The 56,428-nt window shown below is 61.3% G+C and carries 53 protein-coding genes and 1 pseudogene (1 of these 54 only partly in view); 23 read left to right on the top strand and 31 right to left on the bottom strand.

The genetic code is table 11. The features are described from left to right. The 3 genes in view from BFP89_RS19405 to BFP89_RS19395 are tightly spaced (each overlapping or abutting the next) and all read left to right on the top strand, a layout consistent with a single transcriptional unit that may run on beyond the window. Positions 1-74: the 3' end of an amino acid ABC transporter permease gene (locus BFP89_RS19405; protein WP_065887008.1), read on the top strand. Its footprint begins 595 nt before the window's first position; the window shows 74 of its 669 coding nt (coding positions 596-669); its start codon lies off the left edge, out of view; its stop codon occupies positions 72-74. After that, positions 71-721, top strand: a complete 651-nt coding sequence (locus tag BFP89_RS19400; RefSeq protein ID WP_065887007.1) for an amino acid ABC transporter permease — start codon at positions 71-73, stop codon at positions 719-721. Before BFP89_RS19405 ends, BFP89_RS19400 begins: the two co-directional genes overlap by 4 nt. Beyond that, positions 708-1,445, top strand: coding sequence for an amino acid ABC transporter ATP-binding protein (locus BFP89_RS19395; RefSeq protein ID WP_065887006.1), 738 nt, complete (start codon positions 708-710; stop codon positions 1,443-1,445). Before BFP89_RS19400 ends, BFP89_RS19395 begins: the two co-directional genes overlap by 14 nt. Here BFP89_RS19395 and BFP89_RS19390 read toward each other — a convergent pair. The 4 genes from BFP89_RS19390 to BFP89_RS19375 form a co-directional block, all read right to left on the bottom strand. After that, complete coding sequence (locus BFP89_RS19390) at positions 1,417-1,965, bottom strand: hypothetical protein (protein WP_065887005.1); 549 nt, start codon at positions 1,963-1,965, stop codon at positions 1,417-1,419. The two genes, BFP89_RS19395 and BFP89_RS19390, sit on opposite strands and share 29 nt — an antisense overlap. Beyond that, on the bottom strand, positions 1,955-4,456 hold the full coding sequence (locus BFP89_RS19385) for a fimbria/pilus outer membrane usher protein (protein ID WP_065887004.1): 2,502 nt from the start codon (positions 4,454-4,456) through the stop codon (positions 1,955-1,957). Before BFP89_RS19385 ends, BFP89_RS19390 begins: the two co-directional genes overlap by 11 nt. Before the next feature lie 7 nt (positions 4,457-4,463). Further along, positions 4,464-5,153, bottom strand: coding sequence for a fimbria/pilus chaperone family protein (locus BFP89_RS19380; protein ID WP_083208108.1), 690 nt, complete (start codon positions 5,151-5,153; stop codon positions 4,464-4,466). 131 nt (positions 5,154-5,284) lie between these two features. Further along, positions 5,285-5,941, bottom strand: a complete 657-nt coding sequence (locus tag BFP89_RS19375) for a DUF1120 domain-containing protein (RefSeq protein WP_065887002.1) — start codon at positions 5,939-5,941, stop codon at positions 5,285-5,287. Between the two features lie 483 nt (positions 5,942-6,424). On the opposite strand from BFP89_RS19375, the gene ppx reads away from it, so the two are divergent. After that, positions 6,425-7,927 carry an exopolyphosphatase gene (gene ppx / locus BFP89_RS19370; RefSeq protein ID WP_065887001.1) on the top strand — a complete coding sequence of 501 codons (1,503 nt, stop codon included), beginning with the start codon at positions 6,425-6,427 and terminating at the stop codon, positions 7,925-7,927. 143 nt (positions 7,928-8,070) lie between these two features. On the opposite strand, the gene ppk1 is transcribed toward ppx, so the two are convergent. Both ppk1 and hemB read right to left on the bottom strand, forming a co-directional pair. Continuing rightward, entirely contained in the window at positions 8,071-10,293 is a 2,223-nt protein-coding gene (gene ppk1, locus BFP89_RS19365) for a polyphosphate kinase 1 (protein ID WP_065887000.1), read from the bottom strand. Positions 10,294-10,310: 17 nt separating this feature from the next. Next, positions 10,311-11,324, bottom strand: a complete 1,014-nt coding sequence (hemB, locus tag BFP89_RS19360) for a porphobilinogen synthase (RefSeq protein WP_065886999.1) — start codon at positions 11,322-11,324, stop codon at positions 10,311-10,313. 208 nt (positions 11,325-11,532) lie between these two features. Here hemB and BFP89_RS19355 point away from each other — a divergent pair, with 208 nt between their 5' ends. After that, on the top strand, positions 11,533-12,168 hold the full coding sequence (locus tag BFP89_RS19355) for a DedA family protein (protein ID WP_065886998.1): 636 nt from the start codon (positions 11,533-11,535) through the stop codon (positions 12,166-12,168). On the opposite strand, the gene BFP89_RS19350 is transcribed toward BFP89_RS19355, so the two are convergent. After that, complete coding sequence (locus BFP89_RS19350) at positions 12,149-13,384, bottom strand: sterol desaturase family protein (RefSeq protein WP_065886997.1); 1,236 nt, start codon at positions 13,382-13,384, stop codon at positions 12,149-12,151. The two genes, BFP89_RS19355 and BFP89_RS19350, sit on opposite strands and share 20 nt — an antisense overlap. Before the next feature lie 115 nt (positions 13,385-13,499). Here BFP89_RS19350 and elbB point away from each other — a divergent pair, with 115 nt between their 5' ends. After that, positions 13,500-14,165 (top strand): isoprenoid biosynthesis glyoxalase ElbB, encoded by a 666-nt coding sequence (elbB, locus tag BFP89_RS19345; protein ID WP_065886996.1) that lies wholly within the window; start codon positions 13,500-13,502, stop codon positions 14,163-14,165. 106 nt (positions 14,166-14,271) lie between these two features. On the opposite strand, the gene BFP89_RS19340 is transcribed toward elbB, so the two are convergent. From BFP89_RS19340 to BFP89_RS19320, 5 genes are all read right to left on the bottom strand, one after another. Next, positions 14,272-14,727 (bottom strand): YaiI/YqxD family protein, encoded by a 456-nt coding sequence (locus BFP89_RS19340; RefSeq protein ID WP_065886995.1) that lies wholly within the window; start codon positions 14,725-14,727, stop codon positions 14,272-14,274. A 2-nt stretch (positions 14,728-14,729) separates the two neighbouring features. Beyond that, a complete protein-coding gene (locus BFP89_RS19335) occupies positions 14,730-16,625 on the bottom strand; it encodes a cytochrome c/FTR1 family iron permease (RefSeq protein WP_065886994.1) in 1,896 nt (631 codons plus the stop codon). Positions 16,626-16,736: 111 nt separating this feature from the next. Next, the gene (locus BFP89_RS19330) at positions 16,737-17,369 is read right to left on the bottom strand and encodes a LysE family transporter (RefSeq protein ID WP_065886993.1); all 633 of its coding nucleotides are present in this window, start codon (positions 17,367-17,369) and stop codon (positions 16,737-16,739) included. A gap of 87 nt (positions 17,370-17,456) precedes the next feature. After that, positions 17,457-18,029: a mechanosensitive ion channel family protein gene (locus BFP89_RS19325; RefSeq protein ID WP_065886992.1), complete on the bottom strand. Its 573-nt coding sequence runs from the start codon at positions 18,027-18,029 to the stop codon at positions 17,457-17,459. Next, positions 18,029-19,939: an ATP-binding cassette domain-containing protein gene (locus tag BFP89_RS19320; protein ID WP_065886991.1), complete on the bottom strand. Its 1,911-nt coding sequence runs from the start codon at positions 19,937-19,939 to the stop codon at positions 18,029-18,031. Before BFP89_RS19320 ends, BFP89_RS19325 begins: the two co-directional genes overlap by 1 nt. A gap of 50 nt (positions 19,940-19,989) precedes the next feature. On the opposite strand from BFP89_RS19320, the gene BFP89_RS19315 reads away from it, so the two are divergent. Beyond that, positions 19,990-20,454 carry a TIGR02444 family protein gene (locus BFP89_RS19315; protein ID WP_065886990.1) on the top strand — a complete coding sequence of 155 codons (465 nt, stop codon included), beginning with the start codon at positions 19,990-19,992 and terminating at the stop codon, positions 20,452-20,454. Here BFP89_RS19315 and BFP89_RS27755 read toward each other — a convergent pair. Then, on the bottom strand, positions 20,451-21,551 hold the full coding sequence (locus BFP89_RS27755; RefSeq protein ID WP_083208106.1) for an AlgP family protein: 1,101 nt from the start codon (positions 21,549-21,551) through the stop codon (positions 20,451-20,453). The genes BFP89_RS19315 and BFP89_RS27755 overlap by 4 nt on opposite strands. 192 nt (positions 21,552-21,743) lie before the next feature. Here BFP89_RS27755 and BFP89_RS19300 point away from each other — a divergent pair, with 192 nt between their 5' ends. Next, positions 21,744-22,421: an FKBP-type peptidyl-prolyl cis-trans isomerase gene (locus BFP89_RS19300; RefSeq protein WP_065886987.1), complete on the top strand. Its 678-nt coding sequence runs from the start codon at positions 21,744-21,746 to the stop codon at positions 22,419-22,421. A gap of 51 nt (positions 22,422-22,472) precedes the next feature. Here BFP89_RS19300 and BFP89_RS19295 read toward each other — a convergent pair whose 3' ends face one another. From BFP89_RS19295 to BFP89_RS19265, 7 genes are all read right to left on the bottom strand, one after another. Beyond that, a complete protein-coding gene (locus tag BFP89_RS19295) occupies positions 22,473-22,928 on the bottom strand; it encodes an Rsd/AlgQ family anti-sigma factor (protein ID WP_065886986.1) in 456 nt (151 codons plus the stop codon). Between the two features lie 179 nt (positions 22,929-23,107). Further along, a complete protein-coding gene (locus BFP89_RS19290; protein ID WP_065886985.1) occupies positions 23,108-23,659 on the bottom strand; it encodes a disulfide bond formation protein B in 552 nt (183 codons plus the stop codon). Between the two features lie 237 nt (positions 23,660-23,896). Further along, positions 23,897-25,138, bottom strand: coding sequence for a heme biosynthesis protein HemY (locus BFP89_RS19285; protein WP_065886984.1), 1,242 nt, complete (start codon positions 25,136-25,138; stop codon positions 23,897-23,899). A 5-nt stretch (positions 25,139-25,143) separates the two neighbouring features. Beyond that, positions 25,144-26,259 carry a uroporphyrinogen-III C-methyltransferase gene (locus BFP89_RS19280; RefSeq protein ID WP_065886983.1) on the bottom strand — a complete coding sequence of 372 codons (1,116 nt, stop codon included), beginning with the start codon at positions 26,257-26,259 and terminating at the stop codon, positions 25,144-25,146. An 18-nt stretch (positions 26,260-26,277) separates the two neighbouring features. Next, complete coding sequence (locus BFP89_RS19275) at positions 26,278-27,036, bottom strand: uroporphyrinogen-III synthase (protein WP_065886982.1); 759 nt, start codon at positions 27,034-27,036, stop codon at positions 26,278-26,280. Further along, positions 27,033-27,974 (bottom strand): hydroxymethylbilane synthase, encoded by a 942-nt coding sequence (gene hemC / locus BFP89_RS19270; protein WP_065886981.1) that lies wholly within the window; start codon positions 27,972-27,974, stop codon positions 27,033-27,035. Before hemC ends, BFP89_RS19275 begins: the two co-directional genes overlap by 4 nt. Before the next feature lie 137 nt (positions 27,975-28,111). Next, complete coding sequence (locus BFP89_RS19265) at positions 28,112-28,858, bottom strand: LytR/AlgR family response regulator transcription factor (RefSeq protein ID WP_065886980.1); 747 nt, start codon at positions 28,856-28,858, stop codon at positions 28,112-28,114. Positions 28,859-29,360: 502 nt separating this feature from the next. On the opposite strand from BFP89_RS19265, the gene argH reads away from it, so the two are divergent. Further along, a complete protein-coding gene (gene argH, locus BFP89_RS19260) occupies positions 29,361-30,755 on the top strand; it encodes an argininosuccinate lyase (protein WP_065886979.1) in 1,395 nt (464 codons plus the stop codon). Between the two features lie 511 nt (positions 30,756-31,266). On the opposite strand, the gene BFP89_RS19255 is transcribed toward argH, so the two are convergent. Further along, the gene (locus tag BFP89_RS19255; RefSeq protein WP_065886978.1) at positions 31,267-31,926 is read right to left on the bottom strand and encodes a glutathione S-transferase family protein; all 660 of its coding nucleotides are present in this window, start codon (positions 31,924-31,926) and stop codon (positions 31,267-31,269) included. A 125-nt stretch (positions 31,927-32,051) separates the two neighbouring features. Here BFP89_RS19255 and BFP89_RS19250 point away from each other — a divergent pair, with 125 nt between their 5' ends. The 3 genes from BFP89_RS19250 (at position 32,052) to BFP89_RS19240 (ending at position 35,695) form a co-directional block, all read left to right on the top strand. Further along, positions 32,052-32,336: a hypothetical protein gene (locus BFP89_RS19250; RefSeq protein WP_065886977.1), complete on the top strand. Its 285-nt coding sequence runs from the start codon at positions 32,052-32,054 to the stop codon at positions 32,334-32,336. Positions 32,337-32,431: 95 nt separating this feature from the next. Then, positions 32,432-32,686, top strand: a complete 255-nt coding sequence (locus tag BFP89_RS19245; RefSeq protein ID WP_065886976.1) for a TIGR02647 family protein — start codon at positions 32,432-32,434, stop codon at positions 32,684-32,686. A gap of 168 nt (positions 32,687-32,854) precedes the next feature. Next, positions 32,855-35,695 (top strand): class I adenylate cyclase, encoded by a 2,841-nt coding sequence (locus tag BFP89_RS19240; protein ID WP_065886975.1) that lies wholly within the window; start codon positions 32,855-32,857, stop codon positions 35,693-35,695. Here the strand turns inward: BFP89_RS19240 and rnk are convergent. The 3 genes from rnk to cyaY all read right to left on the bottom strand — a co-directional run bounded on the left by rnk (position 35,692) and on the right by cyaY (position 36,790). Beyond that, positions 35,692-36,105 (bottom strand): nucleoside diphosphate kinase regulator, encoded by a 414-nt coding sequence (gene rnk / locus BFP89_RS19235; RefSeq protein ID WP_065886974.1) that lies wholly within the window; start codon positions 36,103-36,105, stop codon positions 35,692-35,694. The two genes, BFP89_RS19240 and rnk, sit on opposite strands and share 4 nt — an antisense overlap. 131 nt (positions 36,106-36,236) lie before the next feature. Further along, complete coding sequence (locus tag BFP89_RS19230) at positions 36,237-36,455, bottom strand: DUF1289 domain-containing protein (RefSeq protein ID WP_065887080.1); 219 nt, start codon at positions 36,453-36,455, stop codon at positions 36,237-36,239. A gap of 2 nt (positions 36,456-36,457) precedes the next feature. Continuing rightward, on the bottom strand, positions 36,458-36,790 hold the full coding sequence (gene cyaY / locus BFP89_RS19225) for an iron donor protein CyaY (RefSeq protein WP_065886973.1): 333 nt from the start codon (positions 36,788-36,790) through the stop codon (positions 36,458-36,460). 238 nt (positions 36,791-37,028) lie between these two features. On the opposite strand from cyaY, the gene BFP89_RS27740 reads away from it, so the two are divergent. Genes BFP89_RS27740 through BFP89_RS19200 form a run of 6 tightly spaced genes read left to right on the top strand, consistent with a single transcriptional unit; the run spans position 37,029 to position 41,611 of the window. Then, the gene (locus BFP89_RS27740) at positions 37,029-37,196 is read left to right on the top strand and encodes an LPS translocon maturation chaperone LptM (RefSeq protein ID WP_003195417.1); all 168 of its coding nucleotides are present in this window, start codon (positions 37,029-37,031) and stop codon (positions 37,194-37,196) included. 9 nt (positions 37,197-37,205) lie between these two features. Further along, on the top strand, positions 37,206-38,453 hold the full coding sequence (gene lysA / locus BFP89_RS19220; RefSeq protein ID WP_065886972.1) for a diaminopimelate decarboxylase: 1,248 nt from the start codon (positions 37,206-37,208) through the stop codon (positions 38,451-38,453). Positions 38,454-38,456: 3 nt separating this feature from the next. Further along, positions 38,457-39,287 carry a diaminopimelate epimerase gene (gene dapF, locus BFP89_RS19215; protein WP_057723342.1) on the top strand — a complete coding sequence of 277 codons (831 nt, stop codon included), beginning with the start codon at positions 38,457-38,459 and terminating at the stop codon, positions 39,285-39,287. Positions 39,288-39,300: 13 nt separating this feature from the next. Next, the gene (locus BFP89_RS19210) at positions 39,301-40,017 is read left to right on the top strand and encodes a DUF484 family protein (protein WP_065886971.1); all 717 of its coding nucleotides are present in this window, start codon (positions 39,301-39,303) and stop codon (positions 40,015-40,017) included. Positions 40,018-40,019: 2 nt separating this feature from the next. After that, positions 40,020-40,919 (top strand): tyrosine recombinase XerC, encoded by a 900-nt coding sequence (gene xerC, locus BFP89_RS19205; RefSeq protein ID WP_065886970.1) that lies wholly within the window; start codon positions 40,020-40,022, stop codon positions 40,917-40,919. Further along, positions 40,916-41,611, top strand: coding sequence for an HAD family hydrolase (locus BFP89_RS19200; RefSeq protein WP_065886969.1), 696 nt, complete (start codon positions 40,916-40,918; stop codon positions 41,609-41,611). The genes xerC and BFP89_RS19200 overlap by 4 nt, the downstream gene beginning before the upstream one ends. A 193-nt stretch (positions 41,612-41,804) precedes the next feature. On the opposite strand, the gene sutA is transcribed toward BFP89_RS19200, so the two are convergent. The 4 genes from sutA to glnK form a co-directional block, all read right to left on the bottom strand. Next, the gene (gene sutA / locus BFP89_RS19195; protein WP_065886968.1) at positions 41,805-42,137 is read right to left on the bottom strand and encodes a transcriptional regulator SutA; all 333 of its coding nucleotides are present in this window, start codon (positions 42,135-42,137) and stop codon (positions 41,805-41,807) included. A 102-nt stretch (positions 42,138-42,239) separates the two neighbouring features. Further along, complete coding sequence (locus BFP89_RS19190) at positions 42,240-42,665, bottom strand: secondary thiamine-phosphate synthase enzyme YjbQ (RefSeq protein ID WP_065886967.1); 426 nt, start codon at positions 42,663-42,665, stop codon at positions 42,240-42,242. A gap of 210 nt (positions 42,666-42,875) precedes the next feature. Next, positions 42,876-44,216, bottom strand: coding sequence for an ammonium transporter (locus BFP89_RS19185; RefSeq protein ID WP_065886966.1), 1,341 nt, complete (start codon positions 44,214-44,216; stop codon positions 42,876-42,878). 35 nt (positions 44,217-44,251) lie between these two features. Further along, the gene (gene glnK / locus BFP89_RS19180; protein WP_002555808.1) at positions 44,252-44,590 is read right to left on the bottom strand and encodes a P-II family nitrogen regulator; all 339 of its coding nucleotides are present in this window, start codon (positions 44,588-44,590) and stop codon (positions 44,252-44,254) included. A 420-nt stretch (positions 44,591-45,010) separates the two neighbouring features. Between glnK and BFP89_RS19175 the strand changes: the two genes are divergently transcribed. Then, positions 45,011-45,274, top strand: a complete 264-nt coding sequence (locus tag BFP89_RS19175) for an accessory factor UbiK family protein (protein WP_003195432.1) — start codon at positions 45,011-45,013, stop codon at positions 45,272-45,274. A gap of 281 nt (positions 45,275-45,555) precedes the next feature. Beyond that, positions 45,556-47,051: pseudogene (locus BFP89_RS19170) on the top strand (YifB family Mg chelatase-like AAA ATPase). Between the two features lie 5 nt (positions 47,052-47,056). On the opposite strand, the gene BFP89_RS19165 reads toward BFP89_RS19170, so the two are convergent. Together BFP89_RS19165 and BFP89_RS19160 are read right to left on the bottom strand one after the other, a co-directional pair. After that, positions 47,057-49,033: a methyl-accepting chemotaxis protein gene (locus BFP89_RS19165; protein ID WP_065886965.1), complete on the bottom strand. Its 1,977-nt coding sequence runs from the start codon at positions 49,031-49,033 to the stop codon at positions 47,057-47,059. Positions 49,034-49,210: 177 nt separating this feature from the next. After that, entirely contained in the window at positions 49,211-50,131 is a 921-nt protein-coding gene (locus BFP89_RS19160; RefSeq protein ID WP_065886964.1) for a LysR substrate-binding domain-containing protein, read from the bottom strand. A gap of 151 nt (positions 50,132-50,282) precedes the next feature. On the opposite strand from BFP89_RS19160, the gene BFP89_RS19155 reads away from it, so the two are divergent. Further along, positions 50,283-51,686: a NorM family multidrug efflux MATE transporter gene (locus tag BFP89_RS19155; protein WP_065886963.1), complete on the top strand. Its 1,404-nt coding sequence runs from the start codon at positions 50,283-50,285 to the stop codon at positions 51,684-51,686. A 66-nt stretch (positions 51,687-51,752) separates the two neighbouring features. Here the strand turns inward: BFP89_RS19155 and BFP89_RS19150 are convergent, their stop codons facing one another. Further along, the gene (locus BFP89_RS19150; protein WP_065886962.1) at positions 51,753-53,417 is read right to left on the bottom strand and encodes a putative bifunctional diguanylate cyclase/phosphodiesterase; all 1,665 of its coding nucleotides are present in this window, start codon (positions 53,415-53,417) and stop codon (positions 51,753-51,755) included. A 266-nt stretch (positions 53,418-53,683) separates the two neighbouring features. On the opposite strand from BFP89_RS19150, the gene rep reads away from it, so the two are divergent. Continuing rightward, complete coding sequence (rep, locus tag BFP89_RS19145) at positions 53,684-55,693, top strand: DNA helicase Rep (protein WP_065886961.1); 2,010 nt, start codon at positions 53,684-53,686, stop codon at positions 55,691-55,693. A 58-nt stretch (positions 55,694-55,751) separates the two neighbouring features. Beyond that, complete coding sequence (locus tag BFP89_RS19140; protein ID WP_003176890.1) at positions 55,752-56,321, top strand: xanthine phosphoribosyltransferase; 570 nt, start codon at positions 55,752-55,754, stop codon at positions 56,319-56,321. Positions 56,322-56,428 lie beyond the last annotated feature (107 nt).

The raw sequence follows: 56,428 nt of genomic DNA, 5'->3' as shown, positions 1-56,428 counted from the left end.
TGTGCATGGCGTTGATGATTCGCCAACTGCTGAACTGGATCGGCCGCCGCTATGTGATGAGGAACAGTCGATGAGTGATTTTTCCTTCTGGGACATCGTGCGCAACCTGCTCACCGGCCTGCAATGGACGCTGTTGCTGTCGCTGGTGGCGTTCATCGGCGGGGGCCTGATCGGGTTGCTGGTGATGATCCTGCGCATCAGCAAAAAGGCATTCGCGCGCAATGTTGCGCGCACCTATATCGAGCTGTTCCAGGGCACGCCGCTGCTGATGCAGCTGTTTCTGGTGTTCTTCGGCGTTGCCCTGCTCGGTGTGGATATCTCGCCGTGGCTGGCGGCAGCCATCGCCCTGACCCTGTTTACCAGCGCCTACCTCGCCGAGATCTGGCGCGGCTGCGTTGATTCCATTGCCCACGGGCAGTGGGAGGCGTCGGCCAGCCTGGCGCTCAACCCCCTTGAACAACTGCGCTACGTGATCCTGCCCCAGGCCTTGCGTATTGCCGTGGCGCCGACCGTAGGGTTTTCGGTGCAGGTGGTCAAAGGCACCGCCGTGACCTCGATCATCGGCTTTACCGAGCTGACCAAGACCGGCGGCATGCTCGCCAACGCCACCTTCGAACCTTTCATGGTCTACGGCCTCGTGGCCCTCGGTTACTTCCTGCTCTGCTACCCCTTGTCCCTCAGTGCGCGCTACCTGGAAAGGAGACTGCATGCCTCTGCTTAGAATTTCTGCCCTGCATAAATATTACGGCGATCACCACGTGCTCAAGGGCATTGACCTGACCGTTGAAGAAGGCCAGGTGGTGGCGATCATCGGCCGCAGTGGCTCGGGTAAATCCACCCTGCTGCGTACCCTCAATGGCCTGGAGTCGATCAACGACGGCGTGATCGAAGTCGATGGCGAATACCTCGACGCCGCCCGCGCCGACCTGCGCAGCCTGCGGCAGAAGGTCGGCATGGTGTTTCAACAGTTCAACCTGTTTCCACATTTGACCGTGGGCGAAAACGTCATGCTCGCGCCGCAGGTGGTGCAGAAAGTGCCCAAGGCCAAGGCAGCGCAGTTGGCTAAACAGATGCTGGAACGCGTGGGTCTGGGGGAGAAGTTCGATGCCTTCCCCGACCGCCTGTCTGGCGGCCAGCAGCAACGTGTAGCAATTGCCCGCGCGCTGGCCATGTCGCCCAAGGTGCTGTTGTGCGACGAAATCACCTCGGCCCTGGACCCGGAACTGGTCAATGAAGTGCTCAGTGTGGTGCGCCAACTGGCCAAAGACGGCATGACGCTGATCATGGTGACCCACGAAATGCGCTTCGCCCGCGAAGTCGGTGACAAGCTGGTGTTCATGCACCAGGGCAAGGTGCATGAAGTGGGCGACCCCAAGGTCGTGTTTGCCAACCCGCAAACGCCCGAGCTCGCCAACTTCATCGGCTCCGTGGAACAGCCGGGCTGACCAGTTCAAAACTACCCTGCCCTTCCAACAGCGTCTGGCTGCGTACTTGCAAGGCGTCGGCGGGCAGGTCGGTGTCGATGTCGACCTGGGCCGTCAAGCGCTGGCCTGTCACCGGTCCCCCTGCGGCACGGGCCACCAGGACCTGTCCGGGCAATAACTGCCCGCCCGCGCCGGCATCAGGCTGGCTCATCATCGCCCATTCGACGGGACGCCCATCCACCTGTGCATGCTTGAGGCTCAACCGCAGTCGGCCCTGCTGGCCGAAGCGGAACGTTTGCCCATTGGCGGCACCGATAAACCGCAACGCCATTGCCGATGGCTCGACACACAACACGTTGAGCTGCAGCGATCGCGTACCGAGCGTGACCGTAGCGCTTTCGGCCAACGCCTCCCTGCGAATGACACCGTAGTCAATACGTGGTTGGCTCAACGACAACCGGCAGTTTTCGGCCCGTGCCTCCTGGGCCAGCAAAACCGTACAGAACAGCGCAGCGCCGATGCTTGCGAGCTTACCGACCATGGCACACCGCCGCAGTGGTTTCGAAGAACTTGTCATTGTCAGGCTGGCCTCCAGGTGAAATGTTCAGCAGGCAACTGGCAGAGTCCGGCAGTAAAACCTTCAGGTCCTGCAAGTCGTTCACGTCATTGAGAAAGATCGTGCCCTCGCCCACCACGCTGGTCAGAAAACGATCGCCCTTGCCGAACACCGCAGCTCCCTGGGGCAATGGCCGACCCTGATCATCCGTAGCGTTGACCAGCATACGGCGCACTTTCACCACATCGAATGCCACCGTGTTGACGGAACCGCGACCTGCGGCAAGCACCCGGGTGCCGTTCTTCAAATCAACGCGCTTTGGCAAGGACTGGGTTTGCACTTCGATGTGGCTGTTGGTGTAGGCAGGCAAGCCTGGAAGCACGGCCTGGCCGGTGAAGTCGGTCCATACGGGGCCTTGCGGGGTGTCGATTTTCGCAGCACCAATGTCGCCTACCGACGCAATACCAAAGGTGTCCTGCACCGTGTAAGGCGAGAAGGTAATTCCACCTCCGTGAGCGACCACGCCACCTTGCAATTGCCCGTTATAAGTGGTGCCCAATGGGTCGCGACTGGCACCCAGACCGACTCGGGTGTAACGCGGCGTGAGATCTACCTGGCCGCGTACCGATTGCTCCCTCGCACTGAGGTCGCGCTCGACGCCCACCTCGTAATTCACATACTCGTTGACCCGCTCATTGAGCGCCGTACCGGCACGGGATTGCCCCCCACGGCGGCTGACATAGCTGCTCACGCGACGATCAACGCCCAAGGGCATGCTGACCTGCAACCGCAGGGACAAGTCATCCTCACGCACGGTGTCGCGCCGGTTCCTGTCCCGCGCAGCGTCACGGCGGGACTGGGTGCTGCCGACCTGGGAGTCGGCAATCAACGCAACATCGGCGTAGCGGAACGACTTGTTCCATGACGCGAATACGTGTTCGCTCGATTGCCCGTCGAATTGAGCGCCGCGGGTATAGCCCAGGGAGAACGCCCCCAGGGTGGGGTCGACCCATGTCACGCCCGCCGTGTATTGATTCTTGAAGCGCGATTCCAGCACATCGGCCTTGAAGGGCCGGCCCGCCTCGACCACCTCGCGATAGCCCCGGGTCTGGCTGGTGGCGCTAAGGTTGAGATCGATGCCAGCGGAGACCGGGCTGCTCACGGATACGCTACTGCGTGAACCGGACACCGCATTACGGCTGTCGCGGGACAGGTTATGGCGCGCGCCCAGCGATACCCGCTGGAAAAACACACTGCTCAACGTGCCACCTGCCGACCAGTACTCGTCGCTGCTCAACAAGCCGAATCCGCCGGATGAATCACGTCCCAGGCCCCAGGTCCCGCTGGCCATGGCGACAATCGGCGAGGGCCCCTCACCATGGGTTTCTTCACGTATCTTGCCCAGGGAAAAATAATAACCAGGCGCCGCCGGCACGGCGCCGGCGAACGAAGCCGCCGGCACCACGAAGCTGCGTCGGGCTCCGCGCACGTCAATCACACTGACCTCAAGGTCGCTCGTGCCATTGAGCAACGGCAAACCGGTCAGTCGGAAAGGCCCCTCGGGCACCAGCGTACTGTGGATCAACACACCGGACTGACGCACCTCGATGCGCGACTGACTCTGAGCCAGGCCTTCCACCACGGCATTATTGCTGCCCGCAGGCACGCGCGACTGGCCGTCGGGAGAAAACTGCACACCCGACAACTGGATGCCGCCAAACAATGGGTTGTTGCTGGAAAGCTGGCCGGCCTGGAACGTCGACTGCAATGCGGCGATATCTCGCTGCGCATAGGCATACAGGTGCTCATTGTGCGCCACGCCATTATCGGAGACATAGAGTTGACGACTGCGAACAATCCAATCGCCCAGGTTGAACCCCGCTTCGGTGTAGGCCGATACGAACCGGCTGTTCCCGCTGCGCGAATGGCTGTCGAAACCTTGCACGTCGTAGTTGAACAGCGCCGCCGCCCCGCCCCGGGCAAAGTCCCCGGCTTCCCACTGCGGTCCGCGCAATGATGAAGTGGGCACCACCAGCGACACCTCGTCGTTGCCCGGGCGCAGCCGCACCATGGTGGTGGGGAAGGCTCCCAGGAAGTCATGGCACGCCTGGTCGGCGGTGGCGCCCTTGCGCACGACCCCATCAGGCTTTACCAACCCGGCTTTTTCCAGCAACGCCGGGGTAAAGCACAATTGCCCATCGGCATCGAACTGCGCGTCCACCAACCCGAGCGGGTTGCCATTGACTTGCAATCCCACCACCTGGGTGCCCTCGCGAAAGCGCGCCGCCGTGCGAAAGTAGTCGGAGACCTTCGGGTCAATGCCGTGCGTGGTCAATGCCGCCAGGTCAAAGCCCTCTCCCAACTCCAACGCCGGGACAACGCCAGGCAAACTCCAGAGTGTCGCGACCCCCACGAGCAGGGTGGGTCGGCGGGCCCGTAAAGATGTTCCAGTTCGGTGACTCGACAGGTTGGTCATGGGTTGATCAACCCCCATCGGCAGTGATCGGGGCCCGGTAGTTTTCTACCGAAAAGCCGTAGATCGTGGCCGGCTGAATCTCAATGCCGGTGAGTCCCTGCAGGGGGCCTTCAACCTTCACCGCCAGCGCTTCGCCCGGCAGGATGTAGGTGCGTGGCAACGTAGCCTGGGTACCCTGTGGCAATAACCGGACCTGTGGTGCCATGCGCACCACATAAGCGCTGTCGTTGTGAACCGACAAGCGTTCCCCTGTGCTCCGCCACTTCAACAGTTCCCAGGGCGTGTGATGAACGGGCAGGCCCTGGGGATGCAGGATCAGCGGCAAGTTCTGCCGCAGGGTGATACCAATGGTCGCACCGCCCGCAGCACGTGCCTGGGGGATGCCTTCAAAAGTTACGCGCTTTAACCGCTGAGTCTTCAACGGTGCCTTCAAAGTGCTGATAAAGCGGACCAGTTGTGTCTCTCCCGCTTCCACCCGCGCAATAGGCGGCGTCACGATCAAGAGCGGTTCCATATCTTCAGGCACATTTTCTATTACCGAATGCAGTAATGCTGGCGCCGCGTCGGTATTCTTGATGTTTATAGTCGCTTCACCCTGTTCTTCGTTCAGCACAATGACCGTGGTTTCGGGCAACATGCCATCTGCCACCGCAACACCGACAACACAGAGCATCAACATTGCAAATAATAAGCGCATATTTTTTAATACTGGACGACTGGACACACTGTGCTCCCCACAACCTTAAAGTTGACTGCTGATCGCCGGCCGCGCATAAAAAACAGTCGATCAGAAACATCAAGCCTCTTGATCGACTGTCGCTATGTCGCTTAGATGTAACTCAGCTCAAGTGTTGCGCGCCCATCCAGAGTAACGTCGCGGCTCAGGTCCAGGTCCTGGCCTTTATTGATAACCGCTCGCACAGTGATCGTCCCGGTCAACTGGGAGATCGCGGCAGGCGTGGGCGATGAACCACTGCGCCAGGAATATTGACTAGGCGATTGTGCAACCTTGCCATCACTGTTTTGCCAGGCGCCACCGCTGACTCGCATGATCGGAGACAGCGTTGCGCTCGTCGAGCGCAGGTCCTTGAGGGTGACGGCAAAACCACCGGTCTTGCGACCGGCCACGGTGCCCAACCCAAAGTTGTGCGCCTCGGTGTAACCTCCGCCGAGTGCCGTGAGTATGCCCGTTACCTTGCTGCCGGCCTGCAGGTCGACAAACTTGAGACCGAACTGGGCCGGCGTATTGCCACAGCTGACGGTGATAGGCGTGGTTTTTTCGCCAAGCGCGTTGAACGCCGTCTGGGACAGTTGGCCGGAGGGAATATCGCCATAGTTGATAATGCCACCGCCGCTCATGCTGAGGTTGCAGGCGGCGGGCTTGATGACGCCCCTGACGATCAGTTCGGCGCTGGTGGCGGCATAGGCCCCCATGTTTGCCGCCATGCATGCAAGACCCAGGGTCAATCCAACAATTTTCTTCATATTAGACCTGTCACTTAAAGTTATCAGGTGCTTTTCTGTTTTCGTCTTGGCGGCTCCATCGCCAAACGCTTTATCTTCCCGGACACCCACAACGACACATAAATAACACCAAGGCAAAATTGCCGGATGACAGTGTGTCGCTTTGGCGCCGAATTAAAGAATCGGATAAAACTACGGCCACTGTAAGAACAGTAAAAATTTCAGGCTACTTAATAACAACTTAAAGGTAGGCCAAGACAAATTAATCACTGGAATAACCAAACGTACTCTGTAGGAATAATCAAAAACCGGCTTTACTACAACCAGAGTTAAAACTCCCTACAAAACTAAGTCACTACTCAGCAGCTATGATGGGATATCACCCTACATATCTCACAAGAAATCCTCGCAGACAGCTTCAGAAAAATTACCGAAGCACAACGCGTTGGCTCCAGCGGTCGATCGTGGCACGATGACAAGGTTATCGACCGAGATCCCCAAACCATGCCGCAATCCCAAGCCAAGAATCTGTCCCTGATCGCAGCCATCGACCTGGGCTCCAACAGCTTTCACATGGTCGTGGCCAAGGCCCAGAACGGTGAAATCCGCATCCTTGAGCGGCTCGGCGAGAAAGTGCAACTGGCTGCCGGGATCAACGACGAACGTCAGCTCAATGAAGAATCCATGCAGCGTGGGCTCGACTGCCTCAAGCGCTTTGCGCAACTGATCAACGGCATGCCCCCTGGCGCTGTACGAATAGTGGGCACCAACGCCTTGCGCGAAGCCCGCAACCGCAATGAATTCATCCATCGCGCCGAGGAAATCCTCGGGCACCCGGTAGAGGTTATTTCCGGCCGCGAAGAAGCGCGCCTGATTTACCTCGGGGTTTCCCATACGCTGGCAGACACCCCGGGCAAACGCCTGGTCGCGGACATTGGCGGCGGCAGCACGGAATTCATCATCGGCCAGCGTTTCGAACCCCTGCTGCGCGAAAGCCTGCAGATGGGCTGCGTCAGCTACACGCAGCGTTATTTCAAGGACGGCAAGATCACCCCGGCGCGCTATGCCCAGGCCTACACGGCGGCGCGGCTGGAGATCATGAGTATCGAACACGCCCTGCACCGCCTGAGCTGGGATGAAGCCATCGGCTCCTCCGGCACCATCCGTGCCATCGGCCTGGCGCTCAAGGCCGGCGGCCATGGCACTGGCGAGGTGAATGCCGAAGGCCTGGCGTGGCTCAAGCGCAAGCTGTTCAAGCTGGGGGATGCCGAGAAGATCGACTTCGACGGCATCAAGCCTGACCGCCGCACCATCTTCCCGGCGGGCCTGGCGATTCTTGAAGCGATCTTCGACGCCCTCGAACTGCAACGCATGGACCACTGTGACGGCGCCCTGCGCGAAGGTGTGCTCTATGACCTGCTCGGTCGCCATCATCATGAAGACGTGCGTGAGCGCACCCTCAGTTCGCTGATGGAGCGCTACCACGTCGACCTGGAGCAAGCGGCTCGCGTCGAGCGCAAAGCCCTGCATGCCTTCGACCAGGTGGCCGACGACTGGGACCTGCAAAACGGCGTATGGCGCGAACTGCTGGGCTGGGCCGCCAAGGTGCACGAAGTGGGCCTGGACATCGCCCACTACCACTATCACAAGCACGGCGCCTACCTGATCGAGCACTCGGACCTGGCCGGATTCTCACGGGAAGACCAGCAGATGCTCGCGCTGCTGGTGCGCGGTCACCGCCGCAATATTCCCAAGGACAAGTTTGCCGAGTTCGGCATGGACGGCATCAAGCTGATTCGGCTGTGCGCGCTGTTGCGCTTTGCAATCCTGTTCCATCACATCCGCGGCACCCAGGAAATGCCCCAGGTGAAACTGCGCGCCGACGGCGACAGCCTGGAAGTGATGTTCCCCAAAGGCTGGCTGTACGAAAACCAGCTGACCCAGGCGGACTTCGCCCAGGAAGCGGAGTGGCTGACGCGGGTGGGGTTCAGCCTGAACCTGCGCTAAAGCACACCGCAAACCAAATGTGGGAGGGGGCTTGCCCCCGATAGCAGTGGGTCAGTTTACAAATAAGTGACTGACACACTGCCATCGGGGGCAAGTCGAATCGTCGCACCGCCCCTCCCACATTTTTCAGACCGCGCTGGGCTCTAGTTCACCGTCAGGATCGGGCTGCCCAGCTTCTCCAGCAGCGTCGCCTGAGCACTGCGCGCGTTCTGGTTGCCGGTCGGCGTGTTGCGTACATACCGCCCGTCCGACTGCAAACTCCAGCTGTGGGTGTTGTCCGTCAGGTAGCTTTCCAGCTCCTTCTTGACGCGCATGATCAGCTTTTTGCCTTCCACCGGGAAGCAGGTCTCCACGCGCTTGTCGAGGTTGCGCTCCATCCAGTCGGCGCTGGAGAGGAACATCTGCTCTTCGCCGCCGTTCAGGAAGTAGAACACCCGCGTGTGCTCCAGGAAGCGACCGATGATCGAGCGCACATGGATGTTATGCGAGACGCCGACAATGCCCGGGCGCAGGCAGCACATGCCACGTACCACCAGGTCGATGCGCACGCCCGACTGGCTGGCCTTGTACAGCGCGCGGATAATCTTCGGATCGGTCAGCGAGTTGAATTTGGCGATGATGTGCGCCGGCTTGCCGTCGAGGGCAAACTGGGTCTCGCGGGCAATCATGTCGAGCATGCCCTTCTTCAGGGTGAACGGCGCATGCAGCAGTTTCTTCATGCGCAAGGTCTTGCCCATGCCGATGAGCTGGCTGAACAGCTTGCCGACGTCTTCGCACAAGGCGTCGTCGGAGGTCAGCAGGCTGTAGTCGGTGTAGAGCTTGGCGTTGCCGGCGTGGTAGTTGCCGGTGCCCAAGTGGGCGTAGCGCACGATCTCGCCAGCTTCGCGGCGCAGGATCAGCATCATCTTGGCGTGAGTCTTGAAGCCGACCACGCCGTAGATCACCACCGCACCGGCCGCTTGCAGACGGCTGGCCAGTTGCAGGTTGGACTCCTCATCAAAGCGCGCTCGCAGCTCGATCACTGCGGTGACTTCCTTGCCGTTACGCGCAGCATCCACCAGCGCATCGACGATTTCCGAGTTGGCGCCTGAGCGGTACAGCGTCTGGCGCACGGCCAGCACGTGAGGGTCCTTGGCGGCCTGGCGCAACAGGTCGACCACCGGCGTGAACGACTCGAAGGGGTGCAGCAGCAGGATGTCCTGCTTGCTCACCACACTGAAGATGTTCTCGCTGTTCTGCAGCAGTTTCGGGATTTGCGGCGTAAACGGCTTGTATTGCAGCTCCGGATGGCTGTCCAGGCCGGTGATGCTGAACAGGCGCGTCAGGTTGACCGGGCCATTGACCTGATACAACTCGGATTCGGCCAGGTTGAACTGCTTGAGCAGGTAGTCCGACAGGTGTTTGGGGCAGGTATCGGCCACTTCCAGGCGCACCGCATCGCCGTAGCGCCGCGAAAACAGCTCGCCGCGCAGGGCACGCGCCAGGTCTTCGACGTCTTCGGAGTCCAGCGCCAGGTCGGCGTTACGGGTCAGGCGGAACTGGTAGCAGCCCTTGACCTTCATGCCCTGGAACAGGTCATCGGCGTGCGCATGGATCATCGACGACAGGAATACATAGTTATCCCCAGCGCCCCCCACTTCTTCGGGTACCTTGATGATCCGTGGCAACAGACGCGGCGCCGGGATGATCGCCAGGCCCGAGTCGCGGCCGAAGGCGTCGATGCCTTCCAGCTCGACGATGAAGTTGAGGCTCTTGTTCACCAGCAACGGGAACGGGTGCGTCGGGTCGAGGCCGATCGGGGTGATGATCGGTGAGATCTCGTCACGGAAGTAACGGCGCACCCAGGTCTTGATCTTGGTGGTCCAGTGACGGCGACGGATGAAGCGAACCTGATGTTTTTCCAGTTCCGGCAGCAGGATGTCGTTGAGGATCGCGTATTGGCGGTCCACATGGCCGTGCACCAGTTCACTGATGCGCGCCAGGGCCTGGTGCGGTTGCAGGCCGTCGGCCCCGGCTTGCTCACGGGCGAAGGTAATCTGCTTCTTGAGGCCGGCGACCCGGATTTCGAAGAATTCGTCCAGGTTGCTCGAGAAAATCAGCAGGAATTTGAGCCGTTCCAGCAACGGATAGGACTCATCCAGCGCCTGTTCCAGCACGCGGATGTTGAATTGCAGTTGTGACAGCTCGCGGTGGATGTACAGGCTGCTGTCATCCAGGTTGGTGACCACGGCAACCGGCGCCGGCGCCGGCGCTTCGGCAACCACAGCAGGCGGGGCCGGCTCCAGCTCCGGCGGGGTCTCGGCGACTTGTTCAACCACCGGATGAGCGTCTTTTACGACAACTTCTGTAAGTCCTTCGGTATTCATGAGTGTTCCTGTGAGGGCTATTGTTGCTCTCTAAGCAATTGGGCAGCGCGGGCGGCGAAGTAGGTCAGAATGCCATCAGCGCCGGCACGTTTAAAGGCTGTCAGGGATTCGAGGATCACCCCTTCACTCAACCAACCATTCTGGATTGCGGCCATGTGCATGGCGTATTCACCGCTGACCTGATAGACAAAGGTCGGCACTTTGAATTCCTCTTTGACCCGGCAAAGGATGTCCAGGTAAGGCATCCCTGGCTTGACCATCACCATATCGGCGCCTTCGGCCAGGTCGGCCGCCACTTCGTGCAGGGCTTCCTGGCTGTTGGCCGGGTCCATCTGGTACGAAGCCTTGTCGGCCTTGCCCAGGTTCAGGGCCGAGCCCACCGCCTCGCGGAAGGGGCCGTAATAGGCGCTGGCATACTTGGCCGAGTAGGCCATGATCCGCACGTTGACATGTCCGGCCAACTCAAGCGCTTCGCGAATCGCCTGGATGCGACCGTCCATCATGTCCGACGGCGCCACCACCTGGGCACCCGCCGCCGCGTGGGACAAGGCCTGCTTGACCAGCGCATCGACGGTGATGTCGTTCTCGACGTAGCCTGACGGATCGAGGATGCCATCCTGCCCGTGGGTGGTGAATGGATCGAGGGCTACGTCGGTGATCACCCCGAGCTGCGGGAAACGCTCGCGCAGGGCGCGGGTGGCGCGCTGGGCGATGCCCTGCGGGTTCCAGGCTTCGGCCGCGTCAAGTGACTTGAGCTCTGCGGGCGTTACCGGGAACAGCGCCAGCGCCGGAATGCCCAGCGCCACCCAATGCGCGGCTTCTTCAAGCAGCAGATCGATGCTCAAACGCTCCACCCCTGGCATCGAAGCCACCGCTTCCCGGCGATTTTCGCCGTCCAGCACGAATACCGGCAGGATCAGATCATTCGTCGTCAGTACATTTTCACGTACCAGACGGCGCGAAAAATCATCACGACGGTTACGACGCAGACGCGTGGCGGGGAACAGCCGATTGGCGGGGGTAAAGCTCACGACAGACTCCTGAGCCCGCGTTTACGGGCGAGCGGTGCAGTTATAAGCGGCCATTATGACGAACGAATGACAGTTGTGCTTATCGATGCGACCTGTAGTCACATTCTGCACTGACACAGGAATTGTTCACTTCGTGACACATCTCGATACTTTCATGAATCTTCGTGAAGGCGTAGGCTGCGCGTTCATTTCGCCAGCACCCTAGACCATGCTTCAACAATTTCTGCATGACTTCGGCTACTTTGCCCTCTTCCTCGGCACGTTCTTCGAAGGCGAGACCATCCTCGTACTCGCAGGCTTCCTGGCGTTTCGTGGATACATGGATATCAACCTGGTGGTGGTCGTTGCCTTCTTCGGCAGCTACGCCGGTGACCAGCTTTGGTACTACATGGGGCGCAAGCACGGCCGCAAGTTGCTGGCGCGCAAACCGCGCTGGCAATTGATGGGCGACAAGGCGCTGGAGCATATCCGCAAGCATCCGGATATCTGGGTACTGAGCTTTCGCTTCGTCTACGGTTTGCGCACGGTCATGCCCGTGGCGATTGGCCTGTCCGGCTACCCGCCCCTGCGCTATCTGATCCTTAACGGTATTGGTGCAGCGATATGGGCGGCAGCGCTGGGGGCTGCGGCCTACCACTTCGGCGCAGTGCTCGAAGGCATGCTCGGCAGCGTCAAGAAATACGAGCTGTGGGTACTGGGCGCCTTGCTGGTGCTGGGTTTTGGCCTGTGGCTGCGACGCCGCTTCAAGAATGCCCGCATCGCCCGCGAGGCATGCGCCGAGGCCAAGGCTCGGCGCGCTGCCGAACCCGCGCCGGTCGAAACGCCTAAGACGCCAGACGCGTAAGCCGGCCCCTGCAGCAGTAGAGGCCGATCACGCTGAGCGCGGTGTAGCTCGCCAGGCCCAGCCAGCCCAGGTTGCCGGCGGGCCACAGCCCGACCCACGGGGCCAGCCCTACCAAGGGCACATTCAGCCCCAGGCGCACCCACTCGGCCTTCAGCGCCCACGGGCGATTCTCCAGCGCGACCCCCAACGTGAACAGCCCCAACGCCATCGCACCCCAGCCCAGGACCAGCGCCTCCGTAGGCAGACCTTCGCCGATATTCATCAGATAGCTGCCAAACCCCACGTAAACTGCGAATTGCAGCGCTACGTAGACCTGTTGGCGTCTGTCCAGCGGCACCTCGAATTTGCGGAACCGGGCCAGGTCCGGCTTGGCCAGCGGATACTTGGCTTTCACATCGGCGGGGCGCCAGCCGGTGCGCATAAACCAGATGCGCAGCTTGTCCCAGTGGCTTTCAGTACGGCGGGCATCGTTCCACAGCTGCGCATAAAACTGCAGGTTTGCCCACAGCGGGTTCCAGCTGGCCAGGGGCGTGGTGACACCGAAGATCACCGGCTCGTTGTCATCTTCCTCCTGGAACGTGCCGAACAGCCGATCCCAAAAAATGAACACCCCGCCATAGTTGCGATCCATGTAGAGAGCGTTCTGTGCGTGGTGGGCCCGATGATTGGACGGGGTGACGAAGAACCATTCGAACCAGCCGAGCTTGGGAACGTGACGTGTATGGACCCAGAATTGATACAGCAGGTTGAGCGAAGCCACGCTGATGAACACCACCAACGGCACACCGAGCACGGCCAGGGGCAGGTAGAAGATCCAGCTCAGCAAGAAGCCGGTGCTGGTCTGGCGCAGCGCGGTGGTGAGGTTGTAGTCCTCGCTCTGATGGTGCACGGAGTGCGCAGCCCAGAGGATATTGCGCTCATGGCCCATGCGATGCAGCCAGTAATAGCAGAAGTCGTAGAACACGAATGCGAACACCCAGGTCCAGGCACTCCGGGCCGACAACTCGATCAGCGCCAGGTGCTTGAGGGCGAATGCGTAAGTCAAAAGGCCCACACCTTTGGTCAGCAACCCGGTTGTGGTGGACAGCACCCCGGTGCTGAGGCTGTTGATGGCATCCGCCACTCGATAGTTGCGCGCACCGCGCCAGCGGTCGGCCAGCAGCTCAACCACGATCAACGCAATGAAAAACGGTACCGCGTAAGGCACGAAGTCCATGGGCTAGTCCGGTCTTTTTTTGTTACAGCAAGATTAGGTGCAGTGGCGTGAGTTCCCATTGGCAACAGGTTACAAATTAGTAGACATTTAACGCCATGAATCAGGAGAAATGCCCATGAGCAAAAAGATTGCAGTGATCCTTTCCGGCTGTGGCGTATACGACGGTGCAGAAATCCAGGAAAGCGTGATCACCCTGCTGCGCCTGGACCAGCGCGGCGCTCACGTTGAATGTTTTGCGCCGGATATTGCGCAGTTGCATGTGATCAACCACCTCACCGGCGAAGAAATGCCCGAATCGCGTAATGTATTGGTGGAGTCAGCGCGCATCGCCAGAGGCGCGGTCAAGGATATCCGCGAGGCCAACGCTGCTGACTTCGATGCGCTGATCGTGCCGGGCGGGTTCGGCGCGGCGAAGAACCTGTCGGATTTTGCCGTGCAAGGCGCCGGCTGCAGCGTCAACCCTCAGGTCCTGGCATTGGCCGAAGCCTTTGCCGAAGCCGGCAAGCCTGTGGGGCTGATCTGCATCTCCCCTGCCCTGGCCGCGAAAATCTACGGCCCCGGCGTGACCTGCACCATCGGCAACGATGCCGACACCGCAGCCGCCCTGGACAAAATGGGCGCCACCCATCAGGAATGCACAGTGGAAGACATTGTCGAGGACACCGCGCGCAAGTTGGTGAGTACGCCGGCCTATATGCTGGGCAAGAACATCAGTGAAGTCGCGTCGGGCATCAACAAGCTGGTAGACCGGGTGCTGGAACTGACCCACGAAAACGACTGACGCCCTCTTCCTGTAGGAGCGAGCCTGCTCGCGAAGAATCTAAGAGCGCAGCGTCCCTCCAGAATGCCCGCGTTATCGTTGACGTTCTTCGCGAGCGAGCTCGCTCCTACAGAGGCTTCATCAAACGGGTAAGCAGGCGGTCAAGCGCATTGGCAAACGCTTGCTTGTCTTTCTCACCATGGGGCGGCGGCCCGCCGCCCATCTGGCCTTGCTCACGCAGATCGGTGAACAGGTTACGCACCGCCAGGCGCTCGCTCATGTTCGCCGGGCTGAACTCCTTGCCCCGTGGGTCAAGGGCCGTGACGCCCTTTTTCACCAGCCGGTCAGCCAACGGCACGTCGCTGCAGATCACCAGTTCGCCAGGCACTGCGTGTTCAACGAGGTAATCATCGGCTGCGTCAGGGCCGCTGGGCACCACGATCAACTTCACGCAGGAAAAGCCCGGTTTGATCTGACTCTGCCCCGCCACCAGCACCACCTCGAATTGACGCTTGAGGGCGAATTTCACCACCTGATCCTTGGCCGCCCGTGGGCAAGCGTCCGCGTCGATCCAGACCCGCATGCCTACGCCGCCGCCCTTTGCTTCTCGGCCAGGCGACTGCGGCCATACAGCACCACGATCGCCAGTATCGCCACGGCCTGCGCACTCAACGAATACGCATCGGCATGAATGCCCAGCCAGTCAAAGTCAAAAAACGCCACCGGCCGAGTACCGAAGATGCCTGCCTCTTGCAGCGCCTTGACGCCATGCCCGGCGAACACCACCGACAGCGCGCACAACAGCGCGGCGTTGATGCCAAAGAACAGCGCCAGCGGCAGCTTCGCCGAACCGCGCAGAATCACCCAGGCCAGGCCCACCAGCAGCACCAGGGCGGTGGCGCCACCCGCCAGCACCGCTTCGTGCCCGGCCGGGCCGGCTTGCAGCCACAGGGTTTCGTAGAACAGGATCACTTCGAACAGTTCGCGGTACACCGAGAAGAATGCCAGCAGCGCAAAGCCAAAGCGCCCACCGCCGCCCACCAGGCTGCTCTTGATGTAGTCCTGCCAGGCCGCCGCGTGGCGCCGGTCGTGCATCCAGACGCCCAGCCACAGCACCATCACGCTGGCAAACAGCGCCGTGCAGCCTTCCAGCAATTCACGCTGGGCGCCGCTGACATCAATCACATACGCCGCCAGCGCCCAGGTGGCCAAGCCGGCCAACAGCGCCAGGCCCCAGCCGACGTTGACGCTGCGCACCGCCGATTGCTGGCCGGTGTTACGCAGGAAAGCCAGGATCGCGGCAAGCACCAGGATCGCTTCCAGGCCTTCGCGCAGCAGGATCAGCAAACCGGAGATGTAACTCAACGACCAACTCAGGCCGTCGCCGCCGAGCAAGCCGGCAGACTCACCGAGCTTGCCCTTGGCCACGTCCAGGCGCTGTTGCACCTGCTCGATCAGCAGGCCGTCCTGCAATGACTGCCGATAGGCCATCAGCGCCTTCTCGGTGTCCTTGCGCACATTGGCGTCGACGTTATCCAAGGAGCTTTCCACCAGCTCGAAGCCTTCCAGATAAGCGGCTACCGACAGGTCATAGGCTTGTTCGTGGTCGCCGTTACGGAACGCGGCCAGGCTTTTGTCCAAGGTGGCGGACGTGTAATCGAGCAACTGCGCCGGGCCGCGCTTGACCTGCGGAGGTTGTGCACGCTGGGCGCGGAAGGTCGCCGCGGCCGCAGGGCCGTCTGCCGCCAGCACTTCGTTGGGCGTCTGGCGCGCCAGGTCGGCGAGGTTGAAGGGCTGTTCGCTCTTGGCCGCAGCCGGGTCCGCTGTGAAACCTGCGATGTACGTGGCGAGGTCCCAACGCTGACGGTCATCCAACTGGTCGGAAAAGGATGGCATGTCGGTGCCTTCGACACCCAGGCCCAGGGTGTTGTAGATCGCATACAGGCTCAAGCGATCCAGGCGCGTGGCATCGCGCAGGTTAGCCGGCGGCGGTGTCATGCCCATGGCGGCCGGGCCATCGCCGGCGCCCGCCGTGCCGTGGCACACCGAGCAATGCTGGGCATACAGCGGCGCACCGCGCGTGGGATCTGGAGTGATCGCCGGCGCCTGGCTGACTTCATACGCCACCGCCAGTTTGGCACCCAACTGACGCGCCTGGCGGGCGACAGTTGCGCCGTCTGCATGGGCAGTGACGGCCGCCAGTAACTCATCAACGCCCTTTATCAACTCGGCGCGTTCGGGCTTTTCCGGCAGATCTGCTACTAGGCCCTGCAGCACGCCAAGAAACTCCACCTGCTCGCGGTATTCCGAGTCGTCCACCACCTTGCCCGCCTCTACCGTCGGCGGGTAGTCGGCGCCGATGTAATCGAGCAAATGCAGAGCCTGTGGTGCGCCTTCGGCGGTCGCGGCCCATAGATTGAAGCTGCACGACATCAACACCGGCAGCATCAGCCAGGCGAGAAAACGGAAGGGGGCAGTCATGAATGAATCTCAGGTGGAAATACGAAGTAACACTATTGTTGAGCTTTAACCGATTTGACTCAAGGTGTTATTTCGTCACGCCCCTCCCACATTTTGATCCAGTCTCTTCAGTCAGGCCGTCGCGCGATGCAGGCTGGCGAGAAAACCGGCGGCACCGACGAACAGCCCGGCGAACGTACGGTTTACACGCTTCTGCTGTCTGGGCGAGCGCAGCAGGCGCAGGACTTTCGAGGCCAGCCCCGTGTAACCGGCCATTACGATCATGTCGACGCTGATCATCGTCGCACCAATGATCAGGTACTGAATCGCCAACGGCGCCTGTGGATTCACGAACTGCGGCAACACCGCGAGCATGAACACCAGCGCCTTGGGGTTGCTGGCGTTGACCAGGAACCCGCGGAACATCATCGCCAGCGGCTTGCCGATCGGACGTATCGCCGCGTCATCGGTCATGTCCAGCGGCAAGGCGCGCCATTGCTTGATGGCCAGGTACACCAGGTACGCCACCCCGAACCACTTGATCGCATAGAACGCGGTCGATGATGTCGCCAGAATCGCACCCAGGCCGCCCGCCACCACGGCAATCTGCATCGCCAGGCCCAGCTGCAGGCCAATGGCGTTCCAGTAGCCGCGTACAAAACCGTACTGCAGGCCGCTGGACATCGAGGCGATGGCGCCTGCGCCAGGGGAAAGGGAAATGATCCAGCTGGCCACGAGAAAAGCCAGCCACGTGTCGAGTGCCATAGCACACCTCGAAAGGGAGTTTGCGGTTGTGCCTTAAGCTAACTCCGGCGACCAAAGGCTGGCTATAAATTTTTACAAGATATGATTCTAGCGGTCGCCAGGGAACACGTGCGTACCAGGCCAGCGCCGTACCGAACGCTGGAAGAACAAGCTGTTGGGCACTTGCACCATCGCACTGTCGGTGCCGGCCTCCTGCACCTCGATCAGCGTGGTATAGAGCAGATTGATCGCCACCACGCGCCCCTTCACGCCGGGCTTGTCGACGGTGTCCACCAGTTCGACGATATCGCCGAGGCGAAACGGACCCACGGTGAAGATCAAAATGGCGCACAGCAAATTGGACAGCACGGACCACATGGCGAAGAACGCCACTGCCGCCACGGCCACAAAGCCTGACAGCGCCGTCCACAGCACCGTGGCAGATACACCCAGGCGGCCCAACACGAAGATCAGCGCGCTGCCCATGATCAGCCAGCGCAGGCCTCCACGCAGCGGCATCAGCAACTGCGGCGGGAACGGATAGCGCTCACCCAGGCGGGTCAGGCCTTTGGCGACAAAACGCTGGGCAAGGTAGCCGGCCAGCAGGATCAGCAGGATTTGCACGCCGATCCACACAGGTTCGATCCATTGCGCCGGCAAGGGCAGCTGCAACGCGTCCATCAGGACAGCGCCTCGAGCTGCGCTTGCAGGGTTTCAAGCAGTTCGAGGGCTTCCATCCAGGACTCCTCCAATTGCCCTTCGCGCACCTTGAGCCTGGCCTGTTCGGCCAGCAAGTCACGCAATTCATCCTTGCGCGCGGCCTCATACACGGCGCTGTCGCCCAGGCTGGTTTCGATCCTGGCCAGGCGCTCATGCACCTTGCCCAGCTCGGCCTCCAGCTTGTCCGCTTCGCGCTTGTGCGGGGCCAACTGCTGACGCAGTGCGGCGGCGGCCTGGCGCTGGGCTTTCTTATCGGTCTTGTCCGGGTTGACCGGGGTGTTGCTGACCGGCGCATTGCGCAGACGATAGTCAGTCAGCCAGCGGGCATAGTCGTCCAGGTCGCCATCGAACTCTTCGACCTTGCCATCGGCCACCAGCAGGAAATTATCGGTGGTGCTCTTGAGCAGATGGCGGTCGTGAGACACCACCAATACAGCACCGCTGAATTCCTGCAGGGCCATGGTCAGCGCCAGGCGCATTTCCAGGTCCAGGTGGTTGGTCGGTTCGTCGAGCAGCAACAGGTTCGGACGGTCCCATGCAATCAGGGCCAGGGCCAGTCGGGCTTTTTCACCACCGGAGAAGTTCAGCACCGGCTCGTCAATGCGCGCACCACGGAAGTCGAAGCCTCCGAGGAAGTCGCGCAGGGTTTGCTCGCGTTCGCTCGACGCCAGGCGCTGCAGGTGCAACAACGGGCTGGCCTTGGCATCGAGCGAGTCCAGTTGATGCTGGGCGAAGTAACCCACCACCGTATTCTCGCCACGGGTCAGGTGCCCGGCCAAAGGCTCAAGCTCGCCCGACAGATTCTTGATCAGCGTCGACTTGCCCGCGCCGTTAGGCCCCAGCAAACCGATCCGCGCGCCGGGTATGAGCTGCAGCTTGACCTTCTCCAGTACGGTCTTGTCGCCATAACCCAGGCGCGCATCCGACAGATCGAGCAGGGGGCTGGAGATTTTCACCGACTCACGGAACACGAAGTCGAACGGCGAATCGACGTGGGCCGCCGACAGCTCTTCCATGCGCTCCAGGGCCTTGATCCGGCTCTGGGCCTGGCGGGCCTTGGTGGCCTGGGCCTTGAACCGGGCAATGTAGCTTTCCATGTGCGCACGTTGCGCCTGTTGCTTCTCGAACGCTTGCTGCTGTTGGGCCAGACGCTCGGCACGGGCGCGCTCGAAGGCGGTATAGCCGCCACGGTAGAGCGTGATTTTCTTCTGTTCGACATGGGCGATATTGTCGACCACGGCGTCAAGGAAATCCCGGTCGTGGGAAATCAGCAACAAGGTGCCCTGATAGTTCTTGAGGAAGTCTTCCAGCCACAGGATCGCATCGAGGTCCAAGTGGTTGGTCGGTTCGTCGAGCAGCAGCAGGTCCGAGGGACACATCAGCGCCTGGGCCAGGTTCAGGCGCATGCGCCAGCCGCCGGAGAAGTCGGCGACCGGGCGATCCATCTGTTCGTTGGTAAAACCCAGGCCGGCCAGCATCTTGCGGGCGCGGGCGTCGGCGGTGTAGCCGTCGGCGCTGTCGAGTTCCGAGTGCAGGCGCGCCTGGGCGGCGCCGTCCTGGGCTGCTTCCGCCGCGGCGAGGTCGTGCTGTACCTGGCGCAGACGCAGGTCGCCATCGAGCACGTAGTCGATCGCGATGCGGTCCAGGGTGTCGATCTCCTGGCGCATATGGGCGATGCGCCAGTCGGCCGGCAGCAGGCAGTCCCCGGAATCCGGGGTCAGCTCACCCAGCAACAGGGCAAACAACGTGGATTTTCCGGCGCCATTGGCACCGATCAGGCCGGCTTTGTGACCGGCGTGCAGGGTCAGCTCGGCATCTTCAAGAAGACGTTGCGGGCCACGCTGTAATGTTAGGCTTTGAAGTCGGATCATAATGGCGGCGGAGTCTACCAGCTTCGTTGACCGCTGGCTTGGGTGTGAATATGTGCGCTGACCTGTGGAGCTTTGCCCTCTCGACTTATGCCCGCCCCGGTGTGGAGGCCGCTTGCCTGCGGTTGCAGGAACAGGGAGCGGATGTGTGCCTGCTGCTGTGTGGTGCGTGGCTGGAACAACGGGGTGTGGCGCGGCTGCCCGAGCGCGTCGTGGCACTGCAACAGCTTGCGCGACCGTGGCGGATGCACGTCGTCGAACCTTTGCGAGCGGTACGTGTGCAATGGCGGGGAATGGCACAGCAGGATGCGCAACTGGCTGAATTGCGAGAGCAGGTCAAGGCCTTGGAGCTGGAGGCCGAGCGAGCCTTGCTGATGCGCCTGGAAGCGCTGGCGCAGTCATGGTCGAGCAATGAGGTGACAGGTCGACAGGAATGGCTTGAAGGTCTGGCGACCGAAGCCGCCAACCTTGACCACAACGCGCTGCAGCAGCTGCGCGTCATGGTCACCCGCGCTTAGGAAGCGCTGGTTGGGGTGACGCTTGGCGCTGCCGGTGCAGCAGCGCTGCCGACGGATGCGGTTGGAGCGGAGGACGCTGCCGGGGTAGCTGCAGTTGCTGCGGGAGTTGCTGGCTTTGCAGGTGCTGGCTTTGCCGCAGCAGGCTTGGCAGCGGGTTTTGCGGCCGGTTTTGCAGCTGGCTTGGCGGCTGGTTTGGCGGCAGTGGTTTTAGCGGCTGGCTTGGCGGCCGGTTTTGCAGCAGCGGTTTTGGCAGCTGGCTTGGCGGCTGGTTTGGCAGCAGTGGTTTTAGCAGCTGGCTTGGCGGCTGGTTTCGCAGCAGCGGTTTTGGCAGCTGGCTTGGCGGCTGGTTTTGCAGCAGCGGTTTTAGCGGCTGGCTTGGCGGCTGGTTTGGCAGCAGCAGTTTTAGCGGCTGGCTTAACGGCTGGTTTGGCAGCAGCAGATTTAGCAGCTGGCTTAGCGGCCGGTTTTGCAGCAGCGGTTTTAGCGGCTGGCTTGGCGGCTGGTTTTGCAGCGGCAGCTTTAGCGGCTGGCTTGGCGGCTGGTTTCGCAGCAGCGGTTTTAGCGGCTGGCTTGGCGGCTGGTTTTGCAGCGGCAGCTTTAGCAGCTGGCTTGGCGGCCGTTTTAGCCGGCGCCTTCGCTGCAACAGCCTTGCTCGCTGGCTTCTTGGCCGCGCTGGCTGCGACAGCTTTAGCCGGAGTACGAGTACCCAGCGCCTTGGTGACAGCTTCCTTCACACGACCAACGCCCTGAGCCAGTTTCAGGCTTTCCTGAGCGTCTTTTTTGAGTTGGGAAATGTAGCTGCGGGTTTCGGCTTGGCGGTCCTTGAGGGCGTCCAGCAGGTCCTCAAGTTCTTTAACAGCGTCTTTGGCCTTGGCTTGTGCCTTGGCCTTGCCGGCAGTGGCGGCGTCTTGCAGTTTGGTGCGGGATTTGTGCAGCTTTTCTTGCGCTTTGCCGCGTTGTTTTTCCAGTTTGGCGAGCAGTTTTTCTGCATCGGCCAAGGCTTGGGAACAAGCGCTTTCCAGATGTTCGAGCAGGCTGCCCGACAATTGTTGGAGTAAGTGCAACGGGGTATTTACAGGCTTCTGTTTGGCCGACATGGTTTACCTCCTGGCTGACGTGGGTGCGGCTCATACTAGCCCTCTGCTCTTACCGCCGCTAGGGCATGTTGACAGTATCGTTTGCGTTGCGTTGCAACGTACGAAAATTCTTATCGATATAACAGAAAAGCGCACCACTACTCAGCCATTTACGCTGGCATAATCCGTCGCACTTCAGGCGGGAGGACACCCATGTCGCGTTACCTTTTCGTAGTGCTTGCCCTGGCGATTTCCAGCGCCGATGCGGACGAGCAATCGCCGCCAAAAACCGCTGTCCAAGATCAGCATGACCTCGCCTACAGCCTGGGCGCCAGCCTCGGTGAACGCTTGCGCCAGGAGGTCCCCGACTTGCAGATCCAGGCCCTGATCGATGGACTCAAACAAGCCTACCAGGGCAAACCATTGGCACTGGACAACGCGCGCATCGAACAGATTCTTGCACAGCACGAAGCACAGAACGCCATCGACAACCCAGCGCCGCAGAGCGAAAAAGCTCTCGCCGCCGAACAGCAATTTTTGTCGAAGGAAAAAGCTGCAAAGGGTGTGCGTGAGTTGGCGGACGGCATCCTGCTCACCGAGTTGACGCCGGGCACGGGCACCAAGCCGTTGGCAACTGATGAGGTGCAGGTGAAATATGTGGGTCGGCTGCCCGATGGAAGCGTGTTTGACCAGAGCGCACAGCCCCAGTGGTTTCGCCTGGACAGCGTGATCAGTGGCTGGCGCAGTGCATTGCAGCAGATGCCCACAGGCGCGAAATGGCGCCTGGTAATCCCCTCGGCCCAAGCCTACGGCGCGGACGGCGCAGGCGAATTGATTGCGCCCTACACACCCCTTGTCTTCGACATCGAGCTACTCGGGACCCGCCACTGACGCATAAAAAAAGGTGCGTCATGCGCACCGTTTTTTATCGCATTGCCCCGATCAGACCTGAGCAGGCTCTTCTTTGTGGGCGTTGTGCAGCACTTCGATCAGGCAATCTTCAAGCTCGAAACGCTCATGCAACAGACCACCCAGCTCTTTGAATTTTTCCGCGACGCACTTGCCTTCATCGCACAGATCGTTAAAAGCCAGCAGCTTTCCGGTAATCACATCAATGCGCGGGTAAAGGGTCTCAGCGAACTCAAGACCACGCTTGTCCTCGAAGGCTTCCGCTTCCTTGGTGAGTTGCGTGTAGATACTCAGGTGACCGGCAGAAACGTAATCCACCAGTACAACGCAGAAGTCCTGCAACGGCTCACGCTTCTCGGCCAGCGCTCCAGGCTCGGCCCCCAACTCATCAAAAGCCAGAACCAATTTGCGACGCGCATCCAACCACTTATCGATCAGTGTGTGCACGCCACCCCAGCGTTCGCGAGCATTCTTGCAACGTTCCAACATGATGATCTCTCTTCCCTATAGGGGACGCTGCTGCCCCGTGCCCGCGCAATGCTTCAGGGTTGAAGCGGCAATCGGACGAGGTCGCGTCTGACAAGCGGTTTCGATAACGCGTGCGGGCCAGATTATGCCCGCATCACTATGGCTTCAAGGTACGCAGGAGAGAAAGTTCATACAAGCGTTTAATCCCGTCCTACCACATGAACAGAATTTTCCTCGCTTTGTGATACGTGACGCCGGCCAGGCAGCAACCGGGAAAGCAGTGTGCTCCACAGAATCAGCATCGCCAGGAAAAACAGCAGGCTCCACTCCGGAACGCTGAGGTCAAATAGCGTCCAATTGATTTCGACGCAGTCGACCGAACCCTTGAAGACTGACTGGACAGCCCGCCAGAACGACAGGTGTTCAATCATGTAGTCCAGGGTTGGCCAGCAGTTGGGCATCTGATCCGGCGGAGTGTTCTGCAGCAGCACTTGGCGCCCGGCGGTGACGGCGCCGAATAATGCACACCCGATACTCGCCAGCCCATACAGGCACACGCCAGTGCGACCAGGGTTATGCAGGGCGGCGATCAGGTTGATCAGTACAAAGACGGCGAGAAACAACCGTTGTACCTGGCACAAAAAGCAGGGCTGTAACAGCGCACCATATTCCAGATAGAAAGACACACCCAACGTCAGCGCACCGGCCATGAACGCCAGGACAAACAAGGAGCGTAAAGGGGCCAAAGACATTGTTTATCCGCACCGCAAGAGATAGGTCGCTACGGTAGAGGAAAGGCCCGATCCCTTTCAATACGCCTTGGAGCGGACAATTCCGCGAAGAGACAAGGAGATTCCGTCAACACACGGAGGAAATCGCCCTACAACACGTAAGAATTGATTACAGGCCTACTTAAGCTCAGTAATTACAAAGGGTTAAAGGGTTGGCTGACAGATAGATCTGAGCCAACCCGTGAACACTTTCCTACTTCAAGCTTGCGCCGGTGCTGGCAAGGGTGAGGCCAGTAGACGATTATCGAGTAACCCCAAGCCTTCCTGGAACAGCCGGTTGCTGCGCTCGGTATCACCCAATTGGGCCAGCAAACGGGCCAATTCGGCGCAGGCTTCGGGATTGCGCTGCACCTGCAGGCTGCTTTCCAGGTAATCCCGGGCCTTTCCCCACAGGCTGTTCTGCAGGCAGAGACGACCCAGCGTCAGCAACAGGCTGGCATCGCCAGGATGATCCTTCAGCCAGCCTTCGGCAAACTTCAACTGACGGGCCGGGTCGCTGCCGCGCAGCAGGCCATAGAGCCGAATAAGATGACTGTCATAACTGCGCTTGATCGCACCGCGCAGCACTTCCTCGGCCCTGGCATCGGCGCCCAGTCGACGCAGTTGATCGGCATAAGCCAGCACCAGTTGTGGCTCCTGGCGCTGGGCTGAAGTCAATTGCTCCCATGCGCGGTCAAGGGACTGCAAGCCGGCTTCGCCATGCTCCTCACGCTGGGCGGCCAAGCCAAGGTTTTCTCCCCAGGCCCGACGCTCCAATTCAGCCAGCTCGCTGGCCGGCAACACCTTGTCTTTACGCAGTTCGGGCAACAGGCGAATCACCGACGACCAATCGCCACGCTGCTGGTGCAATCGCTGCAACTGTCGCAGGACCTGAGCGTTGTGGGGATGGCGCTCGTGCATGGCCTGCAGGGTGGTCAGGGCACCTTCCGTATCGCCACGGTCCATCTGGAGTTGCGCATGGCTCAAGGCAACGGCCAGCTCCGCCTGGGGCTGGCGAGCCAGGGCGCGCTCCAGCAAAGCATCCGATGCCTCGTAGCGGCCCAGCTCGTTGGCCGCACGTGCCGCGCCGAGGTAGTACAGCAATGGCTGGCGCTCCGCCTCGGCAGCACGGTGCAGGTGGCGTTCGGCGCTGGCCCAGCGGCCTTCGGCAAGGTCCATCTGGCCTTGCTCGATTGCAACTTGCACACGGCGGCTGCGATTGCGCCGCGACCACGGGTTGACCACCCCGCCGGAAACGCTGACCAGACCCAACAGCACTCGGATCAGGTAGATCGCCAGGCCTATGGCGAACACCGCCACCAATGTGGCCCACAGGCTCGACTCGTAATGCAGCAAATGGGGATAGGTAATCAGCACGTAGCCGGTGTGTTTGGAAATGCCCACGGCCAGCGCCAGGGCGATCGCAATTGCCAGCACCAGGATCACATAGAAACGCTTCATCGGTTCTACTCCTGGGTCGCAGGCTTGGCAGCCGAAGCCTTGGCTTCGTCGGCAGACAAATGGCGGCGCTCGAGGTACGCCTGCACGGCCGCCAGGCTCGCGGCCAGGTCAGGCGTCACCACCGAAACGGCCTTGGGCTCAAGCTCGGCGATACGCGCCAGCATCGCCTTGCTCTGCGGGTTGTCCTGGTTGAAGTTATCCTGCAACACGCTGCGCGCCTGCCCCAGCGAACGGCTATACACCGCCGACTCGCCGTTGAGCGCTGCCCACTGTGCCTGCTCCAGCGCCAGGCTCAAGGCCAGGCGCACCTGATTCAACCCCTGGCCCGCCAGCAGCGGACGAATGTTGTCATCCGGGTTGAAGTCGATACGGAAATAACGGGAGATCTGTTCCCACCATTGGCTCAACTGATTACCCGTATCGCTGCTGGGACGGCCCTGGGAACCGGACTCGGTAAGTTGATACTCCGGAGCGACAGCCGCCAATTGCACCACCTGGTCACGCAACGCCGCCAACTGCAGGTACAAGCCGGTGCGGTCCGGCTGTTCGGTGCTGCGCAACGCCGCCAGGCTCTTGGCCAGTTGCTCACGGGCGGCGAACGCGCCTGGGTCGCTTTGCTCACGAAGAATTTCGTCGGCGCCCTGGACCAGCGACTGGGCGCTGTTGATGTCCTGCAAAGCCGACAGACGCAAGCTGGCCAGACGAATCAGATGCTCGGCCTCAGCCAGGCGCCAATCCTTGCGGCTGGCGCCCAGTACGGTTTCCAGACGCTGATTCAGGCGCTGCTGGTCACCCTGCAACTGGGCAACCAGGCGTCGACGCTCTTCCAGCTCATCCGCGCCGGGCAACTGCGCCAGGCGGGCGGCCAATTGTTGCTGGCTCTGCTTGAGGCTCTGGGATTGGTCATCGAGGGTCTGCACCTGACCCAGTTGCTGCTGGCTGCTGGCTTGCAGGGCACGGACCTGCCAGATCCCCCAGCCGCCGGCGGCAACACCCGCAGCGCCAAGCAGCAACGCGACGACCGCCAGGCCATTGCCACGGCGTGGCGCGGTGACCGGTGTCCCGACCGGCGCATCGAGCGCGGGCTGAGCTTCATCTTTAGGCAAGGCTGTTTCGCTCACGTATCCGTCCTTTGCGTATCAGAGAGTGGGAACGGGATTGCTCCCTAACGCCACTAACAAAGCCGAGGCACTCGCGCCTCGACAATCCACAACTTTTTCTGCGCCAGCGGCCCGCGCCATCTCGTAGACGCGCGGACTGGGCACAAACAACGGCAGCTTCGCCACCTCAGGCCAATCGGAGCCGGCCAGGGCCTGCAAGTGTAGAAAACCCTGCCCACTGCTGACCACCAGGCCGTTCAAGCGTTCCAACTGGATGCGTTGGGTGAGTGCGCCCGCGTCGTAAGCCGGTAGAAAACGGCGGTACAACTCCAGGTAGTCGACACTAACACCTCGCTCGCGCAAACGCTCTGCGAGCAACTCCCGGCCGCCCTCGCCGCGCAGGATCAATACCCTGGCACCGGGGCATGCGATAGCCTCGCGCAAGGCCGGCAATTGAAGCAAGGCCTCGCTGTCGTCACCCATTGGCGGATAGTGGACATCCAAACCCTGATCGGCCAGTACCTGTGCCGTGGCGGCCCCCACACTGAACCACGGCAGTCGCGGCCAGGGCGCGGTCAATTGTTGCAAGGCAAGACGCGCCGCCGGTTTGCTTACCACGATCACTGCGCAATAGCGCTGCAGCGCCCCAAGGACCGCCTGTTGTTCCGGCGTGACCGGTAAGGCTTCGATCTCCAGCAACGGCAGTTCGCTGCTGAATATTCCCGCATCGGACAATGTCGCCGCCAGGGCTGCCGATTCTTCGGCAGGCCGTGTCAGCAGCACTCGCCACTGGGTCACTGCGGGCCGGCCTCGCCGTAGATTTTTTGCAGAATGGCGCCAGCGCCCTTCTCCAACAGTTCCTCGGCGACCTGGATGCCCAGGGCCGTGGCGTCGCGTTGTGGACCGCGCACCTCGGCGGTCAGCAGCGTGCCGCCCTCCGGGTCGCCTACCAGGCCACGCAACCACAGGTTTTCACCTTCGAGCACGGCATAGCAGGCGATCGGTACCTGGCAGCCACCGTTGAGGTGCTTGTTCAGGGCTCGCTCGGCTGTGACACGAACTTCGGTGTCCGCGTGGTCAAGCGGCTTGAGCAGTGCGTGAATTTCGCTGTCGGCGGTACGGCATTCAATGCCGACCGCGCCCTGCCCGCCGGCCGGCAGGCTGTCTTCGACGCTGATTGCGCGGGTGATGCGGTCTTCGAAGCCCAGGCGGATCAGGCCGGCGGCGGCGAGGATGATCGCGTCATACTCGCCCGCATCGAGCTTGGCCAGGCGCGTGTTGACGTTGCCCCGCAGGAAGCGGACCTGCAGGTCGGGTCGACGGGTCAGCAATTGGGCCTGGCGACGCAGGCTCGAGGTGCCCACGATACTGCCCAGAGGCAATTCATCCAGAGATGGGTAAGTGTTGGAAACAAAGGCGTCGCGCGGGTCTTCCCGCTCACAGATGCAAAAAAGGCCCAACCCTTCAGGGAAGTCCATGGGCACGTCTTTCATCGAATGCACAGCGATGTCTGCTTCATTTTCCAGCAGCGCGGTTTCCAGCTCCTTGACGAACAGACCCTTGCCGCCAATTTTCGACAGCGGCGAGTCCAGCAGCTTGTCGCCGCGACTGACCATGGGCACCAGGGTCACCCTGAGGCCAGGATGAGCCTGTTCAAGACGTGCTTTGACGTACTCGGCCTGCCATAAGGCCAGGGCGCTTTTACGGGTGGCGATGCGGATTTCGCGAGAAGACATGGATCAATCCGTACTGAATAGATACGGCAGATAATAACAGCTCAGGCAAATACGCTTTGATTTGAATCAGCAAGTGCGGGGCCTCCCTGGCCGCATCACACCGGGATAGGAACTGCAGAGCTCGCCACCGCCCCTGGCTAGAGCTGCTGCATCATCTTGCGCACGCCGGCGACATGGCGCCGACTGACGATCAGGGCATCGCCGTTGAGCCCCTTCAGAAACAGCTGGAAGTGGCCAAGAGGCGTGCGCTGCAAGCGCTCGATTCGCTCGCGAGCCACCAGCGCATTGCGATGGATGCGCACGAAACGGTCGCCGAACTCATCCTCAAGGGCCTTGAGCGGCTCATCGAGCAACACTTCGCCCGCTTCGTGACGCAAGGTCACGTATTTATGGTCGGCGATAAAATAGACCACCTGAGCGAGGGGAATCAGCTCGATGCCCTTGCGAGTCCGTGCGCTGATATGGCTGCGGGGGCCATTGCCACTCTGGGCAGCCGGTTGGGTCAGGGCTGCGAGCTGGGCGCGGCTGGGACGCTCGGCCTTTTTCAACGCCTTGAGCAATGCATCTCCCGCCACTGGTTTGACGAGAAAACTGACACCGCTTTCTTCAAGCGTCTGTGCAGAAAACTCTTCCTGTGCCGCGCACAGCACCAAGGCCGGTGGTGATTCGCGCTCGCTCAGGCGGGCGGCGACTTGCAGGCCATCGAGGGCCGGCATGCGGATATCGAGCAACACCACATCCGGCTTGAGGCTGTCGATCAGCGTCAACGCCTCTTCGCCGCTGGTGGCGCTCGGTTCAAGGACTGTATAACCCTCGATTTCACTGACCAGACGGCTCAGTCGCTCGCGGGCTTGGGGTTCGTCATCAACGATCAGGACATTCATATTGCGCTGGATTCCTGCGTGAGTCTCGCACAAGGATAGCGTAGACAGGTGCGGTGACTTACGTCACAGCGATCCACGCTAAGACTGGCGCAAGCGGCAAAAAGTGCCCTTGGAGTGGCACCCAAATTTACCCGGACCTGTTCAATAGCGCCCAAGACCCGCCAACTTCGCGCATTGTCATAGGGTTTGCTGATACACAATCCGAATACCCCCGTATTTAATGGATAGTCTGGGCTCTGACCGCATCACCCGACTTTGGTGCATTCACACACTCTCAGTCCAACTGTAGACGCTCGCTGGAACGATATTGCTCAATCGTCAAATATCGTTTCAATAACGGCCTGCTCCCAGTCTCGTCCTGGATGGGATCGGCGGCAAGGCACTTAGCCATCCTTTGTACAAATAAAATTGCCGTCCACCCGCACCATCGCGTCCGCGGACAACCCTGTTATTATCGGCGGCACACCTTCACGCCTTTTTTAAGCAGATCACGAGCGAATTCATGAGCACCGACAAGACCAACCAGTCCTGGGGCGGCCGCTTCAGTGAACCCGTCGACGCCTTCGTCGCGCGCTTCACCGCCTCCGTCAACTTCGACCAGCGCCTGTACCGCCACGACATCATGGGCTCCATCGCCCACGCCACCATGCTGGCCAAGGTCGGCGTGCTGACCGATGCCGAGCGCGACAGCATCATCGAAGGCCTGACCACCATCCGGGGCGAGATCGAAGCCGGCACGTTCGACTGGCGCGTCGACCTGGAAGACGTGCACATGAACATCGAGGCACGCCTGACCGATCGCATCGGTGTGACCGGCAAGAAGTTGCACACCGGTCGCAGCCGTAACGACCAGGTGGCCACCGATATCCGCCTGTGGCTGCGCGATGAAATCGACCTGATCCTGGCTGAAATCACGCGCCTGCAGAAAGGTTTGCTGGAACAGGCCGAGCGCGAATCGGACACCATCATGCCCGGCTTCACGCACCTGCAGACCGCTCAGCCCGTGACCTTCGGCCACCACCTGCTGGCCTGGTTCGAAATGCTCAGCCGCGATTACGAGCGCCTGGTGGATTGCCGCAAGCGCGCCAACCGCATGCCACTGGGCAGCGCCGCGCTGGCCGGCACCACCTACCCGATCGACCGCGAGTACACCGCGCAGCTGCTGGGCTTCGATGCCGTGGGCGGTAACTCCCTGGACGGCGTGTCGGACCGCGACTTCGCCATCGAATTCTGCGCCGCCGCCAGCATTGCGATGATGCACCTGTCGCGCTTTTCCGAAGAGCTGGTGCTGTGGACCAGCGCGCAATTCCAGTTCATCGACCTGCCGGACCGTTTCTGCACCGGCAGCTCGATCATGCCGCAAAAGAAAAACCCCGACGTCCCCGAACTGGTACGTGGCAAGAGCGGTCGCGTATTCGGCGCACTGATGGGCCTGCTAACCCTGATGAAAGGCCAACCGCTGGCCTACAACAAGGACAACCAGGAAGACAAGGAACCGCTGTTCGACGCCGCCGACACGCTGCGCGACTCACTGCGTGCATTTGCCGACATGATTCCGGCGATCAAGCCCAAGCATGCGATCATGCGCGAAGCGGCCTTGCGCGGTTTTTCCACCGCGACCGATCTGGCCGACTACCTGGTGCGTCGTGGCCTGCCCTTCCGCGACTGCCATGAAATCGTTGGCCATGCCGTGAAGTACGGCGTGGACACCGGCAAGGACCTGGCGGAAATGAGCCTGGAAGAACTGCGCCAGTTCAGCGACCAGATCGAGCAGGACGTGTTTGCCGTGCTGACCCTGGAAGGCTCGGTGAATGCCCGTAATCACATCGGTGGCACTGCGCCGGCGCAGGTGAAGGCCGCAGTCGTGCGTGGCCAGGCACTGCTCGCCAGTCGCTAAAAAATGTGGGAGGGGGCTTGCCCCCGATGGCCATGGGTATCTACACAACTCTGTAGCGCCCAGCCGTAACCACGATGCGAAGCGAGTCGCTCTTGATCTTAGGCGCCCCGTTAAACCACGCTGGCCGAACGTAGGCTTGAATCCGTGGGTAACCCGGCAGGACGCCGGGTTAGCCGCCCCGCGCCATGGATGGCGCGTGGCGGCGGCCCACGGATTCAAGCCTACGTTCGGGCACACCGAGCCTGGGCGAGGTGCCGAGTGGTGGGGCAAGAGCGTTTTGCTTACTTTTGCGCTTTTCAAAAGTGAGCCGCTGTAAAAGCGGAACCATTAGCAGCCGTTACCGCAGAAACGGATATGTACCCAGTCCAATCCAGCATCCTGGTCGGTCCTAAGGCCGCCATCGGGGGCAAGTCGAATCGTCGCACCGCCCCTCCCACAGGGGATCTTCGCTGCTTTAAGCATTTCGTTCGCTTAACTGCTGGCATTAGGGGAGGCCCCCTCCCACATTTGATTATTTCCTTGCTGCAATCATCGCCAGAAATCCCGGCATCGCCGCCAGCCTGTCCGCCTCGACCTTTTGCGCATTGGGCATCTCATTCAAACGCCCCAGCAACGCCTTCGCCTGTGGCAACTGCGCCAGCAGGTCCAGCCCGAACATTTTCTCGCCCACACCACAGGCCAGATTCAAGCTGTACATGAAATACAGATCGGCAATCGTGAAGTGCTCTCCCGCCACATAGGGCGCGAACTTACCGTGCCGGCCTAACGTACCGACCCCCAGCAACAATTCAGCGCGGGACTTCTCCTTGATCGCCTCCGGCACCGTCATGCCAAAAAAGGCTTCGGCGAAACACGCCCGCGCCGGCAATTCGATATACAGCTCGATTTCCCGGCACAACGCCAGCACCTGGGCACGCTGGAACGGGTCGGCTGGCAGCAGCGCAGGCCCTTCCTGTGTCTGCTCGAGGTATTCGAGGATCACGCTGGTTTCGTTGATGAAGCCTTGCTCGACACCCAGCACGGGCACTTTGCCTCGCGGGCTCACCGCCAGGGCTTCAGGCGTTTGTCCTGCGTAAAAAGGCACCTCTTCGAAAGGCAGCCCTTTCTCCAGCAGCGCCAGCTTGACCATGTTGTAGTAGTTACTGACCGAAAATCCATAAAGCTTGAGCATCGCAAAGCCTCCAGGCCGGGTGCGGGGTTGGCTGCAAGCGTTATAGACGCTGAGGCCGGGACTGGCCAGCAGCATCAGCAGCCTGAATGGCGTTAGACTGGCGCCCTTTCCTTGAGGAGCCTGCCATGAGCGAGCCGACCGATATCGACAATGACGAAGAAGAATTCACCGAAAGCACGCTGATCCAGGCCATCGAGAACCAGATCGACAGCGACAACCCGCCGGCGGCCAAGGCCACGTTCAACAAGCTGACGCTGGTCGGTTATGAGCGAGACGATATCCTGAATCTCATGGCCCACGTGCTGGCCTTCGAGATCGACGCGATGCTGGATGAGGACCGCGCCTTTGATACCCAATGGTATGAAACCGCGCTGCGGGCACTGCCCGAGCTGCCGCCTGAAAAGGAATAATCCGGCCGCGCTGCAACACGCTGGACAGTTCGGCAAAGTGCGTTCACCTTATGGCCTGCTAGCCTCTAATAAATTTTAGAAAGTCTGGAGTCCTTATGTCGTATACCCCTGAGTTGGTTGCCGAACTGGAAATCCTTGTACTCTTCCCCCTGGACAGCACCAAGGAGGGTCTGAAAGTCCATCAGACCGCCGCTCCCACTGCCGTCGCCGCTGCCAGGCGCCTCCACGCCAAAGGGCTTATCGACCAACCGGACGGAGGCTACCTGACCAGCCTTGGCCGGGACGCCGCCGAGCAAGCCCAGACCCTGCTGACTATCTTGACCACCGCCTCCACCAAAGAAGCCGCCTGACCCCTGATCCCCGCCCATGGAGTCCGCCCTCTGCGGATTCCACGGGCGTTGCTGCGCAGCTCACAAAATTCTGCCGCCAACCTCCATTTCCTCTAAAACTCCTACGCGACTGTCTGTAAACTCCTACACGGCCGCCCACGTCGGGCCCTGCGAGCCACCGAGTTCGACATGACCCGCACCCATGAAATCCGCCCCGACCTGGACGAAGGCATCGACCGCAAGGTGCTCGCCCAATTGCGCGCGCGTTTCATGGCCCTCAACGAAGGGCGTATGGCCCGGGCGATCGAAGGGCTGACACCGCGCCAGCAGAGCGTGCTGACCCTGTTGCCACTGTTTTTTCACGTCAACCATCCGCTGCTGCCCGGCTATGTATCAGGCAGTACGCCAGCAGGCCTGTCGAATTTCGAACCCGACACCCAGGCCCTGACCGAAGCCCAGCGTCTGACCCGCTCGTTCTCCTACAAAGCCCGTCGCGGCAACCCGCCAACGCCCATTCACGGCCTGTTCCTGATGGGCAGCCTGGGCACGCTGGCACAGGCGGATCAAAGCGATATGGACGTGTGGGTATGCCACGCGCCCGACTTGAGTGACAACGAGCTGGTCGAGCTGCGCAAGAAGTGCCAACTGCTGGAAGCCTGGGCCCAGACCATGGGCGCCGAGGCCCACTTTTTCCTGATTGAGCCGACGCGCTTTGTGCTGGGTGAACGGGACACGCAACTGAGCTCCGACGATTGCGGGACCACTCAGCACTACCTGCTGCTGGATGAGTTCTACCGCACCGCAATCTGGCTGGCCGGGCGCACGCCGATCTGGTGGCTGGTGCCGGTGTATGAAGAAAGCCGCTACGCCGAGTTCACCCACGCGCTGCTCACCAAACGTTTCATCCGCGCCGACGAAACCCTGGATCTCGGCCATCTGGCGCACATCCCTCCTGGGGAGTTCATCGGTGCCGGGCTGTGGCAATTGTTCAAGGGCATCGAATCGCCCTATAAATCGGTGCTCAAGCTGCTGCTGACCGAGGTCTATGCCAGCGAGCACCCCGACGTGCAGTGCCTGAGCCTGCGCTTCAAGCGCGCGGTGTTTGCCAATCAGATGGACCTGGATGAGCTGGACCCTTACATCGTGGTCTACCGCCGCATCGAGGAATACCTCAAGGCCCGCAATGAACCGGAGCGCCTGGAACTGGTACGGCGCAGCCTGTACCTGAAGGTCAACCGCAAGCTCAGCGCCGGCCAGCACATTGCCAGTTGGCAACGACTGCTGCTGGAACGCCTGGCCCATGAGTGGGACTGGGACCAGCGCCAACTGGCCCTGCTGGACAGCCGCAGCCAATGGAAAGTGCGTCAGGTCGCCTCCGAGCGCCGCGCCCTGGTCAACGAGCTGAACTACAGTTATCGCTTCCTCACCCAATTCGCCCGCACGGAGCAGACCGTCAGCCCGATCAACCGGCGCGACCTCAATGTACTGGGCCGTCGCTTGTACGCAGCCTTTGAACGCAAGGCCGGCAAGGTCGAGTTCATCAACCCCGGCATTGCCCCGGACCTGGCCGAAGACACCTTGACCCTGGTGCACTCACCCAACCGCAAGGAGCCGGGGCAGCACCATTGGGGCCTGTATAACGGCAACCTCACCGCCCTGGAATGGGAGCACTTCGCGCCCATCAAGCGCAGCCGCGACCTGCTGGAAATGCTTACCTGGTGCCATCGCAACGGGGTGATCGACAGCAGCACGCGCCTGGCGCTGCACCCGGGCGCCAGCGACATGACCGAGTTCGAGCTGTTCAACCTGCTGGGCAGCCTGCAGCAGACTATCGCCCTGCCCATGGCCAGCGTCGATGAAACCCGCCTGTTACGCTCGGCGGTGCCCGAGGAAGTGCTGTTGCTGATCAACGTCGGCGTCGACCCGCTCAAGCATCACCGCGACCTGAATATTCTGATGACCACCGAGCGTACCGACTCGCTGAGTTATGCCGGCGTACGTGAGAATCTGGTACTGACCCTGGACCAGGTCACGCTCAATAGCTGGAACGAGGTGATGGTCAGCCGCTACGACGGGCCCCATGCGCTGCTCGACTGCCTGCGCGACTACCTCAACCAACTGCCGTCGGATCATTTGCCACGGTTGCGCGTGCGTTGCTTCTGTCACAACCGAGCGCAGTTCATTGCCCAGCGTGTGGAAGAGGTATTCGACACCGCGCAGAACCTGCTGCTCGGCCAGGCCAATCACCGCTACCTGCTCCAGGTGCAGCAGCACTATCACGTCATGGAGTTGATCCCCGGCCAAGCCACCCATGTACCGCTGCCGACCCAGGACGCGTTGATCGCCTACCTCAGCGAAGAGCTGGCCAGTTACAGCCCCTGGCACCTGGACGCGATGGCCCTGGAAGACCACGACCTGGCGCTGCTGTTGCCCATGGGTGCGGCCGATTGCATACAGGTGTTCTACCGGGTCCATGAAGAATTTGCCGAACTGTATGTGCTCGACGAGTTCAATGCGCTCTGGCAGCAGCGTTTGCCGTTCCATGATGAGCAAAGCCTGCTGGCACCGCTGCAGCGTTTCCTGCTCTCGATCATCTATCGCCGCGAAGCACTATCGGCTCTGGACACCCAACAGCCGTTGGGCGAAGTGCAGATCGCGTATTACCAACTGCTGCCGTCGGGCAACGCCCGTGCTCGTCTCGTCGAGCCAAGGCCGGCTCCGCAAAACCGCGCCAACCAGCCGTTCTATGACGTGCAGGCGATTATCGCCAGGGCGGCGCCCGGCCAGGTGGGTATCACGCTGTACTGCAATCAGCGGGAATTTTCCGAATTGGAGTTTGGCGACCAGCTGTTTGCGGTAGTCGCCCGGGAAATCGTCGGGCAGCGCCGGGAGCCCGAGCGTTACCGTTGCTACATCACCGATCTGGATCTGTCGGGCCTGCTTGGCGACGTGCAAAGCCCGAGCAATCTGTACCTGCGCTACAAGGCGGAGCTTGAGCTCGCGCTCAATCAGGCGCTGAAGCAGATTTAAAGCGCAAAGGCGCCGCCATCCCTGGGCTGGCCTTCGACACTCAGTAACTCAAGCTTGAGGGTCTTGCCGCCCGGTGCGGGCCAGTCAATATGCTGGCCCACTTGCAGGCCGAGCAACGCGCTGCCCACCGGTGCCAGGATCGAGATCTTGCCTTCATCGGCGTTCGCGTCTTTCGGGTAAACCAGGGTCAGGTGGTAATCCTTGCCGCTGCCTTGCTCACGGCAATGCACGCTGGAGTTCATGGTCACGACACCCGCAGGCACCTCATCGTGGCCAACCACTTCTTCGGCGCGGTCGAGTTCGTGTTGCAACGCTTCGACACCGGGAAACTCGTCGCCCAGGCGGTCGATCAGTTGCTCCAGACGCTGCACGTCAAGACGGGTGAGAATGATGGACGGTGCGGTGGTCATGATTCAGGCAGACTCCTTTTTTCTGCACAAAAAAGCAAAACCCCGCCAGGAAAAGGCGGGGTTCTCACGGGCCTCGATGAGTTGAGGCGTACCCGGACACTACCACAGCGTCACAAATAAACAAGACGACCTCAGGCGCGGCCCCGCCGCTGCTCGGCCTCGGCACAGATCACTCGGCGCCGCTCATCATCGGCGGAGCGCCATTCGCGGATGTCTTCCACATGGCGGAAACAGCCGAGGCAGACTTTCTGCTCGTCCAGGCGACATAAACTGATACAAGGTGACGGCACCGCCGGGCTGACATTGCTGAACAGCGGCTTGGGCGGGCGCGTGGGTGCGGACTGGCTCACGGTCAAATCTCGTCGAAATCCAGCTCGGCGCCGGATTGTTCCAGAACCAGACGCGCCAGCATCTCGCTGAGCAGCTCATCGCTGCTATCGCATTGCCAATTGTTGTCTTCTTCGTTGTAGTCGAAGTGAAAACCACCGGAACGTGCCGCCAGCCACAACTGCCGCAACGGTTCCTGACGGCTGAAGATCAACTGAGTGCCGTTTTCGAACTTGACCGTCAGCACGCCGGCCGAGTTTTCCAGGTCCACGTCCAAACCGCTGTCGTCGAAAATATCTTCCAGCGCCTGCTGGGTCGCATCCACCAGGTCGTGAAAACGGGCTTCGGTCAAACTCATTGTGGCAACCTCGAAAGTGTCTGGTTTTGCTCAAGCGCCGCACGATACGGACGCGCCCCGCCGATTGCAAAGGATACCGATTTCATCATAGATGGCGGTATGAAATATCCTCAACCAACGTAGCCCGCTTCCCGACTATCTCGGCAAACCCCCGCCGGACGGGTATTCCAGCGCATAGGCAAGCTGGCGGGTGGTCGGTATACTCGGGCGCAATTAATGCATATTCAAGGATTTCGCCATGAAGCGCCTGATCTCTTCCCTTGCTGCGCTCGTCGCGGTTGCTTGCCTCGTCAGTGCCTGTGGTCAGAAAGGACCGCTGTACCTGCCTGACGACAGCAAAGACCCGAACGAACAGGCGCAGTCGTCGCAAAAGCCGTCCAAAGCGCACAAGCACGACACTTACTAAGGGATCCCCATGGACGCTTTTAACTACCGGGACGGCGAGCTGTTCGCGGAAGGCGTGGCGCTGTCCGCGATTGCCCAGCGCTTTGGCACCCCGACCTATGTGTATTCGCGCGCCCATATCGAAGCGCAATACCGCTCGTTCACCGACTCGCTCGAAGGCGTGCCGCATCTGGTGTGCTACGCGGTCAAAGCCAACTCCAACCTGGGCGTGCTCAATGTCCTGGCGCGCCTTGGCGCCGGTTTCGACATTGTGTCCCGTGGCGAGCTGGAACGGGTATTGGCCGCTGGCGGCCAGGCCGACAAGATCGTGTTCTCCGGCGTCGGCAAGAGCCGCGAAGACATGCGTCGCGCCCTGGAAGTGGGCGTGCATTGCTTCAACATCGAGTCCACCGACGAACTGGAGCGCCTGCAGGTCGTGGCCGCCGAGATGGGCGTTCGCGCGCCGATCTCCCTGCGCGTCAATCCGGACGTCGACGCCGGCACTCACCCGTACATTTCCACCGGGCTCAAAGAGAACAAGTTCGGCATCGCCATCGCCGACGCCGAAGACGTGTACATCCGCGCCGCGCAATTGCCGAACCTGGACGTGCTGGGCGTCGACTGCCATATCGGCTCGCAACTGACCACCCTGCCGCCGTTCCTGGATGCCCTCGACCGCCTGCTGGCGCTGATCGACCGCCTGGGCGACTGCGGCATCTACCTGCATCACATCGATCTCGGTGGTGGTGTGGGCGTGCGTTACCGCGATGAAGAGCCGCCGCTGATTGCCGACTACATCAAGGCCGTGCGCGAGCGTATCGAAGGGCGCGGCCTGACGCTGATGTTCGAGCCGGGCCGCTATATCGTCGCCAACGCCGGCGTACTGCTGACCCAGGTCGAGTACCTCAAGCACACCGAGCACAAGGACTTCGCCATCGTCGACGCGGCGATGAACGACCTGATCCGCCCGGCGCTGTACCAGGCCTGGATGGACGTCACGGCAGTGACGCCGCGCCACAGCCAGGCGCGCGCGTACGACATTGTCGGCCCGATCTGTGAGACCGGCGACTTCCTGGCCAAGGATCGTCAACTGGCCCTGGAGGAAGGCGACCTGCTGGCCGTGCATTCGGCCGGTGCCTATGGGTTTGTCATGAGCTCCAACTACAACACTCGCGGCCGCGCCGCCGAGGTGCTGGTGGACGGTGATCAAGCGTTTGAAGTGCGTCGCCGCGAGACGGTAGCCGAGTTGTATGCTGGCGAAAGCCCGCTGCCGGAGTAAGCCATGCTGCTGCGTTTTACCAAGATGCACGGACTGGGCAATGACTTCATGGTTCTCGACCTGGTCAGCCAGCACGCGCACATCCTGCCCAAGCACGCCAAACAATGGGGCGACCGCCATACCGGTATCGGCTTCGACCAACTGCTGCTGGTGGAAGCACCGACCAACCCGGAGGTGGATTTCCGTTATCGGATCTTCAACTCCGACGGCTCCGAAGTGGAACAGTGCGGCAACGGTGCGCGCTGCTTCGCGCGCTTTGTGCTGGACAAGCGTTTGACCGCCAAGCGCCAGATTCGCGTCGAGACCAAGGGTGGCGTGATCGAGCTGGATATCCGCAGTGACGGCCAGATCAGCGTCAACATGGGCGCGCCGCGCCTGGTGCCGGCGGATATCCCGTTCCAGGCACCCGAGCAGGCCCTCAGTTATGCGCTGGATGTGGACGGCAACACGGTCGATATCGCCGCCGTGTCCATGGGCAATCCCCATGCGGTGCTGCGCGTCAATGACATCAACAATGCCCCCGTGCACGACCTGGGGCCGAAGATCGAACATCACCCGCGCTTTCCGGCGCGGGTCAACGTGGGCTTCCTGCAGGTGATCGACCGTTCCCGCGCGCAATTGCGTGTGTGGGAACGCGGCGCCGGCGAAACCCAGGCCTGCGGCACCGGCGCCTGCGCCGCCGCCGTGGCCGCGATCAGCCAGGGGTGGATGGATTCGCCGCTGCTGATCGACCTGCCGGGTGGACGCTTGTCCATCGAATGGGCAGGCCCTGGCCACCCGGTGATGATGACCGGGCCGGCCACGCGTGTATACGAAGGACAGGTCCGTCTATGAGTGAGCCAAGCCAATGACCGATAAGCCTCAAGTACCCGCCCCCGTCACCTCAAGTGAAAGCCTGGAGGCCGCTGCGGTTGCGGCGTACCTTGAGGCTCATCCGGACTTCTTCGTCGAGCACGAAGAACTGCTCCCGGCATTGCGCATCCCCCATCAACGCGGCGATACCGTGTCGTTGGTGGAGCGGCAGATGAAGATCCTGCGCGAGCGCAATATCGAAATGCGCCACCGCCTTTCGCACCTGATGGACGTCGCTCGCGACAACGATCGCCTGTTCGAAAAGACCCGTCGCCTGATCCTGACCCTGATGGACGCCGCCAGCCTGGAAGAAACCGTGATGGCGGTGGAAGACAGCCTGCGCCAGGACTTCCAGGTGCCATTTGTCAGCCTCATCCTGTTCAGCGATAACCCGATGCCGGTAGGTCGCTGGGTCAGCGGTGGCGAAGCACAGACCGCTATCGGCGGCCTGCTGTCGGAAGGCAAGACCATCAGCGGTACCCTGCGCGAGCATGAACTGGATTTCCTGTTCGGCGCCGAACAGCGCAAACAGATCGGCTCTACCGCCGTGGTTGCCCTCAGCCACCAGGGCCTGCACGGCGTACTGGCCATCGCCAGCCGTGATCCGGCGCACTATAAAAGCTCGGTAGGCACCCTGTTCCTGACCTATATCGCCGAAGTGCTGGGCCGCGTCCTGCCGCGTTTCACCACTGCCCTGCGCGCGGTGCGCTAGCCATGGAACGGCAACTGGACGCTTACTGCGCTCACCTGCGCAACGAGCGCCAGGTGTCGCCTCATACCCTGCAAGCGTACCGGCGGGACTTGAACAAGGTCCTGGCCTATTGCGAAAAACAGCAGGTTGCCAGCTGGAAAGCCCTGGATATCCAGGGCCTGCGCAGCCTTGTCGCACGGCTGCACCAGCAAGGCCAGTCCTCGCGCAGCCTGTCGCGCCTGCTCTCAGCGGTGCGCGGCCTCTATCACTACCTCAACCGCGAGGGCCTGTGCGACCACGACCCGGCCAACGGCCTGTCGCCGCCCAAAGGCGAGCGACGCCTGCCCAAGACCCTGGACACCGACCGCGCCCTGCAACTGCTGGATGGCGCAATCGAGGATGACTTCCTTGCCCATCGCGACCAGGCGATCCTCGAACTGTTCTACTCCTCGGGCCTGCGCCTGTCGGAGCTGACCGGCCTGAACCTTGAGCAACTGGACCTGGCCGATGGGCTGGTGCAGGTGCTGGGTAAAGGCAGCAAGACGCGCGTGCTGCCCGTCGGCAGGAAGGCTCGCGAAGCCCTGCAGCTGTGGCTGCCGTTACGGGCGCTGGCCAATCCGAAAGACGACGCGGTATTCATCAGCCAACAAGGCCGACGCCTGGGGCCACGGGCCATTCAGCTGCGCGTGAAGGCCGCCGGCGAACGTGAACTGGGGCAAAACCTGCACCCGCATATGCTCAGGCACTCTTTTGCCAGCCATATGCTGGAGTCATCCCAGGACCTGCGCGCGGTCCAGGAGCTGCTCGGCCACGCCGATATCAAGACTACGCAAATCTACACCCACCTCGACTTCCAGCACCTGGCAACGGTGTACGACAGCGCCCATCCACGGGCCAAACGCATCAAGGGCGGCGACTCATGAGCATCAAGCTGATCACCTTCGACCTGGACGACACGCTCTGGGACAACGTACCCGTCATCATCAGCGCCGAAGCGTCAATGCGCGAATGGTTGGCGGTCAATGCATCCAGAGTCGGCGACCTGCCCCTGGAGCATTTCGCCAGCCTGCGCCAACACGTGCTGGAACGTCATCCTGAGCTCAAACACCGCATCAGCGTCCTGCGCCACCGCGTATTGCTGCATGCGTTCGAAGAGGCCGGCTATCCGCAGCCCGAAGCGACAGAGATGGCCGATGTGTGTTTTGAGGCGTTCATTCATGCGCGACACCAGCTCACGGTCTTTCCCGAAGCCGAACCGATGCTCAAAGCGCTACGCCAGCACTTCCTCCTGGGGGTGATCACCAACGGCAATGCCGACGTACAACGCGTAGGCCTGGCGGACTACTTCCACTTCGCCCTGCGCGCTGAAGACATCGGTATCGCCAAGCCGGATGCGCGGTTGTTTGAGGAAGCGTTGCAGCGCGGCGGTGTGGACGCCAGTGCGGCGGTGCATGTGGGCGATCACCCCGGGGATGACATCGCCGGCGCGCAGCAGGCGGGGTTACGGGCGGTGTGGTTTAACCCCAGCGCCAAGGCATGGGAAGCAGATAAGCGCCCTGATGCAGAGATTCGCAGCCTGACGGAGTTGCCGGCGTTGCTGCGCAGTTGGCAGTAACACTGGAGATCCAAATGTGGGAGGGGGTTTGCCCCCGATGGCAGTGGGTCAGCCAGTAAATTGGGGGCTGATACACCGCAATCGGGGGCAAGCCCCCTCCCACAGTTGGGTCACCACAAGGCTCAAGTAAATCACCAGGCATGAAAAAACCCGCAGCGACGGCGGGCTTCTTCTTACAAGCAGTCAGCTGACCTCAGATGGGACGGCTGCCGTACTTGTTATCCGGCTTCTTCGGTGGATCCGCAACCACATTGGGCTCGACCTCGACCACTTTGCCGCCTTTGGCGAGGAATTCTTCCATCGCTCGGGCGAGGGCATCGCGCTCTTTGTTCTTGGCCTCAACGCTGGGCAGCTCGTCTACCGAAACAGCAGCCTTGGCCTTGCCTTTGGCCTTGGGAGCGGCATCGTCGGCAGCACTGTCCTCGAGGTCTTCAGCAACGTCATCAGCCGCCACTTCAAGACTGTCTTCAGTGTCCTCTTCGTCACCTACTTCAAGGTCGTCGTTTTCCAGATCATCGTCGCTCATGTTCTACCTCATGACTTGCGAAAAGCAGATTAGTTATAGCCCAGCTTTACCCTCTGTCGAGGCCGCCGGAAAAAAATCAACATCCACTGGATCACCAGTGGCTTATGCCCCTTCACCGTGCAAGGTGGCGAGGACTTTACGAGCACCGCCATGATCACGGTGCTCGCCCAGATAAACACCTTGCCAGGTCCCCATCGCCAAGCGGCCGGCCTTCACCGGCAAACTCAGCTGGCAGCCCAGGAGACTGGCCTTGAAGTGCGCCGGCAGATCATCCGGGCCTTCGTCGTTGTGTTCGAATCCCGCCTGGCCTTGCGGCACCAGCAGGTTGAAAAAACGTTCGAAGTCGCGGCGGACCGCCGGATCGGCATTCTCGTTGACCGTCAACGAGGCCGAGGTGTGCTGCAGCCACAGATGCAACAGGCCCACGCGGCAGGCCTTCAATTCAGGCAGGCCGGCAAGCAACTCGTCGGTCACCAGGTGAAAGCCCCGGGGCTTGGCCCGCAGCGTAATCAGGGTCTGTTGCCACATACAGTTCTCCGCCCATCGGCGCGCATTCTAGCGCGCTCTGGAAAAAAACAAAGTGCCGAATACGCCCACATGCCTGTAAGACATTCGCACCCTTGAAAGTGCCGTGTGGATCGCACCACAAAGTCGATGGAAAACCCATGCAACTTATAGTCAAAGACAAACGCCAGGCAAAAAAATGCCCGGCAAGCCGGGCATCTTTTTTTCGTGTATTTACAAGTTGTAACCGCGCTCGTTGTGTTGCGCCAGGTCGAGGCCGACCGCCTCTTCCTCTTCAGTGACCCGCAGGCCCATGACCATGTCCAGTACCTTGAGAATGACGTAGGTGACAATCGCCGTGTAGATCACGGTGAAGCCGACCCCTTTGCACTGGATCCAGACCTGTGCAGCGATGTCGGTGGTAGCGGCATTGAAGCCACCCATCGATGGAGCCGCGAACACGCCGGTCAGGATCGCGCCGAGGATACCGCCAATACCGTGCACGCCGAAGGCGTCCAGGGAGTCGTCGTATCCCAGCTTGCGTTTGAGAGTAGTGGCACAGAAGAAGCACACCACACCCGCTGCCAGGCCGATGACCAGAGCCCCCATCGGGCCCACGGTGCCGGCAGCTGGAGTGATTGCGACAAGGCCGGCCACTACGCCCGAGGCGATGCCCAGTGCGCTTGGCTTACCGTGGGTGATCCACTCGGCGAACATCCAGCCCAGCGCAGCGGCGGCAGTGGCGATCTGGGTGACCAGCATCGCCATACCGGCCGTGCCGTTGGCCGCGGCAGCGGAACCGGCGTTGAAGCCGAACCAGCCGATCCACAGCATGGCCGCGCCGATCAGGGTGTAACCCAGGTTGTGCGGGGCCATCGGGGTGGTCGGGAAGCCTTTGCGCTTGCCGAGCACGATGCACGCCACCAGGCCGGCCACACCGGCGTTGATGTGCACCACGGTGCCACCGGCGAAATCCAGTACACCCCAGTCCCACATCAGGCCGCCGTTGCCGCTCCAGACCATGTGCGCAATCGGCGCATAGACCAGGGTGAACCAGATGGCCATGAAGATCAGCATCGCGGAAAACTTCATGCGCTCGGCGAATGCACCGACGATCAGCGCCGGAGTGATGATGGCAAACGTCATCTGGAAGGTGATGAACACCGCTTCCGGGAACAGCGCGGCAGGCCCGGTGATGCTGGCCGGAGTGACGCCCGCCAGGAAGGCCTTGCCCATGCCGCCGAAGAAGGAGTTGAAGTTGACGACGCCCTGTTCCATACCGGTGGTATCGAACGCAATGCTGTAGCCGTAGACAACCCACAGGATGCTGATCAGGCCAGTGATGGCGAAGCACTGCATCATCACCGACAGGATATTTTTGGAGCGGACCATACCGCCGTAGAACAGCGCCAGGCCAGGAATGGTCATGAACAGCACCAGTGCGGTGGCGGTCAGCATCCAGGCGGTATCGCCGGAGTTGAGGACTGGAGCCGCCACTTCGTCCGCCGCCATGGCAAGGCTTGGCATTACGATGGACAACAGGGCTCCGAGCCCTGCGAATTTACGCAGAGTCATAGTGTTTTTCTCCTGGGGCGTTGGGGTTTGGCGGCTTAGATTGCGTCGGTATCGGTTTCGCCGGTACGAATGCGGATAGCCTGTTCCAGATTGACCACGAAGATCTTGCCGTCACCGATCTTGCCGGTGTTGGCGGCCTTGGTTATCGCCTCGATAACCCGGTCAAGATCCTTGTCGTCAATGGCGACATCAATCTTCACCTTCGGCAGGAAATCGACCACGTATTCCGCGCCGCGATACAGCTCGGTATGACCCTTCTGCCGACCGAAGCCCTTGACCTCAGTAACGGTAATGCCCTGCACGCCGATCTCGGACAGTGACTCGCGTACGTCGTCCAACTTGAACGGCTTGATGATGGCAGTGACTAGCTTCATGAAAACTCTCTCCCGAATTGGTGGACTTGCCCCAGGAAAACAAACCCGTCTCAAGTCTAAGCGCAGTGCCTGGCTTTGTAACGCATCGTCGCCTGCGTATTACCGTGGCGACGCCAGCGAACCACTGGTGACGAAACCTGTACCCCTGATCCGTCGGCGCACTGCATTCGTCACAGCGACTGCATCAGTGCATGGGTCATGATCGTCTAAGCAGAAACCTTGCCAGCTCCGTAAAAATCACTGAAATCAGTCCGTTGCCCACTTATGCCCACCTGCGGGGCGCTCCGGCGACGGCGATGCGCATCAAAACAGTGCGCGACCGCCCATCCCCATGCGCGAAAAGCGTGCGTGCCGGGCCATGAAAAGACTATAGACGCTGCGTGATACACTGCCGGCCAACTGTTTTCCGGAATATTTCCCATGCTCGCGCCCAAAGACTTCCTCGACGCCCTGAGCGGCCACGCCTCTCGCCTGTTCAGCGGCGACACCCCGCTGCCCCGCAACGAAATCGAAAGCCAGTTCAAGGCCCTGCTGCAAAGTGGCTTCAGCAAGCTCGATCTGGTCAGCCGTGAAGAATTCGACAGCCAGATGGTGGTGTTGGCCCGCACGCGTGCACGGCTTGAGAGCCTGGAGGCGAAGGTGGCGGAACTGGAAGCGCGGCTGACGCCCCCATCGGCCGAATAAACCCGATGAGTGTGGGAGGCAAGCCCTGACGCCGCCCTCCTGTAGGAGCGAGCTTGCTCGCGAAAAACTCATAGGCACCGCGTTCATTCAGGAAGCACGCGTTATCGTTGACGTTTTTCGCGAGCAAGCTCGCTCCTGCAAAAAGCCTTGGCATCAGGGCTTGCCCCCTCCCTCACTTCGTTGTCTGGATACGTTCTGTAAAACCTCCCCGCCATCCTTATTCCCACCTCGTCTACCCTTGAATAATCCGCAGGAAGCGGCCCACCATTCAAGGATCGAGCATGTCCCTCGCCATCGTTCACAGCCGCGCCCAGGTCGGCGTCGAGGCCCCCGCCGTCACTGTTGAAGTGCATATGGCCAATGGGTTGCCGTCACTGACGCTGGTGGGCTTGCCGGAAGCTGCGGTGAAGGAAAGCAAGGACCGCGTGCGCAGCGCCATTCTCAACTCGGCCCTGCAGTACCCGGCGCGGCGCATCACGCTCAACCTGGCGCCCGCCGACCTGCCCAAGGACGGCGGGCGTTTTGATCTGGCGATTGCCCTGGGGATCCTGGCGGCCAGCGTGCAGGTGCCGGCGCTGATGCTCGATGAGGTCGAGTGCCTGGGGGAGTTGGCACTGTCCGGCGAGGTACGCGCGGTCAAAGGCGTGTTGCCGGCCGCTTTGGCGGCGCGCAAGGCCGGGCGCACCTTGATAGTGCCCAGGGCAAACGCTGAGGAGGCGTGCCTGGCGTCAGGGTTGACGGTGATTGCGGTGGATCACTTGCTACAGGTGGTGGCGCACTTGAATGGGCATGTGCCGATCGAGCCCTACCGGTCGGACGGCCTGTTGTACCTGAACAAACCTTACCCGGACCTCAGCGAAGTCCAGGGCCAAATGGCTGCCAAGCGAGCCTTGCTGATCGCGGCGGCGGGGGCGCATAACCTGCTGTTCAGCGGCCCGCCCGGCACCGGCAAGACACTCCTCGCCAGCCGCCTGCCGGGGTTCTGCCACCGCTCAGTGAGCAGGAAGCGCTGGAAGTCGCGGCGATTCAATCGGTGGTCAGCCTGGCACCGTTGAGCCATTGGCCGCACCGGCCGTTTCGCCAGCCGCACCACTCGGCCTCGGGCCCTGCGCTGGTCGGCGGCGGCTCGAAGCCGCAACCGGGGGAGATCACCCTGGCCCACCACGGCGTGTTGTTCCTGGATGAATTGCCGGAATTTGACCGCAAGGTGCTGGAAGTCCTGCGCGAGCCGCTTGAGTCGGGACATATCGTGATTTCCCGTGCCCGTGACCGGGTGAGCTTCCCGGCGCGCTTTCAACTGGTCGCGGCGATGAACCCCTGCCCGTGCGGTTATATGGGCGAACCCAGCGGCCGTTGCCGGTGTACGCCGGAACAGATACAGCGCTATCGCAACAAGCTCTCGGGGCCGTTGCTGGACCGGATCGACCTGCACCTGACGGTGGCGCGGGAAGCCACGGCGCTGAGCCCGGCACAACAGACCCATGACACCACCGCGAAAACGGCCGCCTTGGTGGCCGACGCACGGGAACGCCAGCAACAACGCCAGGGCTGCGCCAATGCCTTCCTCGACCTGCCGGGGCTGCGCGAGTACTGCACGCTGGCGAAGGTCGACGAAGGCTGGCTGGAGAACGCCTGCGAGCGGCTGACGCTGTCGTTGCGCGCGGCTCATCGCTTGCTCAAGGTGGCGCGTACGTTGGCGGACCTGGAACAACAAGACGCCATCGCTCGCCACCATTTGCAAGAGGCCTTGCAATACCGACCGGCAGCGAGCTCTTGAGTGGCTTAGCGGAAGCGATCCACCTCATGCCGCAAGCCCGCCGCCAGGGTTTCCAGCTCTTTGGCGGTGATCGCCAGGTTCGACACCACTTCACGCTGCTCGCTGTTGGCCAGTGCGATGCTCTGCAAATTACTGCTGAGCAACGTCGCAGTGCTGCTCTGTTCCTGGGTGGCGGTGGTGATTGCGGCGAACTGCTGACCGGCCGAGCGGCTCTGTTCGTCGATGCGCGCCAGGGCCGAGGCCACATCCGCGTTGCGCGACAGGCCTTCCTGCATCAACACGTTGCCGTGCTCCATGGTACTGATGGCATTGCCGGTTTCCTGCTGGATGCTCTGGATCATTACGGAAATTTCATCGGTGGCCTGGCGGGTGCGCGAGGCCAGGTTGCGCACTTCGTCTGCGACCACGGCAAAGCCGCGACCTTGCTCACCGGCGCGGGCCGCTTCGATGGCGGCATTGAGCGCGAGCAGGTTGGTCTGTTCGGCAATCGAGGTAATCACGCCGACAATACCGCCGATTTCCTGGGAACGCTGGCCCAGGGTGTTGATCACCGTAGCGGTGCTGTTCAGCGCGGTGGCGATATGTTCCAGGGACGACGAGGCTTCTTCCATCGAGGTACGCCCGATGCGGGTCTGCTGGGCATTTTCCTGGGCCAGACGCTCGGTGTTGCCCATGTTGTCGGCGATATTCAGCGAGGTGGCGCTGAATTCTTCCACCGCGCCGGCCATGCTGGTGATTTCGCCGGACTGCTGCTCCATGCCTTCATAAGCGCCGCCAGACAACCCCGACAGCGCCTGGGCCCGGCTGTTGACCTCTTCAGCCGCCTTGCGGATGTGCGAAACCATGGTCGACAGTGCCTCGCCCATCTGGTTGAAGCTGCGCGCCAACTGGCCGATTTCGTCATGGCTGGAGACATTCAGGCGCGCACTCAGATCACCTGCACCGAGCGCTTCAGCCTGACGCACCAGGTCACTCAATGGCGCAAGCTTGCTGCGCAACAGCCATACCGTGGCCCCCACAGCCAACAGCATGGCCAGCACGCTGCCAATGACCAGGCGCATGCCCACGTCCCACGTCACGGCGCGAATCTCGGCCTTGGGCATACTTGCCACGACCGCCCAAGGGCCGCCCTCGAAGGGGACCGACACGCTGTAGAAATCTTCGTTCTTGTCACTCCAGAAGCGGCCTTCACCGGGTTTCTTCGCCAAGTCGAGCATCACGGCGACCGCTTGATCCAAGGCTTGCACACCGGCCGGCGGCACCAACCAGTGCTTCTGTTCATCCAGCAGCGACAAGGAGCCGGTCTGGCCGATACGGAAGCGCTTGAGGTTGTCGAACTGGGCTTTCTGTTCGTCGGTGTAGTCGAACCCGATGAACAATACCGCGATGACTTTTCCGCTGGCATCACGCACCGGGCTGTACTGGGTCATATAGGAGCGATCGAACAACACTGCCCGACCAATATAGGCCTGCCCGTTGAACACACGCTGGTAGGCCGGGCCCTGGCGATCCAGCACGGTGCCGATGGCGCGGTTGCCATCCTGCTTGGTCAGGGAGGTGCTGATGCGGATGAAGTCATCGCCGCTGCGCACGAACACCGTGGCCACGCCGCCGGACATGTCCTTGAATTCGTCCACTTCGCCGAAGTTGTTGTTCAGCAACTCGCTGCCCAGGTACAGGCTTGGCGTTTGTACACCGGCCACGGCGACAGGCTGGTCCGCACGCACGCTCAAACCGGCGCCGAAGCGCTTTTCAAACAGCCCGCTCAAACGCTGAGTGCTCTCGCGCAAGGTGCTGTGGAAGGTATTGAGCTGGTCGGAGAGCAAACGCGCCTCGCTGGCCAGGTGTTCCTCGCGGGTCGCGAGGTTGGCGGTATCGAGCGAGCGTAGTGCGAAAACGGTACTGCCGCTGATGACGACCGCCAGAATCACGGCTAATGCAAGGCCTAACTGGGAAGCGATCCGAGCGCGAGGTTGAGACATGACAGCTCCTGAGCCGAGGCCAGGATCATCCTGATCTCTTAGCGCTGCTCGGCGAATTATCTAGTGGGAAACGTGGGGCAAGATTGGTCCAGCACACCTACTTCGGCGCGGTTTCACAATACTTGAGCGATTCACAGAGGTATGACGCAAACGATTGCCGTGCATAGGCCGCCCCCTTCATTCGAGGCGAGTCACCGCGGGCAAGACCATCGCCTGCACCTCGCTCTGCAGAAACTCCGCCAGGCGCCGCAAGCGCTCACCACCGGGGCGGGTTTTCGGCCACACCAGGTAATAACTTTCCCCGCTGGCGACGGCCGTTGGCCACGGCAGGCTCAAGCGTTTCTGGGCGACGTCCTCGGCCACCATCAACAGGTCTCCCATGGACACGCCATAGCCCCGCGCGGCAGCGATCATGCCCAGCTCCAGCGTGTCGAACACCTGCCCACCCTTGAGCGAGACCCGGGAGGTCAGCCCCATGTGCTCCAGCCAGTAACGCCAGTCACGCCGGTCCGGTGTCGGGTGCAGCAGTTCGGCCGTCGCCAGCCGCTGCACGTCCCAGGGGCCGTCATCCAATAGATTGGACGCGCCCACCGGAATCAGCATCTCGGCAAACAGGTAGCTGGCCTCCCAGTCCGCCGGAAAATGCCCGTTACTGAGCAATACCGCGCAATCGAACGGTTCCTGATTGAAGTCCACTTCATCGATGTTCATCCACGCGCTGGTGAGCTGCACTTCATTGCCCGGCTGCAGGGCCCGAAAGCGGCTCAACCGCGCCAACAGCCAGCGCATGGTCAGGGTGGACGGTGCCTTCATGCGCAAGATGTCATCTTCGGCGTTCAGGGTATGGCAGGCGCGCTCCAGGGCGGCGAAGCCTTCGCGCACGCCGGGCAGCAACAAGCGCGCCGCCTCAGTGAGTTGCAAGGTACGGCCGCTGCGCTGGAACAGCCGGCAGGCGAAATGCTCTTCGAGGGTACGGATATGCCGGCTGACCGCACTCTGGGTAATCGACAACTCCTGCGCCGCGCGGGTGAAGGAGTGGTGACGGGACGCGGCCTCGAATGCCCGCAGGGCATAAAGCGGGGGAAGACGACGAGACATTTGATGACTCCGACAGCGCAATGGCCAAACCCTACCAGAATCGATCAGGCATGAGTTTTAATCATGCAAACGATCGCTTTTATCCCTTTGTGCAATGCGTCGAAAGCGCCGAGAATCAACCCTCCCCCACCTCCCTGACATTTCGAGAGCGATGATCATGCAGCATCCGGCACGTACCGAACTCTGGGCCATTCTGCGGCTGTCGGGGCCGTTGATTGCCTCACAGTTGGCGCACATGCTGATGGTGTTGACCGACACCCTGATGATGGCGCGCCTGAGCCCCGAAGCCCTGGCTGGCGGTGGCCTGGGCGCGGCGAGCTATTCGTTCGTGGCGATTTTCTGCATCGGCGTGATTGCGGCAGTGGGCACCCTTGTGGCCATCCGTCACGGCGCGGGCGACATCGACGGCGCCACCCGGCTGACCCAGGCCGGGCTGTGGCTCGCGTGGTTGATGGCCCTGGCGGCGGCGCTGCTGCTGTGGAACCTCAAGCCGGTGCTGCTGATGTTCGGCCAGACCGAAACCAACGTGCAGGCCGCCGGGCAATTCCTGACCCTGCTGCCGTTCGCCCTGCCCGGCTATCTGAGCTTCATGGCACTGCGCGGCTTCACCAGCGCCATCGGCAAAGCCACCCCGGTGATGGTCATCAGCCTGTGCGGCACGGTGGTCAACTACCTGCTCAATCACGCGCTGATCGAAGGCATGTTCGGCCTGCCCAGACTCGGGCTGATGGGCATTGGCCTGGTCACGGCCATCGTCGCCAATGGCATGGCGTTGGCACTGATGTGGTACATCCGCAGCAACCGCACCTACGCCGCCTATCCACTGAGCAGCGGGCTGCTGCGCCTCAATACCCGGTACCTGCGCGAGTTGTGGCGCCTGGGCCTGCCGATTGGGGGCACCTATGCGGTGGAAGTCGGGCTGTTCGCGTTTGCCGCACTGTGCATGGGCACCATGGGCAGTACGCAGTTGGCGGCGCACCAGATTGCCCTGCAGATCGTCTCGGTGGCGTTCATGGTTCCGGCGGGGATGTCCTACGCGGTGACCATGCGTATCGGCCAGCATTATGGCGCCGGGCAGTTGCTGCGGGCACGCATGGCCGGACGGGTCGGCATCGGCTTTGGTGCCCTGTTGATGCTGGGGTTTGCCCTGGTGTTCTGGCTGCTTGCCGACCCGCTGATCGGGCTGTTCCTCGACCATGACGATCCGGCGTTTCATGATGTCATCGTCCTGGCCGTCAGCCTGCTGGCCGTCGCCGCCTGGTTCGAGCTGTTCGATGGTGTGCAGACCATTGCCATGGGCTGCATCCGTGGCCTCAAGGACGCCAAGACCACGTTCCTGGTGGGGCTCGGTTGCTACTGGCTGATCGGCGCGCCATCAGCCTGGTTGATGGCGTTCACCCTGGGCTGGGGGCCGACCGGTGTGTGGTGGGGCCTGGCGTTGGGATTGGCGTGCGCGGCGGTGAGCCTGACCTGGGCGTTCGAGGCGAAGATGAAGCGGATGATTCGGCGAGAGCCGGACAGACAGCCTGCCTTTCAGGCGGCACAGACAGAGTAAAGCCCTGCTCGGTCAGACCTGTGGGAGGGGCTTGCCCCCTCCCACAGGTTCAATCGAGTTTACAACTTAGCCCGACAACGCCTGCTGGCTTTTGCCGGAGGTCAGATACTCCACCAGCTCAGCCAACGGCAACGGTTTACTGATCAGGTAACCCTGGGCCTGATCGCAACCAAACAGTCTCAGAAGCTCAAGCTGCTCAGGGGTTTCCACGCCTTCGGCCACCACTTCCAGGTTGAGGTTATGGGCCAGGTTGATCATGGCGTGTACCAGCTTGCGATTCTCTTCGCGCTCTTCCATGCCACCGACGAAGCTCTTGTCGATCTTCAACAAGGCAATCGGCAGGCTGTTGAGATGCACAAACGATGAGAAACCGGTACCAAAGTCATCCAGGGAAAACCGCACACCGAGGCGGCCGAGGGCGTCCATGGTCTGTTTGACCAGGTCGCTGCGACGCATCACGGCGGTTTCGGTCAGCTCGAACTCCAGCCATTGTGCTTCCACGCCGCGCTCGGCAATCAGCCGGCTGAGTGTCGAGAGCAATTGGCTGTCCTGGAACTGGCGAAACGACAGGTTGACGGCCATGTGCAACGCCGGCAGGCCGCGTTCGCGCAGGTCCTGCATGTCGCGCAGGGCTCGGGAAATCACCCAGTAACCCAACGGCACGATCAGGCCGCTCTGCTCGGCCAGGGGCACGAACTCGCTCGGCGGCAACAGTCCACGCTCGCCATGGCGCCAGCGCACCAGGGCCTCGAGGCCGACGATATGCCCGTCATCCAGGTCCAGGCGCGGCTGGTAATGCAGCTCCAGCTCATCGCGACGCAAGGCACGGCGCAATTCGCTTTCCAGGTCGGCCAGGCTGCGCGCGTTGCGGTTGATGCGTTCGTTGAAGATATGAAAGGTACAACCCTGGGTGCTTTTGGCCTGTTGCATGGCGATATGGGCGTGCCACATCAACGGGTCGGCCCCGGCGCGGGCCCGGGCATGCGCCACACCCAAACTGCAGCCGATCAGCAGGCTCTCGCCGTCCACCCAGTAAGGCTCAGCCATGACTTCCGTAATGCGCTCGGCCATCCATTCGGCGCGCTGGGGCGCACGGCGGGTGTCGATCAGCAGCGCGAACTCATCGCTGCCCAGACGCGCCAGCTGATCACCGGCTTCAAGCTGGCTTTTGAGCCGTGAGACCACCTGCAGGATCAAGCGGTCGCCGGCCTGGTGACCGAGGGCATCGTTGGCGTGACGGAAATTGTCCAGGTCAAGATGACCGAGGGCCAGGCCGCGGCCTTCGTTTTCCGCCAGCCGTGCCGCCAGCAAGGTCTGGAAACCCTGACGATTGGCGATACCGGTCAGCGGATCCTGTTCGGCCAGGCGCTGCAAGGTGTTTTCCAGCACGCCACGCTCGCGCACATGACGCAGGCAGCGGCGCAAGGTACCGGCGTCCAGCGCGGAATGGATCAGCCAATCGCTGACGCCGAGCGGCGCAACCAGTGGTTCCTGTTCCAGCAGCAATACACACGGCAGGCTGCAACGACCGGGACCGGGTTGCAGGTTGGGCGTGGTCAAGAGCACCGCTTCGTGATCGTCGTCGAACAGACGACTCACCGAGTCCCAACTGGGTGCACTGATCAGCACAGCCCCATCGCCCATCGGCGCCAGGCACTCGCGCAACAACGCTGCCCACGCCGGCGTATCGGCCAGCAGCAGCAAACGCAAGGGTTCGACAGGCGTAGACAAGCTAGCTCCCTAGACTCTGCAAAAATTCGTTGGCGGCGGGCATTATGACGTGCGGCCTGACGATAACAAATGCATGACCAATGATAGGTGTTATCAAACACGCAGACTGTGAAAAATAGTCGCGATACCCACGACATCCTGCGGCAAAGTAGCAAAACCGGCAAATTTAGATCGAGTGGTACGTCACACCGTCGTTCTAAGGCAGCAGAATCTTGCCAGCCTGTTAAAATGCCCGCCCTTTTGAATAACGACTCCCTGAACTCTGTATGTCCCGACTCAATCCCCGGCAGCAAGAAGCCGTGAACTACGTCGGCGGCCCTCTATTGGTGCTCGCCGGTGCTGGCTCCGGCAAGACCAGCGTGATTACCCGCAAGATCGCGCACCTGATCCAGAACTGCGGTATCCGCGCCCAGTACATCGTCGCCATGACCTTCACCAACAAGGCGGCGCGGGAAATGAAAGAGCGCGTCGGCACCCTGCTCAAGGGTGGCGAAGGCCGTGGCCTCACCGTGTGCACGTTCCACAACCTGGGCCTGAACATCATCCGCAAGGAACATGCGCGGCTGGGCTACAAGCCGGGTTTCTCGATCTTCGACGAGACCGACGTCAAGGCCTTGATGACCGACATCATGCAGAAGGAATACGCGGGCGACGACGGCGTCGACGAGATCAAGAACATGATCGGCGCCTGGAAAAACGACCTGGTCCTGCCCCCCGAAGCTCTGGAAAACGCACGCAACCCCAAGGAACAGACCGCCGCCATCGTCTACACCCACTACCAGCGCACGCTCAAGGCGTTCAACGCGGTGGACTTCGACGACCTGATCCTGCTGCCGGTCAAACTGTTCCAGGAGCACAAGGACATCCTGGAAAAGTGGCAGAACAAGGTGCGCTACCTGCTGGTGGACGAATATCAGGACACCAACGCCAGCCAATACCTGCTGGTGAAGCTGCTGATCGGCACGCGCAATCAGTTCACCGTGGTGGGCGACGATGACCAGTCGATCTACGCCTGGCGCGGCGCGCGCCCGGAAAACCTGATGCTGCTCAAGGACGACTATCCGTCCCTGAAAGTGGTGATGCTGGAGCAGAACTACCGCTCCACCAGCCGTATCCTGCGCTGCGCCAACGTGCTGATTTCCAACAACCCCCACGAGTTTGAAAAACAACTGTGGAGCGAGATGGGTCATGGCGACGAAATCCGTGTGATCCGCTGCCGCAACGAAGATGCCGAAGCCGAGCGCGTGGCGGTGGAAATTCTCAGCCTGCACCTGCGCACCGACCGCCCTTACAGCGACTTTGCGATCCTGTATCGCGGCAACTACCAGGCCAAGCTGATCGAACTGAAATTGCAGCACCACCAGGTGCCGTATCGCCTGTCGGGGGGCAACAGCTTCTTCGGGCGCCAGGAAGTCAAAGACCTGATGGCCTACTTCCGGCTGATCGTGAACCCGGACGACGATAACGCCTTCCTGCGCGTGATCAACGTGCCACGTCGGGAAATCGGTTCGACGACCCTGGAAAAGCTCGGCAACTACGCCACCGAACGCAAGATTTCGATGTACGCCGCCACCGACGAGATCGGCCTGGGCGAACACCTGGACACGCGCTTCACCGATCGCCTGTCGCGCTTCAAGCGCTTCATGGACAAGGTCCGTGAGCAGTGCGCCGGCGAAGACCCGATCAGCGCGCTGCGCAGCATGGTCATGGACATCGACTATGAAAACTGGCTGCGCACCAACAGTTCCAGCGACAAGGCCGCGGACTACCGCATGGGCAACGTCTGGTTCCTGATCGAAGCCCTGAAGAACACCCTGGAAAAAGACGAAGACGGTGAAATGACCGTCGAGGACGCCATCGGCAAGCTGGTGTTGCGCGACATGCTCGAGCGCCAGCAGGAAGAGGAAGACGGCGCCGAAGGGGTGCAGATGATGACCTTGCATGCGTCCAAGGGCCTGGAATTCCCCTACGTGTTCATCATGGGCATGGAAGAGGAAATTCTCCCGCACCGCTCCAGCATCGAAGCCGACACCATCGAGGAAGAACGGCGCCTGGCCTACGTGGGGATTACCCGCGCGCGTCAGACACTGGCCTTCACTTTTGCCGCCAAGCGTAAGCAATACGGCGAAATCATCGATTGTGCCCCCAGCCGGTTCCTCGATGAGCTGCCGCCGGATGACCTGGCCTGGGAAGGCAACGACGACACCCCGACCGAGGTGAAGGCCGTTCGCGGCAACAGCGCCCTGGCCGATATACGCGCGATGTTAAAGCGCTAGAATCGACTACTTTTTAATCTACTTTCGGCGCCTGTTGCGCCATCAGAGGAAGCTTTCCGTGGAAGCACTGCACAAGAAAATTCGCGAAGAAGGCATCGTGCTTTCCGATCAGGTACTCAAGGTTGACGCCTTTCTGAACCACCAGATCGACCCGGCACTGATGAAACTGATCGGCGACGAATTCGCCGCGCTGTTCAAGGACTCGGGCATCACCAAGATCGTCACCATCGAAGCCTCGGGCATCGCCCCGGCGATCATGACCGGCCTGAACCTCGGCGTGCCCGTGATCTTCGCGCGCAAGCAGCAGTCCCTGACCCTTACCGAAAACCTGCTGTCGGCGACGGTGTACTCCTTCACCAAGAAAACCGAAAGCACCGTGGCGATTTCTCCGCGCCATCTGACCAGCAGCGACCGCGTGCTGGTCATCGATGACTTCCTGGCCAACGGCAAGGCGTCCCAGGCACTGATTTCGATCATCAAGCAGGCCGGCGCGACCGTGGCCGGCTTGGGCATTGTGATCGAGAAGTCGTTCCAGGGCGGCCGTGCCGAGCTCGATGCGCAGGGTTACCGGGTTGAATCGCTGGCGCGGGTGAAGTCGCTGGCCGGTGGGGTTGTCACCTTCATCTGAATCAACGCAGCTCAAAATGTGGGAGGGGGCTTGCCCCCGATGGCGGCCTCTGGGCCGACCAGGATGTTGGATCAGATCGAGTACATATCCGTTTCTGCGGTAACGGC

The organism is Pseudomonas sp. 31 R 17, from assembly GCF_900004915.1.
Lineage (GTDB): Bacteria > Pseudomonadota > Gammaproteobacteria > Pseudomonadales > Pseudomonadaceae > Aquipseudomonas > Aquipseudomonas orientalis_A.
Note: the sequence above shows the minus strand (reverse complement) of the source record. Positions and strands in the feature narration are given on the sequence as shown.

What these genes read in the sequence shown, in the direction of transcription:
- BFP89_RS27755 (WP_083208106.1), bottom strand. Translation starts at nt 21,551, where the DNA reads ATGTCGGCCAAACAGAAGCCTGTAAATACCCCGTTGCACTTACTCCAA.
- argH (WP_065886979.1), top strand. Translation starts at nt 29,361, where the DNA reads ATGAGCACCGACAAGACCAACCAGTCCTGGGGCGGCCGCTTCAGTGAA.
- sutA (WP_065886968.1), bottom strand. Translation starts at nt 42,137, where the DNA reads ATGAGCGACGATGATCTGGAAAACGACGACCTTGAAGTAGGTGACGAA.
- BFP89_RS19250 (WP_065886977.1), top strand. Translation starts at nt 32,052, where the DNA reads ATGAGCGAGCCGACCGATATCGACAATGACGAAGAAGAATTCACCGAA.
- BFP89_RS19285 (WP_065886984.1), bottom strand. Translation starts at nt 25,138, where the DNA reads ATGAAGCGTTTCTATGTGATCCTGGTGCTGGCAATTGCGATCGCCCTG.
- dapF (WP_057723342.1), top strand. Translation starts at nt 38,457, where the DNA reads ATGCTGCTGCGTTTTACCAAGATGCACGGACTGGGCAATGACTTCATG.
- BFP89_RS19375 (WP_065887002.1), bottom strand. Translation starts at nt 5,941, where the DNA reads ATGAAGAAAATTGTTGGATTGACCCTGGGTCTTGCATGCATGGCGGCA.
- BFP89_RS19340 (WP_065886995.1), bottom strand. Translation starts at nt 14,727, where the DNA reads ATGCGGGTCTGGATCGACGCGGACGCTTGCCCACGGGCGGCCAAGGAT.
- hemC (WP_065886981.1), bottom strand. Translation starts at nt 27,974, where the DNA reads ATGTCTTCTCGCGAAATCCGCATCGCCACCCGTAAAAGCGCCCTGGCC.
- glnK (WP_002555808.1), bottom strand. Translation starts at nt 44,590, where the DNA reads ATGAAGCTAGTCACTGCCATCATCAAGCCGTTCAAGTTGGACGACGTA.
- BFP89_RS19210 (WP_065886971.1), top strand. Translation starts at nt 39,301, where the DNA reads ATGACCGATAAGCCTCAAGTACCCGCCCCCGTCACCTCAAGTGAAAGC.
- BFP89_RS19255 (WP_065886978.1), bottom strand. Translation starts at nt 31,926, where the DNA reads ATGCTCAAGCTTTATGGATTTTCGGTCAGTAACTACTACAACATGGTC.
- BFP89_RS19335 (WP_065886994.1), bottom strand. Translation starts at nt 16,625, where the DNA reads ATGACTGCCCCCTTCCGTTTTCTCGCCTGGCTGATGCTGCCGGTGTTG.
- BFP89_RS19240 (WP_065886975.1), top strand. Translation starts at nt 32,855, where the DNA reads ATGACCCGCACCCATGAAATCCGCCCCGACCTGGACGAAGGCATCGAC.
- BFP89_RS19200 (WP_065886969.1), top strand. Translation starts at nt 40,916, where the DNA reads ATGAGCATCAAGCTGATCACCTTCGACCTGGACGACACGCTCTGGGAC.
- rep (WP_065886961.1), top strand. Translation starts at nt 53,684, where the DNA reads ATGTCCCGACTCAATCCCCGGCAGCAAGAAGCCGTGAACTACGTCGGC.
- ppx (WP_065887001.1), top strand. Translation starts at nt 6,425, where the DNA reads ATGCCGCAATCCCAAGCCAAGAATCTGTCCCTGATCGCAGCCATCGAC.
- BFP89_RS27740 (WP_003195417.1), top strand. Translation starts at nt 37,029, where the DNA reads ATGAAGCGCCTGATCTCTTCCCTTGCTGCGCTCGTCGCGGTTGCTTGC.
- BFP89_RS19185 (WP_065886966.1), bottom strand. Translation starts at nt 44,216, where the DNA reads ATGACTCTGCGTAAATTCGCAGGGCTCGGAGCCCTGTTGTCCATCGTA.
- ppk1 (WP_065887000.1), bottom strand. Translation starts at nt 10,293, where the DNA reads ATGAATACCGAAGGACTTACAGAAGTTGTCGTAAAAGACGCTCATCCG.
- BFP89_RS19380 (WP_083208108.1), bottom strand. Translation starts at nt 5,153, where the DNA reads ATGCGCTTATTATTTGCAATGTTGATGCTCTGTGTTGTCGGTGTTGCG.
- BFP89_RS19295 (WP_065886986.1), bottom strand. Translation starts at nt 22,928, where the DNA reads ATGTTGGAACGTTGCAAGAATGCTCGCGAACGCTGGGGTGGCGTGCAC.
- BFP89_RS19320 (WP_065886991.1), bottom strand. Translation starts at nt 19,939, where the DNA reads ATGATCCGACTTCAAAGCCTAACATTACAGCGTGGCCCGCAACGTCTT.
- BFP89_RS19330 (WP_065886993.1), bottom strand. Translation starts at nt 17,369, where the DNA reads ATGGCACTCGACACGTGGCTGGCTTTTCTCGTGGCCAGCTGGATCATT.
- BFP89_RS19400 (WP_065887007.1), top strand. Translation starts at nt 71, where the DNA reads ATGAGTGATTTTTCCTTCTGGGACATCGTGCGCAACCTGCTCACCGGC.
- BFP89_RS19245 (WP_065886976.1), top strand. Translation starts at nt 32,432, where the DNA reads ATGTCGTATACCCCTGAGTTGGTTGCCGAACTGGAAATCCTTGTACTC.
- rnk (WP_065886974.1), bottom strand. Translation starts at nt 36,105, where the DNA reads ATGACCACCGCACCGTCCATCATTCTCACCCGTCTTGACGTGCAGCGT.
- BFP89_RS19160 (WP_065886964.1), bottom strand. Translation starts at nt 50,131, where the DNA reads ATGTCTCGTCGTCTTCCCCCGCTTTATGCCCTGCGGGCATTCGAGGCC.
- BFP89_RS19385 (WP_065887004.1), bottom strand. Translation starts at nt 4,456, where the DNA reads ATGACCAACCTGTCGAGTCACCGAACTGGAACATCTTTACGGGCCCGC.
- elbB (WP_065886996.1), top strand. Translation starts at nt 13,500, where the DNA reads ATGAGCAAAAAGATTGCAGTGATCCTTTCCGGCTGTGGCGTATACGAC.
- BFP89_RS19355 (WP_065886998.1), top strand. Translation starts at nt 11,533, where the DNA reads ATGCTTCAACAATTTCTGCATGACTTCGGCTACTTTGCCCTCTTCCTC.
- cyaY (WP_065886973.1), bottom strand. Translation starts at nt 36,790, where the DNA reads ATGAGTTTGACCGAAGCCCGTTTTCACGACCTGGTGGATGCGACCCAG.
- BFP89_RS19325 (WP_065886992.1), bottom strand. Translation starts at nt 18,029, where the DNA reads ATGGACGCGTTGCAGCTGCCCTTGCCGGCGCAATGGATCGAACCTGTG.
- BFP89_RS19315 (WP_065886990.1), top strand. Translation starts at nt 19,990, where the DNA reads ATGTGCGCTGACCTGTGGAGCTTTGCCCTCTCGACTTATGCCCGCCCC.
- BFP89_RS19155 (WP_065886963.1), top strand. Translation starts at nt 50,283, where the DNA reads ATGATCATGCAGCATCCGGCACGTACCGAACTCTGGGCCATTCTGCGG.
- BFP89_RS19175 (WP_003195432.1), top strand. Translation starts at nt 45,011, where the DNA reads ATGCTCGCGCCCAAAGACTTCCTCGACGCCCTGAGCGGCCACGCCTCT.
- BFP89_RS19165 (WP_065886965.1), bottom strand. Translation starts at nt 49,033, where the DNA reads ATGTCTCAACCTCGCGCTCGGATCGCTTCCCAGTTAGGCCTTGCATTA.
- xerC (WP_065886970.1), top strand. Translation starts at nt 40,020, where the DNA reads ATGGAACGGCAACTGGACGCTTACTGCGCTCACCTGCGCAACGAGCGC.
- BFP89_RS19395 (WP_065887006.1), top strand. Translation starts at nt 708, where the DNA reads ATGCCTCTGCTTAGAATTTCTGCCCTGCATAAATATTACGGCGATCAC.
- BFP89_RS19290 (WP_065886985.1), bottom strand. Translation starts at nt 23,659, where the DNA reads ATGTCTTTGGCCCCTTTACGCTCCTTGTTTGTCCTGGCGTTCATGGCC.
- lysA (WP_065886972.1), top strand. Translation starts at nt 37,206, where the DNA reads ATGGACGCTTTTAACTACCGGGACGGCGAGCTGTTCGCGGAAGGCGTG.
- BFP89_RS19265 (WP_065886980.1), bottom strand. Translation starts at nt 28,858, where the DNA reads ATGAATGTCCTGATCGTTGATGACGAACCCCAAGCCCGCGAGCGACTG.
- BFP89_RS19390 (WP_065887005.1), bottom strand. Translation starts at nt 1,965, where the DNA reads ATGGTCGGTAAGCTCGCAAGCATCGGCGCTGCGCTGTTCTGTACGGTT.
- BFP89_RS19350 (WP_065886997.1), bottom strand. Translation starts at nt 13,384, where the DNA reads ATGGACTTCGTGCCTTACGCGGTACCGTTTTTCATTGCGTTGATCGTG.
- BFP89_RS19190 (WP_065886967.1), bottom strand. Translation starts at nt 42,665, where the DNA reads ATGTGGCAACAGACCCTGATTACGCTGCGGGCCAAGCCCCGGGGCTTT.
- BFP89_RS19300 (WP_065886987.1), top strand. Translation starts at nt 21,744, where the DNA reads ATGTCGCGTTACCTTTTCGTAGTGCTTGCCCTGGCGATTTCCAGCGCC.